This window comes from Cryobacterium sp. W22_MBD10_FK3 (genome assembly GCF_052113745.1).
Classification (GTDB): Bacteria; Actinomycetota; Actinomycetes; order Actinomycetales; family Microbacteriaceae; genus Cryobacterium.
Genome location: NZ_JBGQOH010000024.1, coordinates 1 through 53,908 on the forward strand (window position 1 = coordinate 1; position 53,908 = coordinate 53,908).

Annotated in this window: 55 protein-coding genes, 2 tRNA genes and 1 pseudogene; 23 read left to right on the forward strand and 35 right to left on the reverse strand. The window is 68.4% G+C overall.

Annotated elements, in window-relative coordinates; all coding sequences use genetic code 11:
• Window positions 1-163: 163 nt before the first annotated feature.
• From ACEN2M_RS16475 to ACEN2M_RS16500, 6 genes are all read right to left on the reverse strand, one after another.
• Window positions 164-1,147 (reverse strand): Gfo/Idh/MocA family protein, encoded by a 984-nt coding sequence (locus ACEN2M_RS16475; RefSeq protein WP_441649229.1) that lies wholly within the window; start codon window positions 1,145-1,147, stop codon window positions 164-166.
• A 76-nt stretch (window positions 1,148-1,223) separates the two neighbouring features.
• Window positions 1,224-1,298: transfer RNA gene (locus ACEN2M_RS16480), tRNA-Arg, on the reverse strand.
• Between the two features lie 83 nt (window positions 1,299-1,381).
• Complete coding sequence (locus ACEN2M_RS16485; RefSeq protein ID WP_441649230.1) at window positions 1,382-2,485, reverse strand: CHAP domain-containing protein; 1,104 nt, start codon at window positions 2,483-2,485, stop codon at window positions 1,382-1,384.
• A 147-nt stretch (window positions 2,486-2,632) separates the two neighbouring features.
• A complete protein-coding gene (locus tag ACEN2M_RS16490; protein ID WP_441649231.1) occupies window positions 2,633-3,133 on the reverse strand; it encodes an HNH endonuclease in 501 nt (166 codons plus the stop codon).
• A 367-nt stretch (window positions 3,134-3,500) separates the two neighbouring features.
• Window positions 3,501-4,259: a C40 family peptidase gene (locus ACEN2M_RS16495; RefSeq protein ID WP_441649232.1), complete on the reverse strand. Its 759-nt coding sequence runs from the start codon at window positions 4,257-4,259 to the stop codon at window positions 3,501-3,503.
• A 338-nt stretch (window positions 4,260-4,597) separates the two neighbouring features.
• The gene (locus ACEN2M_RS16500) at window positions 4,598-5,305 is read right to left on the reverse strand and encodes a metal-dependent transcriptional regulator (RefSeq protein ID WP_441649233.1); all 708 of its coding nucleotides are present in this window, start codon (window positions 5,303-5,305) and stop codon (window positions 4,598-4,600) included.
• A 74-nt stretch (window positions 5,306-5,379) separates the two neighbouring features.
• Here ACEN2M_RS16500 and serC point away from each other — a divergent pair, with 74 nt between their 5' ends.
• Both serC and ACEN2M_RS16510 read left to right on the forward strand, forming a co-directional pair.
• Entirely contained in the window at window positions 5,380-6,495 is a 1,116-nt protein-coding gene (serC, locus tag ACEN2M_RS16505; RefSeq protein WP_441649234.1) for a phosphoserine transaminase, read from the forward strand.
• 5 nt (window positions 6,496-6,500) lie between these two features.
• Window positions 6,501-6,671, forward strand: a pseudogene (locus ACEN2M_RS16510) (DUF2530 domain-containing protein); the annotation flags it as partial.
• On the opposite strand, the gene ACEN2M_RS16515 reads toward ACEN2M_RS16510, so the two are convergent.
• Together ACEN2M_RS16515 and ACEN2M_RS16520 are read right to left on the reverse strand one after the other, a co-directional pair.
• Window positions 6,597-7,412, reverse strand: coding sequence for a DUF3027 domain-containing protein (locus ACEN2M_RS16515; protein ID WP_441649235.1), 816 nt, complete (start codon window positions 7,410-7,412; stop codon window positions 6,597-6,599). The pseudogene ACEN2M_RS16510 and the gene ACEN2M_RS16515 sit on opposite strands and share 75 nt — an antisense overlap.
• On the reverse strand, window positions 7,405-7,785 hold the full coding sequence (locus ACEN2M_RS16520) for a cold-shock protein (protein ID WP_441649236.1): 381 nt from the start codon (window positions 7,783-7,785) through the stop codon (window positions 7,405-7,407). The genes ACEN2M_RS16515 and ACEN2M_RS16520 overlap by 8 nt, the downstream gene beginning before the upstream one ends.
• A 94-nt stretch (window positions 7,786-7,879) precedes the next feature.
• Between ACEN2M_RS16520 and ACEN2M_RS16525 the strand changes: the two genes are divergently transcribed.
• The 3 genes from ACEN2M_RS16525 (at window position 7,880) to ACEN2M_RS16535 (ending at window position 11,746) form a co-directional block, all read left to right on the forward strand.
• Window positions 7,880-8,155 (forward strand): multidrug ABC transporter ATPase, encoded by a 276-nt coding sequence (locus ACEN2M_RS16525; protein WP_441649237.1) that lies wholly within the window; start codon window positions 7,880-7,882, stop codon window positions 8,153-8,155.
• A 5-nt stretch (window positions 8,156-8,160) separates the two neighbouring features.
• Window positions 8,161-10,008: a helicase-associated domain-containing protein gene (locus ACEN2M_RS16530; RefSeq protein WP_441649238.1), complete on the forward strand. Its 1,848-nt coding sequence runs from the start codon at window positions 8,161-8,163 to the stop codon at window positions 10,006-10,008.
• A 76-nt stretch (window positions 10,009-10,084) separates the two neighbouring features.
• Window positions 10,085-11,746, forward strand: coding sequence for a DNA repair helicase XPB (locus ACEN2M_RS16535; protein WP_441649239.1), 1,662 nt, complete (start codon window positions 10,085-10,087; stop codon window positions 11,744-11,746).
• On the opposite strand, the gene ACEN2M_RS16540 is transcribed toward ACEN2M_RS16535, so the two are convergent.
• Genes ACEN2M_RS16540 through ACEN2M_RS16550 form a run of 3 tightly spaced genes read right to left on the reverse strand, consistent with a single transcriptional unit; the run spans window position 11,739 to window position 14,699 of the window.
• Window positions 11,739-12,452: a pyrimidine reductase family protein gene (locus tag ACEN2M_RS16540; RefSeq protein ID WP_441649240.1), complete on the reverse strand. Its 714-nt coding sequence runs from the start codon at window positions 12,450-12,452 to the stop codon at window positions 11,739-11,741. The two genes, ACEN2M_RS16535 and ACEN2M_RS16540, sit on opposite strands and share 8 nt — an antisense overlap.
• Window positions 12,452-13,360 carry a dihydropteroate synthase gene (gene folP / locus ACEN2M_RS16545; RefSeq protein WP_441649241.1) on the reverse strand — a complete coding sequence of 303 codons (909 nt, stop codon included), beginning with the start codon at window positions 13,358-13,360 and terminating at the stop codon, window positions 12,452-12,454. The genes ACEN2M_RS16540 and folP overlap by 1 nt, the downstream gene beginning before the upstream one ends.
• A 49-nt stretch (window positions 13,361-13,409) precedes the next feature.
• Window positions 13,410-14,699, reverse strand: a complete 1,290-nt coding sequence (locus ACEN2M_RS16550; RefSeq protein WP_441649242.1) for an NAD(P)/FAD-dependent oxidoreductase — start codon at window positions 14,697-14,699, stop codon at window positions 13,410-13,412.
• Between the two features lie 169 nt (window positions 14,700-14,868).
• Between ACEN2M_RS16550 and ACEN2M_RS16555 the strand changes: the two genes are divergently transcribed.
• The 3 genes from ACEN2M_RS16555 (at window position 14,869) to ACEN2M_RS16565 (ending at window position 17,820) form a co-directional block, all read left to right on the forward strand.
• Window positions 14,869-15,561, forward strand: coding sequence for a response regulator transcription factor (locus ACEN2M_RS16555; RefSeq protein WP_110128143.1), 693 nt, complete (start codon window positions 14,869-14,871; stop codon window positions 15,559-15,561).
• A 30-nt stretch (window positions 15,562-15,591) separates the two neighbouring features.
• Window positions 15,592-17,379 (forward strand): sensor histidine kinase, encoded by a 1,788-nt coding sequence (locus ACEN2M_RS16560; RefSeq protein ID WP_441649243.1) that lies wholly within the window; start codon window positions 15,592-15,594, stop codon window positions 17,377-17,379.
• 150 nt (window positions 17,380-17,529) lie between these two features.
• Window positions 17,530-17,820, forward strand: a complete 291-nt coding sequence (locus ACEN2M_RS16565) for a WXG100 family type VII secretion target (protein ID WP_441649244.1) — start codon at window positions 17,530-17,532, stop codon at window positions 17,818-17,820.
• Window positions 17,821-17,864: 44 nt separating this feature from the next.
• Here the strand turns inward: ACEN2M_RS16565 and ACEN2M_RS16570 are convergent, their stop codons facing one another.
• The 6 genes from ACEN2M_RS16570 to ACEN2M_RS16595 form a co-directional block, all read right to left on the reverse strand.
• On the reverse strand, window positions 17,865-18,215 hold the full coding sequence (locus ACEN2M_RS16570; protein ID WP_441649245.1) for a hypothetical protein: 351 nt from the start codon (window positions 18,213-18,215) through the stop codon (window positions 17,865-17,867).
• Window positions 18,216-18,337: 122 nt separating this feature from the next.
• Window positions 18,338-19,966 (reverse strand): chaperonin GroEL, encoded by a 1,629-nt coding sequence (gene groL / locus ACEN2M_RS16575; protein ID WP_441649246.1) that lies wholly within the window; start codon window positions 19,964-19,966, stop codon window positions 18,338-18,340.
• A 139-nt stretch (window positions 19,967-20,105) separates the two neighbouring features.
• Window positions 20,106-21,152 carry a DUF3048 domain-containing protein gene (locus ACEN2M_RS16580; protein ID WP_441649247.1) on the reverse strand — a complete coding sequence of 349 codons (1,047 nt, stop codon included), beginning with the start codon at window positions 21,150-21,152 and terminating at the stop codon, window positions 20,106-20,108.
• A 142-nt stretch (window positions 21,153-21,294) separates the two neighbouring features.
• Window positions 21,295-21,498: a cold-shock protein gene (locus ACEN2M_RS16585; protein ID WP_088457037.1), complete on the reverse strand. Its 204-nt coding sequence runs from the start codon at window positions 21,496-21,498 to the stop codon at window positions 21,295-21,297.
• A 223-nt stretch (window positions 21,499-21,721) separates the two neighbouring features.
• Window positions 21,722-22,282 carry a LytR C-terminal domain-containing protein gene (locus ACEN2M_RS16590; RefSeq protein ID WP_441649248.1) on the reverse strand — a complete coding sequence of 187 codons (561 nt, stop codon included), beginning with the start codon at window positions 22,280-22,282 and terminating at the stop codon, window positions 21,722-21,724.
• A 49-nt stretch (window positions 22,283-22,331) separates the two neighbouring features.
• Entirely contained in the window at window positions 22,332-22,628 is a 297-nt protein-coding gene (locus ACEN2M_RS16595; protein WP_441649249.1) for a DUF3263 domain-containing protein, read from the reverse strand.
• A 197-nt stretch (window positions 22,629-22,825) separates the two neighbouring features.
• Here ACEN2M_RS16595 and msrB point away from each other — a divergent pair, with 197 nt between their 5' ends.
• Window positions 22,826-23,227 carry a peptide-methionine (R)-S-oxide reductase MsrB gene (msrB, locus tag ACEN2M_RS16600; RefSeq protein WP_441649250.1) on the forward strand — a complete coding sequence of 134 codons (402 nt, stop codon included), beginning with the start codon at window positions 22,826-22,828 and terminating at the stop codon, window positions 23,225-23,227.
• Window positions 23,228-23,397: 170 nt separating this feature from the next.
• Here the strand turns inward: msrB and ACEN2M_RS16605 are convergent, their stop codons facing one another.
• The 3 genes from ACEN2M_RS16605 to ACEN2M_RS16615 all read right to left on the reverse strand — a co-directional run bounded on the left by ACEN2M_RS16605 (window position 23,398) and on the right by ACEN2M_RS16615 (window position 25,144).
• Window positions 23,398-23,634: a helix-hairpin-helix domain-containing protein gene (locus ACEN2M_RS16605; protein ID WP_441649251.1), complete on the reverse strand. Its 237-nt coding sequence runs from the start codon at window positions 23,632-23,634 to the stop codon at window positions 23,398-23,400.
• A 118-nt stretch (window positions 23,635-23,752) separates the two neighbouring features.
• Entirely contained in the window at window positions 23,753-24,727 is a 975-nt protein-coding gene (locus ACEN2M_RS16610) for an SDR family NAD(P)-dependent oxidoreductase (protein ID WP_441649252.1), read from the reverse strand.
• A 42-nt stretch (window positions 24,728-24,769) separates the two neighbouring features.
• Complete coding sequence (locus ACEN2M_RS16615) at window positions 24,770-25,144, reverse strand: DUF1304 family protein (RefSeq protein WP_441649253.1); 375 nt, start codon at window positions 25,142-25,144, stop codon at window positions 24,770-24,772.
• 102 nt (window positions 25,145-25,246) lie between these two features.
• Here ACEN2M_RS16615 and ACEN2M_RS16620 point away from each other — a divergent pair, with 102 nt between their 5' ends.
• Window positions 25,247-25,474 carry an SHOCT domain-containing protein gene (locus ACEN2M_RS16620; protein WP_441649254.1) on the forward strand — a complete coding sequence of 76 codons (228 nt, stop codon included), beginning with the start codon at window positions 25,247-25,249 and terminating at the stop codon, window positions 25,472-25,474.
• A gap of 3 nt (window positions 25,475-25,477) precedes the next feature.
• On the opposite strand, the gene ACEN2M_RS16625 is transcribed toward ACEN2M_RS16620, so the two are convergent.
• Window positions 25,478-26,101 carry a sugar O-acetyltransferase gene (locus ACEN2M_RS16625; protein ID WP_441649255.1) on the reverse strand — a complete coding sequence of 208 codons (624 nt, stop codon included), beginning with the start codon at window positions 26,099-26,101 and terminating at the stop codon, window positions 25,478-25,480.
• 53 nt (window positions 26,102-26,154) lie between these two features.
• The gene (locus ACEN2M_RS16630) at window positions 26,155-26,541 is read right to left on the reverse strand and encodes a PLDc N-terminal domain-containing protein (RefSeq protein ID WP_441649256.1); all 387 of its coding nucleotides are present in this window, start codon (window positions 26,539-26,541) and stop codon (window positions 26,155-26,157) included.
• A 142-nt stretch (window positions 26,542-26,683) separates the two neighbouring features.
• Here ACEN2M_RS16630 and ACEN2M_RS16635 point away from each other — a divergent pair, with 142 nt between their 5' ends.
• Window positions 26,684-28,045 carry a chloride channel protein gene (locus ACEN2M_RS16635; protein WP_441649257.1) on the forward strand — a complete coding sequence of 454 codons (1,362 nt, stop codon included), beginning with the start codon at window positions 26,684-26,686 and terminating at the stop codon, window positions 28,043-28,045.
• Window positions 28,046-28,057: 12 nt separating this feature from the next.
• On the opposite strand, the gene ACEN2M_RS16640 is transcribed toward ACEN2M_RS16635, so the two are convergent.
• From ACEN2M_RS16640 to ACEN2M_RS16650, 3 genes are all read right to left on the reverse strand, one after another.
• On the reverse strand, window positions 28,058-28,555 hold the full coding sequence (locus ACEN2M_RS16640) for a nucleoside deaminase (protein WP_441649258.1): 498 nt from the start codon (window positions 28,553-28,555) through the stop codon (window positions 28,058-28,060).
• A 144-nt stretch (window positions 28,556-28,699) separates the two neighbouring features.
• A tRNA-Thr gene (locus ACEN2M_RS16645) sits at window positions 28,700-28,772 on the reverse strand.
• A 104-nt stretch (window positions 28,773-28,876) separates the two neighbouring features.
• The gene (locus ACEN2M_RS16650; protein ID WP_441649259.1) at window positions 28,877-29,794 is read right to left on the reverse strand and encodes a DsbA family protein; all 918 of its coding nucleotides are present in this window, start codon (window positions 29,792-29,794) and stop codon (window positions 28,877-28,879) included.
• 268 nt (window positions 29,795-30,062) lie between these two features.
• Between ACEN2M_RS16650 and ACEN2M_RS16655 the strand changes: the two genes are divergently transcribed.
• Window positions 30,063-31,160, forward strand: coding sequence for an ABC transporter ATP-binding protein (locus ACEN2M_RS16655; RefSeq protein WP_441649260.1), 1,098 nt, complete (start codon window positions 30,063-30,065; stop codon window positions 31,158-31,160).
• 154 nt (window positions 31,161-31,314) lie between these two features.
• Window positions 31,315-32,628, forward strand: coding sequence for a DUF4032 domain-containing protein (locus ACEN2M_RS16660; protein ID WP_441649261.1), 1,314 nt, complete (start codon window positions 31,315-31,317; stop codon window positions 32,626-32,628).
• A gap of 329 nt (window positions 32,629-32,957) precedes the next feature.
• Here ACEN2M_RS16660 and rlmB read toward each other — a convergent pair whose 3' ends face one another.
• The 4 genes from rlmB to ACEN2M_RS16680 form a co-directional block, all read right to left on the reverse strand.
• Window positions 32,958-34,055 (reverse strand): 23S rRNA (guanosine(2251)-2'-O)-methyltransferase RlmB, encoded by a 1,098-nt coding sequence (rlmB, locus tag ACEN2M_RS16665; RefSeq protein ID WP_441649262.1) that lies wholly within the window; start codon window positions 34,053-34,055, stop codon window positions 32,958-32,960.
• Window positions 34,055-35,470 carry a cysteine--tRNA ligase gene (cysS, locus tag ACEN2M_RS16670; protein ID WP_441649263.1) on the reverse strand — a complete coding sequence of 472 codons (1,416 nt, stop codon included), beginning with the start codon at window positions 35,468-35,470 and terminating at the stop codon, window positions 34,055-34,057. The genes rlmB and cysS overlap by 1 nt, the downstream gene beginning before the upstream one ends.
• A gap of 9 nt (window positions 35,471-35,479) precedes the next feature.
• Complete coding sequence (gene ispD / locus ACEN2M_RS16675) at window positions 35,480-36,736, reverse strand: 2-C-methyl-D-erythritol 4-phosphate cytidylyltransferase (RefSeq protein WP_441649264.1); 1,257 nt, start codon at window positions 36,734-36,736, stop codon at window positions 35,480-35,482.
• A 155-nt stretch (window positions 36,737-36,891) separates the two neighbouring features.
• Window positions 36,892-37,374, reverse strand: a complete 483-nt coding sequence (locus ACEN2M_RS16680) for a CarD family transcriptional regulator (RefSeq protein ID WP_441649265.1) — start codon at window positions 37,372-37,374, stop codon at window positions 36,892-36,894.
• 191 nt (window positions 37,375-37,565) lie between these two features.
• Here ACEN2M_RS16680 and ACEN2M_RS16685 point away from each other — a divergent pair, with 191 nt between their 5' ends.
• On the forward strand, window positions 37,566-38,114 hold the full coding sequence (locus ACEN2M_RS16685; protein WP_441649266.1) for a hypothetical protein: 549 nt from the start codon (window positions 37,566-37,568) through the stop codon (window positions 38,112-38,114).
• Between the two features lie 96 nt (window positions 38,115-38,210).
• Here ACEN2M_RS16685 and ACEN2M_RS16690 read toward each other — a convergent pair whose 3' ends face one another.
• On the reverse strand, window positions 38,211-38,891 hold the full coding sequence (locus ACEN2M_RS16690) for a response regulator (protein WP_441649267.1): 681 nt from the start codon (window positions 38,889-38,891) through the stop codon (window positions 38,211-38,213).
• On the reverse strand, window positions 38,888-40,042 hold the full coding sequence (locus ACEN2M_RS16695; RefSeq protein WP_441649268.1) for a sensor histidine kinase: 1,155 nt from the start codon (window positions 40,040-40,042) through the stop codon (window positions 38,888-38,890). The genes ACEN2M_RS16690 and ACEN2M_RS16695 overlap by 4 nt, the downstream gene beginning before the upstream one ends.
• A 182-nt stretch (window positions 40,043-40,224) precedes the next feature.
• On the opposite strand from ACEN2M_RS16695, the gene phoU reads away from it, so the two are divergent.
• Window positions 40,225-40,887, forward strand: a complete 663-nt coding sequence (phoU, locus tag ACEN2M_RS16700; RefSeq protein WP_441649269.1) for a phosphate signaling complex protein PhoU — start codon at window positions 40,225-40,227, stop codon at window positions 40,885-40,887.
• A gap of 71 nt (window positions 40,888-40,958) precedes the next feature.
• Here phoU and ACEN2M_RS16705 read toward each other — a convergent pair whose 3' ends face one another.
• The 4 genes from ACEN2M_RS16705 to ACEN2M_RS16720 form a co-directional block, all read right to left on the reverse strand.
• A complete protein-coding gene (locus ACEN2M_RS16705) occupies window positions 40,959-41,708 on the reverse strand; it encodes a phosphoglyceromutase (RefSeq protein ID WP_441649270.1) in 750 nt (249 codons plus the stop codon).
• Window positions 41,709-41,784: 76 nt separating this feature from the next.
• Entirely contained in the window at window positions 41,785-42,948 is a 1,164-nt protein-coding gene (gene ygfZ / locus ACEN2M_RS16710) for a CAF17-like 4Fe-4S cluster assembly/insertion protein YgfZ (RefSeq protein WP_441649271.1), read from the reverse strand.
• Window positions 42,949-43,284: 336 nt separating this feature from the next.
• Entirely contained in the window at window positions 43,285-43,929 is a 645-nt protein-coding gene (locus ACEN2M_RS16715) for an FABP family protein (protein WP_441649272.1), read from the reverse strand.
• Window positions 43,930-44,100: 171 nt separating this feature from the next.
• Window positions 44,101-44,337 (reverse strand): hypothetical protein, encoded by a 237-nt coding sequence (locus ACEN2M_RS16720; RefSeq protein ID WP_441649273.1) that lies wholly within the window; start codon window positions 44,335-44,337, stop codon window positions 44,101-44,103.
• 100 nt (window positions 44,338-44,437) lie between these two features.
• Between ACEN2M_RS16720 and ACEN2M_RS16725 the strand changes: the two genes are divergently transcribed.
• The 8 genes from ACEN2M_RS16725 to pstB all read left to right on the forward strand — a co-directional run bounded on the left by ACEN2M_RS16725 (window position 44,438) and on the right by pstB (window position 53,545).
• Window positions 44,438-45,130, forward strand: a complete 693-nt coding sequence (locus ACEN2M_RS16725) for a winged helix-turn-helix transcriptional regulator (protein WP_441649274.1) — start codon at window positions 44,438-44,440, stop codon at window positions 45,128-45,130.
• Complete coding sequence (gene mshD / locus ACEN2M_RS16730; RefSeq protein ID WP_441649275.1) at window positions 45,105-46,025, forward strand: mycothiol synthase; 921 nt, start codon at window positions 45,105-45,107, stop codon at window positions 46,023-46,025. The genes ACEN2M_RS16725 and mshD overlap by 26 nt, the downstream gene beginning before the upstream one ends.
• 56 nt (window positions 46,026-46,081) lie before the next feature.
• A complete protein-coding gene (locus ACEN2M_RS16735; RefSeq protein WP_441649276.1) occupies window positions 46,082-48,256 on the forward strand; it encodes an RNA degradosome polyphosphate kinase in 2,175 nt (724 codons plus the stop codon).
• Window positions 48,253-49,194: an NUDIX hydrolase gene (locus ACEN2M_RS16740; RefSeq protein WP_441649277.1), complete on the forward strand. Its 942-nt coding sequence runs from the start codon at window positions 48,253-48,255 to the stop codon at window positions 49,192-49,194. The genes ACEN2M_RS16735 and ACEN2M_RS16740 overlap by 4 nt, the downstream gene beginning before the upstream one ends.
• A gap of 245 nt (window positions 49,195-49,439) precedes the next feature.
• Window positions 49,440-50,534, forward strand: coding sequence for a phosphate ABC transporter substrate-binding protein PstS (pstS, locus tag ACEN2M_RS16745; protein WP_441649278.1), 1,095 nt, complete (start codon window positions 49,440-49,442; stop codon window positions 50,532-50,534).
• A gap of 153 nt (window positions 50,535-50,687) precedes the next feature.
• Window positions 50,688-51,632, forward strand: a complete 945-nt coding sequence (gene pstC, locus ACEN2M_RS16750) for a phosphate ABC transporter permease subunit PstC (protein WP_441649279.1) — start codon at window positions 50,688-50,690, stop codon at window positions 51,630-51,632.
• Complete coding sequence (gene pstA, locus ACEN2M_RS16755) at window positions 51,632-52,720, forward strand: phosphate ABC transporter permease PstA (protein ID WP_441649280.1); 1,089 nt, start codon at window positions 51,632-51,634, stop codon at window positions 52,718-52,720. The genes pstC and pstA overlap by 1 nt, the downstream gene beginning before the upstream one ends.
• Before the next feature lie 45 nt (window positions 52,721-52,765).
• Window positions 52,766-53,545 (forward strand): phosphate ABC transporter ATP-binding protein PstB, encoded by a 780-nt coding sequence (pstB, locus tag ACEN2M_RS16760; protein ID WP_441649281.1) that lies wholly within the window; start codon window positions 52,766-52,768, stop codon window positions 53,543-53,545.
• Window positions 53,546-53,908: the final 363 nt, after the last annotated feature.

A 53,908-nucleotide genomic window follows, 5' to 3' on the forward strand; every position in this document is an offset into this window, starting at 1 on the left:
GGCCAGCGGGGCCGCGCCGCTCTGCGGGGACCGGCCCGCCCCATGCGGGCGCCGCTCTGCGGGTGGCGCGCCACCCGCCTACCGGCGCCTGACCCGCAGAGCTCCGCGCTGACCGTCTTCCGATGACCTTAGGCCCTCCGCAGGGTCAGGGTCAGCGGCAGCGTCAGCGATCCAGTCCGGCGCGCCAGTCGTCCAGCAGACCCGCGATGCTCCGGCTGTACGACCACGGCATTTCGGGCGCTTCGGTGCGGCGTTCCAGCAGCGCCAGGGACACCGCGTCGGCCTCCGCCGCGAACGGGTCGATGGTGGGCACCTCCACCACCCGGTCACGGCCGCCGGCCTGCACGATGAAGGATGCGGCTGAGTCGCGACGGCCGCCGAACGCATCCGGGAGCAGGATGCTGCCGTTGCTTCCCGTGACCAGCGCGGACCGCGGCAGGGTCTCGATGATGGAGCACTCCACCTGGGCCGTGAACTCCGCCGCGGTGATCGTCGCCACCGCGTGTTCGTCGACTCCGGTCTCACCCACGCGGCCGGAGACCGACGTGACGGTGAGGTCGGCCGGGTCGATGCCGGCCGCTGCGGCCAGGGCGACCGCCAACGAAACCGGATAACCGCCGACGTCGAGGATCGCCCCGCCACCGATCTCGGGATCGAACAGCCGCCCGGTGCGCTCCCCCGCCGCGAACCCGAACGACGCCGCCAGGTGCAACGGTCCGTGCACGTCGCGGGCACCGACAGTGGCGTCGAGGGCCCGTGCGAACGGGCCGAAGCGATGTTTGAAGGCCTCCACGAACGGGAGTCCGCACGCCTCGGCGGTGAGCAGCACGCGCTCCAGCTCGGCGGCTGTGGTCGACACGGGCTTCTCGCACAGCACGGCCTTGCCTGCGGTCAGCGCGGCCACGGCCAGATCCGCGTGGGTCGTGTTCACCGTGGAGATGTACACGGCGTCGATGTCGTCCCTGGCGAGGATCTCGTCGTAGGTTCCGGTGACGGGGGCGCCATGCATAGCGGCGAACGCGGCCGCCCGGTCGGGATTGCTGCTCGCGATCCCGTGCAGTGTGCCGTGTGTCGAGCGGGGCAGCGCCCGCGCGAACCAGCCGCCGATGTCGCCCGGTCCCAGAATTGCCCACCGTGTTGTTGTCATCTGTCGAAGGTACCAACCTTCATCGACCCGGCCGCGCCGGCACGGATGCCGATCCGGCTGCACCGATCGCACCTTATGGTGCCCCTGGAGGGACTCGAACCCCCAACCCTTTCCTTAGGACGGAACTGCTCTTCCATTGAGCTACAGAGGCTGACCGGGAAAGTTTAGCCGCAAACGGGGGCACGCTGGTGCCGCCGGCGCGGGCGATCGAGTCGCCGGAGCGCGATATACGACCTAGGCCGGTGGGTAGAGGTAGACCGGCACCTCGCTGATCGGGACCGTGCGCGTGTGATACGCGTGCGAGCCCATCCAGTTGTACTCCTCGAGCACTACTGTGCCGTCGCCCGGCACCGACTGCACGTAGGCGACGTGGTTGTAGGTGAACCAGGCCACGGCACCAACGACGGGTGACTTGCTGCTGGCCCAGCCCTTGTTCGACCAGGCGTTGGCCCAGGCGGAGGCGTTGCCGCCGCCGGGCGTCATGGTCGACCAGACCCACTTGAACGGGCTGGTGGTTCCGGCATCGCGGTTGAGCCGCCAGGCCACGAAGTCCACACATTCGCGGTAGTAGTAGCCGAGTGGCGAGAGGCCGCCGCCCTGGGATTCGGTGCCGGCGTCGCGCCACGGGTAGTCGTCACCCTCGGCACGGATGCCGACCACGGCGTAGTCCGCCGATGAGGCGCGCGCGTCCTCGGCTGCCGCCTTCTGGGCGAGGTCCGCCTCGATGCCGGCCTCGATCTCATCGAGTTCGGCTTGGCTTGTGGCGGTGAAGCCGTCTGCCGAGATGCTCACGGCCGCGGCGGCGGCCCCGACTGAAATAGCCTGGGTTTCGCCGGTGGACCTGGGGCTGGCGCCGGCCGAGCCGCCCTGCGGAGCGAACGCGTAGGAGGGCAGCGCGGCGGTGAGGAAGATCGCCGGAATCGCCAGCAGGGTCACCAGCTTCGCGATCGGCTTGCGGCGTTTGGCGACGCGCGCGGCCGGCCGCCGGGTGGCGTCCGACGGCGCCGTCGACGGCGCCTTGGTGCGTGAGAAGGAGGGGAGCCGGGCGGAGCGCAGGGTGCCAGCGCGCGCACGCGCGGCGGGCGCGACGACGACGGGCTCGGCGGGCGTGCTGCTCGCGCTCTCGACGATCACGGCAAGGTCAGGCGACACCGAGAGCACCGGCACGGGCGGCACGGGCACGGCGAGCAGAACAACCTCGGCTGCGGGGGCGGAAGAATCAGTCTCGGCGGCGGGTACCACTGCGGCCTCAGCGGCTTCGCGCAGGGCCCGGGCTTCACGGCGCGTGAGTTGCGGGCCGTCGCCCTCGGGCGAGCCGGCGGTGCCGGAATGAGTCACAGATAATCCTCTTTACAGCCACAACCGGAGGGGGACTTCACAACCCTAATCGATGCCCGTGCCCACTGTCACCTTGAGCGTTACTATTTCGTGACAATCGCACTATAAAGGGGTGCACATCGCCAACGCCTTGTCGGTCCCGACCGGTCAGGCGGCGGCTGGGGCGAGAAACTCGTCCCACTGCGGCAACGGCCGCTCGACCCCGCTGACCACCCACGTGGTGCCGTGCGGCATCCGGGGGTCGAAATTCATGGCCCAGCCCATCTCGGCGGGAGTGCGGTCGCTCTTGAGATTGTTGCAGCGCAGGCAACAGGCCACCAGGTTGTCCCAGGTGTCGCGCCCGCCGCGTGACCGCGGCTGCACGTGGTCGATGGTGCTCGCGCTCTTCCCGCAGTAGCAGCAGCGGTGCTCGTCGCGCCGCAGCACACCGCGCCGGCTCACCGGAACGACCCTGGAGCGGGGCAGGCGCACGTACCGGGTGAGCAGGATGACGCTGGGGCGCTCCCACGAACCCGTCGCCGCCCAGACCGGGTGACCCTGGTCCGCTTGGATGATTGTTGCCTTCTGGTTCATGACGAGCACGAGTGCCCGCTTGAACGAAACGACCGCGAGGGGTTCATATCCCGCGTTGAGGACCAATGTGCGCATGCGCTCCCTTTCGAAAAAGGCTGGACGGCTTCCAGCCATTCGAACTGCTGCCTGGTGTCGACGGGGAGAAGTTGCAGGCAAACAAAAAGGGCGTCGTCATCATGACAACGCCCCATGGGCTTCAGCGTGCGCACCGCACACGAAGCTCGGACAGATTTGACTGCTGTGCCGCAACGCGAAGTGTCCGCGCACATCCATGGTGTGGATCGTGCGTAGCTTGCGCATTGGCTCTCCTAAAATCCCGCAGAACATCAGGGCATCAGGTTAACCCACAAATGGTGCCCCACGTAAATCGTGGTGCACCATTTGTGGTATGCGTTACCCAGTGTTTACCGGGGCGGGTGCAGACAGCGCTCGCTCGGGAGGCTCAGATGCCCAGACGCACTATGTAGTAGTCGCTGGTCCAGATCGGCTGCACCCGCACCGACGCACCCTCGTACGGCGCGTGCAGGATATTGCCGTTCCCGGCGTAGAACCCGTCGTGACCGTCCATGATCACCAGGTCGCCCGGCTGCGCGTCGGCCAGAGCGATGCGGGTTCCCGCCGCGCCCTGCCCGGTAGAGGAGTGCGGCAGCGCGATTCCGAACTGGGCGTACACGTACATCACGAACCCCGAGCAGTCGAAGCCGGCCGGCGTGGCCCCGCCGTAGACATATGGCACGCCCTGATACTGCAGGGCGACGTTGTAGACCGAGGCGAGATCAAAACCGGGATAGGCCGGGCTGGCCAGGTACTCGGCCGCCGACGGACCCGAATACGAGGCCGCGTAGGTGGTCATCGACGCCGCGGCGGCCACCCGCGCGGCCTCCGCGGCCGCTGCGGCTTCCGCCGCCTGGGCGGCGTCGAGCTCGGCCTGCGGGGTGGCGGCGAACGCATCCTGTGCGACGCTGACCGTGGCGGCAGAGTCGTCGACGGCGACCTTCTGCGCGCCTGCCTTGGTGAGCTCGGTCGCGGCCGTGGCCGCGAAGGTGCCTTCGGAGTCGTCGGGGGCGAACGCGTAGGCGGGCAGGGCCATGGTGGCGACCAGGCCGGTGGCCAGGGTCATCATCACGGCGTGGCCGGTGGCGCTCTTGCGCCTGGATCGTTTGACCGGTGCTCCCGGTCGCATCACGGTGCGGGGGCTCACCTCGGATTGCGCGGCATGCATCGGCGCGGTGGGAGCGGATCGGATGGCAAGAGCCGTGGAACGACGACCGCGTCGGGACAGTCTTCTACCAAAGATGGCCAAATTGAACCTCCGGCGCCTCGACAACACTAGGGAGTTGCCCCGTCCGATGCGAGTGAACGCCTGGGTTTTCCGCAACAAGAGACGGGAGAGGGTAGAGACGTCTTGCGCGGGCCCGGTGATCGACCTGATCGATGGGCAGGTCCGAGGCTACGTGACCACTACTCGTTTGTCACCCAAAACGGGCGAATTCTAACGAATTGGTAACGAGTCTGTGAATTTCTGCAGAGAATCCAGGGTTAGGCCACGGCCACGGGCGTCGTCACGAAGATGTGACCGGCGACTTCGTTGGGCAGTTCCAGGCCCTCCCCGAAGCCGTCCACCTGAACGAGCACGTAGGATCCCACAGCGGAGAACACGCCGGTGTTGCCCGGCAGCACGCCGGACTGCTTGAGCTGCGCCAGGAGCACCGGGTCGAACTGCACGGGCTCGCCCATGCGCCGGATGACCGCGCTGACGGGTTCGGCGGACGCCGACACGACGTCGAGCAGATTGGTGACGCCGGCCATGAACGCCACGGCCGGGGAGTCGCCCAGCTCGTCGAGGCCGGGGATCGGGTTGCCGTACGGGGATTCCGTGGGGTGACCGAGGATTTCGAGGATCTTGCGCTCGACCTGCTCGCTCATCACGTGCTCCCAACGGCAGGCTTCGTCGTGCACGAACTCCCACTCGAGCCCGATGACGTCGCTGAGCAGGCGTTCCGCGAGGCGGTGCTTTCGCATGACGTGCACGGCCTTGCTGCGGCCGGTGCGGGTGAGCTCGAGGTGCCGGTCGCCGGAGACCACGACGAGTCCGTCGCGTTCCATGCGGGCCACGGTCTGGGACACTGTCGGTCCGGAGTGGCCGAGGCGCTCGGAGATCCGGGCACGGAGGGGAACGATGTTCTCCTCCTCCAGGTCGAGGATCGTGCGGAGATACATTTCGGTCGTGTCGATAAGGTCAGTCATCCGCAGCCTCCCGCTCGGCCATATGTGCAACGCCACAACACTACCCGTGCAAACCGGCCAACTAGAATCCTGTTATGCCGGACCTACAGATCCCCACAGAATTGCTGCCCGCCGACGGACGATTCGGCTGCGGCCCGTCCAAGATCCGTCAGGAGCAGCTGGACTACCTCTCCGGTGCCGGCGCGAGCATTCTGGGCACCTCCCACCGGCAGGCGCCGGTGAAGAACCTGGTCGGACGCGTTCGCGCCGGCCTCAGCGACCTGTTCCGCGCCCCGGCGGGCTACGAACTGATCATGGGCAACGGCGGCTCGACAGCGTTCTGGGACGCCGCCGCGTTCTCGCTCATCGAGACCCGCGCGCAGAACCTCGTCTTCGGTGAGTTCGGCGGCAAGTTCGCCGCCGCGGCCGCCGCGCCGTTCCTCACCGCTCCCGACGTCATCAAGTCGGCACCGGGCTCGCGGGCCACCGCCGTGCCCACCGAGGGAATCGACGTCTACGCCTGGCCGCAGAACGAGACGTCCACCGGTGTCATGGCCCCGGTCACCCGGGTGCAGGGCGACACCGGTGCGCTCACCGTCATCGACGCCACCAGCGCCGCCGCCGGCATCGACTTCGAGGCCGACCAGGCGGATGTCTACTACTTCGCTCCACAGAAGAACCTCGCCTCGGACGGCGGCATCTGGCTGGCCCTGTTCTCCCCCGCCGCAATCGAGCGCGTGGAGCGGATCGCCGCGAGCGGCCGGTACATCCCGGAGTTCCTCAGCCTCAAGAACGCCATCGACAACTCGCGTCTCAACCAGACCCTGAACACGCCGGCCGTGTCGACCCTGCTGATGATGGAAAACCAGCTCGACTGGATCAACGGCAACGGCGGGCTCGCCTGGGCCTCCGCGCGCACGGCTGAGTCGTCGTCGGTGCTCTACGACTGGGCCGCGACCGTCGACTACGCCACGCCGTTCGTGACCGACCCGAGCCACCGCTCGCAGGTCGTCGCCACGATCGACTTCAGCGACACCATCGACGCCGCAGCGATCGCCAAGATCCTGCGCGCCAACGGCATCGTCGACACGGAGCCGTACCGCAAGCTGGGACGCAATCAGCTGCGTGTCGCCACCTTCACGGCCATCGATCCGGCGGATGTGCGGAAGCTCGTCTCGTCGATCGAGTACGTTGTGGCCAACCTGGGTTAGGCAGCATGCGGTTCTGGCTCAAAGACAGCGAACGACGGCCAGACCCGCTGCCCGCCCGCGCGAATGCGCGGAAAGCGGTGGCAGCGGGTTCGGCCGGCTGGCTAGTCCTGCTGGTGCTGGCGTTCGTCTTCCGAGCTGAACTGCACGACGCCGGCTTGGGCTGGTGGCTGTGGTGCGCCGCCATCGGCCTGGGCCTCGGCCTCTGCGGCCTCGGTTTCGTCCTGCTTCGACGCCGCTAGCGCTTCGTCCACGTCGATCCCGTCGAGGACGTCGACGCCGTCGTCGGCAGCGTCATCGGATTCGGCGCTCTCGTCGTCCTCATCGTCGTCGTCGTCGCTGTCGTCTTCGTCGTCGTCGCTATCGTCGTCGTCGTCGTCGTCGCTATCGTCGTCGTCGTCGGAACCGACGAGTCCGGCGGCCGCGAGTTCCTCGGCCACCTTGGAGTCGGCAAGCCGGTCGCTCCATGGCACCCACTCCGGGGCGAGCAGGGCATCGTCGCCCGGCATGAGCTCGGTTTCCAGCACCTGCGGCTCGGAATCAGTGTCGACGCGTGACACACTGACCGTCCAGTGCCAGCCCGGGTATCCGGACATGAGGCACTCGAAGAGCAGCGACAGCACGTGCTCGCCCTCAACGATGTAACCGAGCTGTTCGCCGATCGTGTCGGCCGGGGTGATCAGTTCGAGCGCGGCCCTGGCCTGGTCGGTCGCGCCGATCAGCACCTCGTCCGCCTCGAAAACCTCGTCGTCGTCGACTTCGGCAACCTCGGCGGCGTCGTTGTCGGTGGCGGCGTCTGCTTCCGCGGACTCGCTCGACGGAGCGTCGACGGGAGTCGCGTCGTCTGCTGCGGCCGCGGCAGCGGGCCCGGGGTCCGCCGCCGGCGCCTGCGGCGGGGTCGGATCGAACGGATTAAGCATCCAGTTCCTCGGCAACCTTTCGCAGCACGGCCGCGATCTTCTTGCTGTGCGCGGAGTCGGGGTACCGACCGCGGCGCAGGCTCGCTCCGATGCCGTCGAGCAGTTTCACGAGATCCTCGACGATGATGGCCATGTCGTCGGCCGGCTTGCGGCTGAGCTTGGCCAGGCTCGGCGGTGCTTCGATCACGCGCACGGACAGCGCCTGGGCGCCCCGCTTGCCGTCGGCGATACCGAACTCGAGTTTCATCCCGGCCTTCACCGTCACTCCGGCGGGCACTGCAGACGCGTGCAGGAAGACCTCCTGGCCGTCATCGGAACTGATGAAGCCAAAACCCTTCTCCTCGTCGTAGAACTTGACTTTGCCGGTGGGCATCTGAACCTCGCTGTGATTTTGAGGCGCGCAGGAATGCGCGGCGCTTCGCCCAGCTTATTCCGTTGCAGCTGACTATGCCCCGTATCCTTGGTCTGTGACCACTCAAACTCCACACGACCCGAGCCGGATCGAGAAGATCCTGGCGTATATGGTTGCGGGCGTGGTCGGCCTGTCGATCCTCGCCTTCCTCGCCGTGATCCTCGGCACCGCCGCCGGCGCCGGCGACAACGATGGGTTCAGTCAGGGTGTCTGGCCGGCCGTGCTCACCCTGCCCCTGTTCGGTCTCCCCATCGGCTTCCTGCTGATCATCGCCCTGATGATCGTCAGCGGAATCCGCCGCGCTCGCGAGGCTCGACAGAAACTGGAGTAACCCGCATGCTGACGCTCGCCTCACGCCTCCGCGCACTGAACGACGCAGCATTGCGCCGAACGATCGCTCTCCGGTCGATCCCCCCGCACGGCATCCACGATTTCTTCGACCTCGCCGAAGCGCTCCTCGACCCCGCCGCCATCCAGTCCACGCTCACACACCTGGACCGCAGCACCCTCGCCGTGCTCGCGGTTGCCGCCGACCTGGGCGCTCCAACGCTGGGCGAACTGGTCGAACGGCTGGCGGACCTCGGGCATGACACCGTGGACGCCGCGGACATCTCCGCCCGCGTCGACCGTCTCGACGAGCTGATGCTGCTGGTGCGCACCGACGACACCGTGTCGCCGTTTCCCGCGGTCGCCGCCCGGCTGCGGGCCTGGCCAGAGGAGGGCCTGCCCGGCGTCGCCGACCTGGCCGGCGTTTCGGCCCCCAGCCCGCTCGCCCCGCTCTCGGCCACCGACGGGCGTTTCACCGAGCGGTTGGCCGCAGAGCGGGCCTTCGCCGCGGTCTCCGCGATCGCCGAGCTACTCACCGAGTTGAGCCTGGAGCCGGCCCGCGAACTCAGCCGCGGCGGTCTCGGCCTGCCCGACACAAAACGCCTGTCGATGGCCATGGGGGTCGACCTCGAAGCCGTCGCCCCGCTGGTGGGCATCGCCGCCCGCGCCGACCTGGTCGCCCTCGGCGCCGGCTACTGGTCCGAGTCCCAGGCCGGGAGCGCGTGGCTCGTGGAGGGGGCCCCGGCACGCTGGGGTGTCCTCGCCTCGTCCTGGCTCGCCGCCCTGCCCGCCGATGTCCGGGAGATCCTCGCGCAGCGACCCGGCGTGGCCTGGGGAGATGCCCTGCATCGTTTCGTGGCCTGGTTGCACCCGGCCGGCGGCAGCTGGATGGACGAACGCATCGCCGACTTCGCCCGCGACGCCGAACTCATCGGGATCACCGCGCGCCAGTCGACCAGCGCCGCCGGCGCATCCGTGCTCCTCGGCGACATCGATGCCGCCGTCGCCACCATTGCGGGCTCGCTGCCCGCGGAGGTGGGCGCCGTCTATCTGCAGCACGACCTGTCGATCGTTGCTCCCGGGCCCCTGTCGGCGTCGATCGACGCCAGGCTACGGACCTTCGCGGATGTCGAGAGCCGCGAGCTGGCCTCCAGCTACCGGCTCAGTGGCGCGTCGGTCAATCGCGCACTAGCGATCGGTGACGACGCGGAGTCCATCCTGAGCTTTCTGGCCACGATTTCGCTGACCGGTGTTCCGCAACCGGTGGAGTATCTCATCCGCGACGCCGCCGACAGGTACGGCCGGGTGCGGGTAGGCAGCGTCGACCCGCTCAACCCGGCCGGGCCCAGCTATGTCAGGTCAGACGACAGCGCGGTTCTCGGCGCCATCGCCGTCGACCAGACGTTCACGGCGCTGGCGCTCATCTCGCTCTCCCCCACCAAGCTGACCAGCGCCCAACCCGCGGACACCGTGTTCTGGGCCCTCACCGACGCCCGCTACCCCGTCGCCGCCGAGAACGCGGCCGGGGAGGTCGTGCATCCGCGGCGGCATCGCGTGATGCACCCGATCCGCCCCGAGGCGCCGGATCCCACCATCGCCCTCGTTGAGAAGCTGCGCGCCACCGACGGCGGCGAGGCGAAGGCCGCACATGCCTGGCTGGCCCGCCAACTGGATTCAGCCATCAAGCACCGGCAGACCGTGCTGGTGAGCGTGAAGATGCCCGACGGCGAGGTGGTGGACTACCTCCTCGAACCGGCCAGCGTCGGCGGCGGACGGTTCCGCGCCAGAGACCGGCACGCCGACATCGAACGCACCCTGCCGCTGTCCAGCGTCGTCAGCATCGTTCCCGCCCCCTGACCCGCACCGGCGGGCCCGGCCGCACCCCCGGACGCGGGTAGGCCGGGCCCAGCCCGCAGGCGTAGCATTGACGGTTATGTCCGATGGCCCGCTGATCGTCCAAAGTGACCGCACGGTACTGCTCGAAGTCGCGCACCCTCTGGCCGAGGATGCCCGGCACGACCTGGCCGTGTTCGCCGAGCTGGAGCGCGCGCCGGAACACATCCACACCTACCGGATCACCCGGCTCGGGCTGTGGAACGCGAGAGCCGCCGGCCACGACGCCGCCAACATGCTGGCCACGCTGGAGAAGTACTCCAAGTTCGCCATCCCGCAAACCGTCTCCGTCGACCTCGAGGAGACCGTGGGCAGGTACGGCCGCCTGGTGATCGACCGCGACGACGAGGGCCAGCTGGTGCTGCGCAGCGCCGACGCCCCTGTGCTCACCGAGGTGGCCGGGGCCCGGCGCATCGCCCCGCTGCTGATCAGCCAGCCCACCCCCGACTCCTTCCTGGTGGCGCCGTGGGCCCGTGGCCAGCTCAAACAGGAACTCGTCAAGCTCGGCTGGCCCGCCGAAGACCTCGCCGGCTACACCCCGGGCACCCCGCACGAGATCGCGCTGCTCGAGAACGGCTGGGCGTTGCGCGACTACCAGAACAAGGCCGTCGCGAACTTCTTCGACGCCGGTTCCGGCGTCGTCGTGCTGCCCTGCGGCGCCGGCAAGACCCTGGTGGGCGCCGGTGCGATGGCCACCGCCAAGACCAACACCCTGATCCTGGTCACCAACACCGTGTCGGCCCGGCAGTGGCGTGACGAGCTGCTGAAGCGCACCACCCTCACCGCGGAGGAGATCGGTGAGTACTCCGGCCAGGTCAAGGAGGTGAAGCCCGTCACCATCGCCACGTACCAGATCCTCACCGCCAAGCGGAAGGGCGAGTACGCCCACCTCGAACTGCTCGACGCCATGGACTGGGGCCTGGTGATCTACGACGAGGTGCACCTGCTGCCCGCCCCGGTGTTCAAGCTCACCGCCGAACTGCAGGCTCGCCGCCGGCTCGGCCTCACCGCCACCCTGGTGCGTGAGGACGGCCGCGAGGGTGACGTCTTCAGCCTGATCGGTCCCAAGCGCTTCGACGCGCCCTGGAAGGAGATCGAGGCCCAGGGCTTCATCTCCCCCGCCGCCTGTTTCGAGGTGCGCATCGACCTGCCCCACGCCGAACGGCTGCGCTACGCCGCCGCGCCAGACGACGAGCGCTACCGGATGGCCGCCACCGCGCCCGCCAAGCTCGACATCGTCAAGGAGTTGGTGGCGCTGCACCCCGGCGAACGCATCCTGGTGATCGGCCAGTACCTCGACCAGATCGACGAGCTCGCCGAGGCCCTGCAGGCGCCCAAACTCACCGGGGCCACCCCGGTCGATGAACGCGAGCGGCTGTACCAGGCGTTCCGGGAGGGCGCGGAGAACCTGCTCGTGGTGTCCAAGGTCGCCAACTTCTCGATCGACCTGCCCGAGGCCTCGGTCGCCATCCAGGTGTCGGGCTCGTACGGGTCCAGGCAGGAGGAGGCTCAGCGGCTGGGCCGGCTGCTGCGCCCCAAGGAGTCCGGCCTGACCGCCAGCTTCTACACTCTGGTCGCCCGTGACACCGTCGACCAGGACTTCGCCCAGAACCGCCAGAGATTCCTGGCCGAACAGGGCTATTCGTACACGATCCTCGACGCCCACTCGCTCGATGCGCTCGCCCCGCGAGCGGTCAGCTGACCCGGAGGTAGCGCAGGAGGAGGGTGTCCTGGGCGGGCAGGGCATGAGCCAGGCGCATCCGCCGCGGCGACGTCTCCGGCCCGCCGGCGATGCGGGGCGCCCGGCCGGATTCGAGCAGCGGGGCCAGGGTGAGGCAGAGCTCGTCCACAGCGTCGGCGGCCAGCAGCGAGCCGAACAGGCTCGGGCCGCCCTCGCAGAGCACCTGCGGGTAGCCGTGCTCGGTGAGGATACGCACCATCAGCGTGTGGTCGACGGCTGCCTCCCCGCAGTCCCACACATCGGCCACGGCGGCGAGCGCCGCGCGGCGGTCCGCGGGAGCCTGGGCGTGGGTGATGACAATCGGCCGGGTGGCCGCCCCGGTGAATACCGGGTGCGCCGGGTCCAGGTCGAGCCGGCCGGACACTATCGCCACCGGTGGGTGCTCCGGTAGCGCGTGGGCGACCCGCCAGGCCACGGCCTCGTTGGTGAACCGGATTCCGCCGTAACCCTCGGCGCGCACTGTGCCCGCGCCGACCAGGATCACGTCGGTGAGCATCCGCAGGGTGTCGAAGACCAGCCTGTCGGCGTCGTCGCCGAGCCCACCGCTCAGGCCGTCGTGGGTGGCGGCGCCGTCGAGGCTGCTGATGAAGTTCACCCGAAGGTGCGGGGTCGACCGGTCGCCGACCGTGTAGCGGGTCAGCACATCGCCGGGGTCGAGGGTGCCCATCAGGTGAGGTTGTGGCGAAGGTAGGCCGGTTCGCGCCAGCCGAGAATTGCCTCGGTCATCCGCACGGCGTCGACGGCCGCGGCGACATTGTGCACCCGCACGATGCGGGCGCCCTGCAGGATGCAGTACACGGCCGCGGCGAGGGTGCCCTCCACCCGGCTGTCGCGGTCCCGGTCGAGGGTCTCGCCGATGAAGTCCTTGTTCGAGACCGCTACCAGCGTGGGCAGGCCGAGCGCGGTGATCTCCCCCAACCGCCTGGTGAGTTCGAGGGAGTGCCGGGTGTTCTTGTTCAGGTCGTGGCCGGGGTCGATCACCAACCTGTCGGCCGGCATCCCGTGATCGAGAGCGCGCTGCACCCTGGCCTGCAGAAAACCGGCCACCTCGCCGACCACGTCGTCGTAGTGCGGTGCGGGGTACGGTGTGCGCGGACGGGCCAGGCTATGGGTGATCACCAGGGTGGCGTCGCTGTCCGCGACGATCTCGGCCATCCGCGGGTCGTGCACACCGGTGGTGTCATTGATCACGTGGGCGCCGGCGGCGATGCTTGCCCTGGCCACGTCGGGGTCGAAGGTGTCGACCGAGATCACCACACCGGCGCCCTGCAGCGCGGCCACGACAGGCACCACCCGGTCGATCTCCTCCGCGACCGGCACGGCCGGCCCGGGAGCGAACTTGGCCCCGCCGATGTCGACCCAGTCGGCGCCGTCAGCCACGGCCCGCCGCGCCGCCGCCACGGCGTTCTCCAACGCGAAGGTGGCGCCACGGTCGTAGAACGAGTCGGGGGTGCGGTTGATCACCGCCATCACCGCCACCTCCCGGGCAAAGTCGAAGTCGCGGCCGTTCAATCGGCGCACGGGCACGTCCAGCCGGGGCAGGATGATCCCGGGTGTGGCGGTCGGGCTGACCATCTGACTCCTCGTGCTGCTTGGCCGCAGTGCGACTGCGACGGGTGTGTGCTCAGGCCGTGCCGGGGAACGGATCGAGCAGGTCTTCCAAGGCTATGCTCTCATCCGCGAGACGGCGCGGGTCCACTCTGACGTTGGACCGGATGAGGCGCTGCACGATCTCGTTCACCTCCCAGACGTTCACGTTCATGCCGGCGACGACCCGCCCGTCGGTCAGCCAGAACGCCACGAACTCGCGGCCGGCCCGGTCACCGCGGAAGACCACCTCAGCGTCTCGGGCGAGCTCGCCGAACCCCGAGTACTCCATGCTCAGGTCGAACTGGTCGGTGTAGAAGTACGGAATGGCGTCGTACTCCGTGCTGTCGCCCAGCATCGCACGCCCGGCAGCGGCGCCGGCAGTGTCGGCGTTCGCCCAGTGCTCCACCCGCAGCCGGTGACCCAGACGCGGATGGAAGACGCTCGCGACGTCACCGACGGCGAAGACGTCGAAGTTGTCGGTCTGGAACGTGGCCGACACCTTGATGCCGTTGTCGACGGCGAGGCCGGCGCCGAGCGCCAGCTGGGTGTTCGGGGTGGCGCCCAGACCCACCACCACCAGATCGGCCCGCACCAGGGTGTGGTCGGCCAGCCGCACCCCGGACAACCGGGTGCCGCCGCCTCGGGTCTCCCCCTCCAGCTCCACGACGTCGGTGTTGTTGCCCACATGCACGCCGTGGTCGCGGTGCAGCCGCTCGAACACCCCGCCGAGCTCGGTGCCGAGCGCGGCCTGCAGCGGCACGGCACCGCGGCCGAGCACGATGACCTCGTTGCCGTAGCCCTTCGCGGCGGCGGCCACTTCCAGCCCGATCCAGCCGCTGCCGACTATCACCACCCGCCGACCGCCCTCCGCCAGCGCGGCGCGCAGCCGGTCGGAATCATCGACCGTACGCAGGTAGTGCACCCCGGGCAGGCTCGCCCCCGGCCCGGGGAACGGCCGCGGCGATGCGCCGGTGGCCAGCAACAGCCGGGAGTACCGCAGCACCCGGCCGTCGTCGAGGGTCACCTGGTGGGCGGCCGGATCCAGCACCGCGGCCCGGTGCCCGAGGATGCGCTCGATCCCGCGCTCGGCGTACCAGCCGACCGGATGCACGTCCACCGAATCGCGGTCAGCGCGCCCGGCGAGGTACTCCTTCGACAGCGGCGGGCGGATGTACGGGGCCGCACTCTCCTCCCCGACCAGCAACAGCCGGCCCTCGAAGCCGGCCACCCGGATGGCCTCGACCGCCCGGGCGCCGGCGAGGCCAGCGCCGACGATCAAAATCGGGTCGGCGCCCGGCCCGCCGGGCTGCCCTGCGTCGTCCATTCGCTGCTCCTGACCCGGGGTCGCAGGCTCCGCTGCGCGTCACTCGATCGTGCCGACAGCACTGACGGTAGAGGCATCCGGACCGCACCGGAAGGCCCGCCACCGGATCGGCCGAGCACGTACCGGCCACTCACAGCAAAGCACCAGCTAACGCGCAGATACTGGGTGCATGACTGACGGCCCCCGCATCCTAATCGTTGACGACGAACCCAACATCAGGGATCTCCTCACCACCAGCCTCCGCTTCGCCGGCTTCGCCGTGCGCGCGGTGGGCAACGGTGCCCAGGCGATCTCCGCCGTGCTGGAAGAAGAGCCCGACCTGATCATCCTCGACGTGATGTTGCCCGACATGAACGGATTCGGCGTCACCAAGCGCCTGCGTTCGGCCGGCTACACCGCCCCGATCCTCTTCCTCACGGCGAAGGACGACACCGAAGACAAGATCACCGGACTCACCGTCGGCGGCGACGACTACGTCACCAAGCCGTTCAGCCTCGACGAGATCGTGGCGCGGATCAAGGCCATCCTGCGCCGCACCATGCACGCCGACGAAGACGCGGTCATCCGCGCCGGCGAGCTGACCATGGACCAGGACACCCACGAGGTTCTCGTGGGCGACCAGCCCATCGAGCTCAGCCCCACCGAGTTCAAGCTGCTGCGCTACCTGATGCTCAACCCGAACCGGGTGCTCTCCAAGGCGCAGATCCTCGACCACGTGTGGGAGTACGACTTCAACGGCGACGCCGGCATCGTGGAGTCCTACATCTCGTACCTTCGCCGCAAGGTCGACATGCACTCCAGCGAGCCGCTGATCCAGACCAAGCGTGGTTTCGGCTACATGCTCAAGGCAGCCAAGGTCTAGACACCCAGCTTCACTTCCTAGACTGGAACCATGCATGTGGCCCTGATGGACCGTTGGAGCCGGATTTCGCTCCGCTCCAAGATCACCGGTGTGACCGTGTTGATGCTCACGCTCGGCCTGCTCGTTTCCGGTGTGGGCACCATGGTGATCCTGCGCAACTACGTCGTGCAGCAGGTGGATGCCAGCCTGCAGACCGAGGCGCAGACCACCCTGATGGACTACCGGAACTCGATGGAGAACGGTAGCGCCGCCGGGGTGGACTCCGACTACTTCGTGGCGGTCTACGACCAGAACGGTGTGCTCAAGGACCGCACCTGGCGGGATCGCCCGCGCGCGAACCTGCCCGCGGTGACCATGCCGCTGGACCTGCCCAGCGTGATCGGCATGAACGGAGCGGTGCAGAAGCTCTCCGATGCCCAGGGCGACACCGAGTTCCACGCCGTGGCCGTGCCGTTCGTGATCAATTCCACCGGCACCTACGGCACGCTGCTGATGGCGGTCTCCCTGCAGTCGGCCCAGAACACCGTCAACACCTACCTCAGCATCTTCCTCGGCTTCGGCGTCGGCGTGGTGCTCGTGGGCGCCATGCTCACCCGACTTCTGGTCACCACCACGTTCGCGCCGCTGCGCGAGGCGGAACGCACGGCCGCGGCCATCGCCGACGGCGACTTCAGTCAACGGCTGGGCGGAGCAACCCCCAATACCGAGGTCGGCCGGCTGAACCGGTCGCTGAACACCATGCTCAGCCGGATCGACCGGGCCTTCAAGGACCGGGCCCGCACGATCGACCAGATGCGCCGGTTCGTGGGCGACGCCAGCCACGAACTGCGCACACCACTGGTCTCGGTGCGCGGCTACGCGGAGCTCTACCGGATGGGCGCGCTGCAAACGCCCGAAGACGTGGCCCAGGCCATGCAGCGCATCGAGAAGGAAGCCATCCGCATGGGCGGACTGGTCGAAGACCTTCTCGAGCTGGCCCGGTTGGACGAGACCAAGCCACTCGCCCTCACCCGGGTGGACCTGTTGCCGCTCGCCCACGATGCCGCGCTGGATGCCATGGCCTCGTCCCCCGGCCGCACGGTCACGGTGCTGACGAGTCACCCCGTCGAACTGGCCGAGGAGGCCCCGCCGTCCTCCGTCGACCTGGGCCATTCCACCGGAGAGGTCGCACCCGCGCCGCCCGCACCACCGGTCGCTGCCCCCGACACACCCCCGGCCAAGTCCCCCTCGGCCAAGGGCGCTACCGCGGCCAAGAACGCCGCCGCGAAGGGCGAACCGTCCGGGTCCACCACCGGCACCATTTCCTTCGCCGGCGCCACGCTCGCGCGCCTCCGCACCCGACGGCCCAAGCGCACGGATGCGACCCTCCCGGCCGCCGAGGCTCCCCAGGCCGCCGAGGCACCGCCGGAGCTCGACGCGGTGATCATGGCCGAAGAGAACAAGGTGCGCCAGGTCATCACCAACCTGATGGGCAACGCCCTGAGGTTCAGCCCGGCGGACAGCCCGGTGGAACTCGAGGTCGGCGTCGACCGCCGCAACCAGCGCGCCTCCATCTCGATCATCGACCACGGCGAGGGCATCCCCCCGCAGATCCGCGACAAGATCTTCCAGCGCTTCTGGCGGGCCGACACGTCCCGGGCCCGGGAAACCGGCGGCAGCGGACTCGGCCTGGCGATTGTCGCCTCCATCGTGGCCAGCCACAACGGCTCCGTCGAGGTCATTGAGACCCCGGGCGGCGGAGCAACCTTCCGGGTCTGGTTCCCGCTGGCCGATTCTCCCGCGGCGCCCCAGGCGATCACCTCGCCCAACCTCGGCTGACGCACCGGAGCGTCCCGCTCCTCCACATCCCGGCAGCCGGGCGGTTCTCCCCCGCGCTGCCCCGCCGGGCCGCGCGCAGGGCGCGCTCACCGTAGCGTCGCTGGCGGGCGCCCGAACGGGCACCGCAGACAAGCGAACGGAGCACATCTGATGACCCAGTTCCAGGTCGACAGCGAAGCGCTGATCACCACCACCGGTTCCGCGCGTGCCACCATGGCGCGCATCCAGGCCGAGGTGGCGGCGCTGCTCGGGCAACTCACCGGGTTGGAGGGTTCCTGGACCGGCCAGGCATCCGCCCAGTTCCAGGCGGCGGTCTCGGCCTGGCGCACCACCCAGCTGCATGTGGAGCAGAGCGCGGACGCGCTCAACCAGGCACTCGGGCAGGCCGGCCAGCAGTACGCGGAGGTGGAGCAGGCCAACGCCAGGCTCTTCGCCCGGTAGGGCGTCCCGAGGACGCCGGCTCGGCCCCCGGGTGTCGGGCCGGCTCAGCCGGAGAGTCGGGCGACGGCGCTCGCGGCGGTCTGGATCAATCTTTCGCGCAGCAGGTCGGGATCCCCCTCCGACGACGAGGTGCTGTACTGCACCCAGTTGCCACCGATCACGGTGTCGAGCGCGCAGGTCGCGGTCGAGGCGGCGCACCCGAAGGAGGCCCGCTCGACGCCCGGTATCGGCTCCTCGTGACGATGGCCTCGATGAGCGGCGCGGCGGGCGAAGCATGCCTCTCCGGAGGAGTCGCCGTAGCGCGCATCCGCGCCGTTCGTGGTGCCGGATTTCAGCTCCGCGTAGCGCGCATATTGCTCGCCACCGGCACGAGCGCGCCCACGTGCATTCGACAATCCCCACATCCGCCTACCGCACGGTAACAGCCGACGCTTCGGGAATCGGGCCGGACACACGAATGTGGACGCCCCCCGAAGGGGACGCCCACATCAATTACTCAGTGCTGGTGAGGCGGGACTTAGAAGTCCATGCCACCCGAGGGGTCGCCGGCCGGGGCCGGGTTCTTCTCGGGCTTGTCGGCGACAACGGCCTCGGTGGTGAGGAACAGGCCGGCGATCGACGATGCGTTCAGCAGCGCGGAGCGGGTGACCTTCACCGGGTCATTGATGCCGGCAGCGATCATGTCGACGTACTCACCGGTTGCGGCGTTGAGGCCGAATCCGACGGGCAGGTTGCGCACCTTGTCGGCGACAACGCCCGGCTCCATGCCGGCGTTGAGCGCGATCTGCTTGAGCGGAGCGTCGATGGCAACGCGCACGATGTTCGCGCCGGTTGCCTCGTCGCCGACGAGGTCAAGGATTGCCTTGCTCTCGAATGCGGTCTTGCCGGCCTGGATGAGTGCAACGCCACCACCGGCGACGATGCCCTCTTCGACGGCTGCCTTCGCGTTACGAACGGCGTCCTCGATGCGGTGCTTGCGCTCCTTGAGCTCAACCTCCGTCGCGGCGCCGGCCTTGATGACGGCAACGCCACCGGCGAGCTTGGCGAGACGCTCCTGGAGCTTCTCACGGTCGTAGTCGGAGTCGGTGTTCTCGATCTCGTTGCGGATCTGCTGAACGCGACCGGCGATGGCCTCGGCGTCGCCGGCACCCTCGACAATGGTGGTCTCGTCCTTGGTGATGACGACCTTGCGGGCGTTACCGAGCAGGTCGAGGGTGACGTTCTCAAGCTTGAGTCCGACCTCCTCGGAGATGACCTGGCCACCGGTGAGGATGGCGATGTCCTGCAGCTGCGCCTTGCGACGGTCACCGAAGCCGGGAGCCTTGACGGCAACCGACTTGAAGATGCCACGGATCTTGTTCACGACGAGCGTGGCCAGGGCCTCACCGTCGACGTCCTCGGCAATGATGAGCAGCTGCTTGCCGCTCTGGATGACCTTGTCGACGATCGGCAGCAGGTCCTTGATGTTGGAGACCTTGGAGTTGACGATCAGGATGTAGGGGTCTTCGAAGACCGCTTCCTGACGGTCGGGGTCGGTGACGAAGTATGCCGACAGGAAGCCCTTGTCGAAACGCATGCCCTCGGTGAGCTCCAGCTCGGTGCCGAAGGTGTTCGACTCCTCGACGGTGACAACACCTTCCTTGCCGACCTTGTCGATGGCCTCGGCGATGATCGCGCCGATTTCGGCGTCGCCGGCCGAGATGGAGGCCGTGGCCGCGATCTCTTCCTTGGTCTCGATCTCCTTGGCGCTGGAGATGAGCTCCGCGATGACCGCGGCGGTGGCCTTCTCGATACCGCGCTTGAGGCTGATCGGGTCGGCGCCGGCTGCGACGTTGCGCAGGCCTTCGCGAACCAGGGCCTGAGCCAGAACGGTGGCGGTGGTGGTGCCGTCGCCCGCGACGTCGTCAGTCTTCTTGGCGACCTCCTTGACGAGCTCCGCACCGATCTTCTCGTACGGGTCGTCGAGCTCGATCTCCTTGGCGATGGACACGCCGTCGTTGGTGATCGTGGGGGCGCCCCACTTCTTCTCCAGCACGACGTTGCGTCCGCGCGGGCCGAGGGTCACCTTGACCGTGTCAGCGAGGATGTTGAGGCCGCGCTCAAGGCCGCGACGGGCCTCTTCATTGAAAGCAATGATCTTTGCCATATGTGTTTCTCGTCCCTCCCGGACGTTACCAAAACGATGATGGGTTAGCACTCCAAAGCACAGAGTGCTAGACCGATTCTGGCACTCTGGGGTCGAGAGTGCAAGTGAACGGTGCCGGCCGGGCCGGGTGCCGCACCTGTTACGGCACCAGCTCCACACTGCCGTCGTCGGTGGGGACCAGTTCGATCCAGGTGTTACCGGGCGCCAGGTCGATCGTGGCCCCGGCGGCATCGGCGAGCCGGATCGGCGCGGCCGCGGCGTCCTTGAACCAGGTCGCCGGCACCGTCGATCCGTTGGCGGACACCCAGGCCTGGCCCGAACCGATCAGGACGGTGCGGGGCACGTCGCTACCGCGGTCCACCTCGACCCGCAGCACCACGACGTTCGTGGCCCTCAGCTGGGTTCCGGAGGTATCGAGGTCGGCGATGCCGTCCTGGCTGCGCAGGTAGGCCTGGGCAGCCGGGTCCCAGTGCCAGGCGCGCCCGCCGGACTCGGAGAAGCTGGCCACGATCGCGGCGGTCGGGGTGCCGGCCAGGGTCGCCGTAGCCCCTGCAGCGGTGTCGGCATAGTCGAACTGGTCACGAGGCGGGGCGACGTCGGAGTGCAGCTCGACGACGTCGGCCGCCGAGAGCACCACGTTGTGCGGCGCCTCCCTGTCGTCGGCGCGCACGAACAGGCCCGTGGCGTCTTCGTCGAAAAGCACGTTCAGCATCGGTGCGGCCTTCATGGCGTCGACGAACTGAGGTTGGCCGCCCGAGTACGCCACGACGCCGCCGAACGAGCTCAGGATTTCAGGGTCCATCGGGCGGATGGACCGCACGGGACCGACCGCATCCGGCACGTCGGAGTGCCAGATGGCGGCGTAGCGGGTGAAGCCGCCCTCGACCAGCTCTTCGAAGACCAGGTCGGCGCGCTCGAGGCCGATCTGCGGCCGAGCGGCGGGGTGGTTGTCGATCTTCACAGCCAGCGACGGGCGCTCCGCGGCGTCGGCGTCCACCGGAGTCCCCCGCAGCGGCGCGAGCCCGGACCGCGGCGTCAGGCTCGCGGATGCTGTCGGCTCGGGCAGCGGTGCGGAGCAACCGATCAGCCCCAGCCCCAGCCCGGCGGTGATGCACACCGCGGCCGACAGCCGGAGGGGCAGTCGGGATCGTCGGGGAGAAAGAGGGGGCATCCGAAACGCAGTCACGCCACACACCCTAGTTGCGCCTGGTATGTCTGCCTGGCGAGAAGGGTGGTGACGTGACTGCCGATCGGTGGTCGATCGGTGATCGATCGACGATGGTGTTGCTGTCAGCCGGTTGGGCTGTCAGCTGTTCGACGCGTGGTAGCTAGGCCGGGCGTACCGACTCGGCCTGCGGGCCCTTGGCTCCGGTACCGAGTTCGAAGATGACGTGCTGGCCTTCTTCGAGAACCTTGTAGCCGTGCATGTCGATAGCGGAGTAGTGAACGAAGACGTCCTGTCCTCCTCCATCGACAGTGATGAAGCCGAAACCCTTTTCAGCGTTGAACCATTTGACGGTTCCGTTCGCCATGTGAAACTCCCCTAATGCAGTGTTGTATTTCGGCACTCACCCGTTGGTGTTACCGGGCCTGGCGCAGAAACTGCGTCCACCGTCCGTTGAAGAGCGCTCTCAGGGTGAGAGCGCTTCGCCGGAAAGTGAGCGACCACTGCAGACACTAGTGACGGCAGCGAAGTTCAAAAGGGGGTTGACTGCAAGCGCCAATCCCAGTAGGCGGCGCGATCGCGTGGCGAGGTCAGCCGGCGGGCATCACGTAGTCGGCGCCCACGACGACCGTCAAGGTGGCGTCAGAGCCGGCGAAGTCTTCAGAGAGCAACACCGCAGAACCGGGCAGAAGGGCCGCCACACCCCGCGCAGCACCCTCCAGGGTGGGATCCGCGTAATACACGGTCGTCGTAGCGAAGTCCTCGGTGTCGGCGTCGCTGGTGCTTCCGACTGTCCACCCACCATCGGTGAGCACCTCGCCCACCGACCGCGCCACGCCTGTCGTGGGCGTGCCGTTGAGAACCGTGACCCTCGCATTGGGGTCGGTCGTCGGCTCCGCGGTGGGCACCGGCTCGGCCGTCGGCTCGGCAACGGGCGTCTCGGCCTCCACACCGGGGATGGTGAAATTCAGCCGGTTGTTCAACACCGACAGGCCCACTGCGCCCACTCCCACGAGCAGGGCGGTCGCGGCCAGCGCCCACCAGAACGCAACCCACCGTCGCCCCTTCTTGGCGGGTGCGCGATGCGCCCCCACCCGCTCGAGCTTGTGCGGAAGATGATCGAAGCGGTCTTTCGGGTACGAAGTGGGCATTGTCTGTCTAGTTCGTTCCTCGTTTGGCTGAACACACTGCAGGGGGCTCCTACTCGATGGGGCGGATGGCTCGGGCCGATCGCGCCTGCGACCGCGCGTCGCGCATCCGCTGCAGTCGTTTGACCAGCATGGGATCGTGAGCGAGGGCGAGCGGGGAGTCGATCAGGGCACCCAACAATTGATAGTAGCGGGCGGCCGACAGACCGAATTCAGAGCGGATGGCCTGCTCTTTCGCGCCGGGATGCGACCACCAACGCCGCTCGAACGCCAGCAGCTGCACGTCGTGCGTGCCGAGTCCCAGAGCTTGCCCTGCACCCCGGTCGCTCTCGTGCTCGCTGGTCGCCATACGCGTCATCCTATTTGGCCTGGACTGGGTTTTCGCTGACCGGGCCCGCCTGTCGCGGACGCGACCGGCCCGATACCGTCGAGGGTGGGAATCGGCTGGGGAATGGCCCGGCACACCGCTGACGGGAATTCCCCGGGCCCCGGCCGAGTTTACGCTGGAGGCAGTTCTCTGCCGAGACTGGATTGAAAGGACGCACCATGGACTACGAGGTCACCAAGTCTGACGCCGAATGGAAGGCTGAACTCACCCCAGAGCAGTACGAAGTGCTCCGCGGTGCGGCCACCGAACGCGCCTGGACCGGAGAACTCCTCGATGAGGGCCGGTCGGGCATCTACACCTGCGGAGCGTGCAACGCCGAGCTGTTCAAGAGCGGCACCAAGTTCGATTCCGGCTGCGGCTGGCCGAGCTTTTACGAGTCGGTGCGCCCCGAGGCCGTCGAGCTCCTCGAGGACCGGTCACTCGGCGTCGTGCGCACCGAGGTGCGTTGTGCTGCCTGCGGATCGCACCTGGGCCACGTCTTCGACGACGGCTTCGGCACCCCCACCGGCGACCGCTACTGCATGAACTCGATCTCGCTCAACTTCACCCCCGTCGACTAGGCCGGGTTTCCTCCGGCCCAACTGTTGCCCGACCGGACAACTGCACCCGGCACACCGGGCGCACTTGTCCGAATTGGGCACAGTTGGGTCGCTGTCGGGAGCAGACCACAAGGCGAGCGAGCGGGCTAGCGGTGTGAGGCTGACCAGCCGGGTCTGACTCCCGGCGCCTGTCAGCCGTCGCGCAGTAGACGCAACCGTTCCAGAGCCTTCGGGCCCATGCCGTGCAGCCGCCCAAGTGTGTCGAGGTCGGTCGAGCGCAGGTCCGCAAGGGTCAGGATGCCCGCGGCCAGCAGCGCTCGGCGCGCCGGGGCCGGAATGCCCTGCGCCGCCCAGAGCGCTCCATCCGCAGTCGCGCCCGCATCGCCATCCGCGACCGCGCTCGCGTCGTGTTCCGCATCCTCTGCCATCTCCCCAACCTAGGTCTGCGGTTTCGCCTTGGCAACTGTTGCCCAAACGGACAACTGCACCCGGCACACCGGGCGCACTTGTCCGGAACGGCGACAGTTGGGGCGGGGCGAGCGGCGCTCAGGCGAACGCGTTCACACCGGTCAGCTCGGCGGAGAGCGCCCAGAGCCTGGCCGCATCCGCCCGATCGATGGCGTGCGGGTTCACCCCGGCCACCCGGGCGGTGGCACTATCCGGCACGGTGGGTTCGGCGATGTCGCAGTCCTCGCAGTAGACCCCGCCCAGTCCGGCCAGCATCGGCGAGGTGGCCGCCCAGGTTGAGGTCGCCGCGCCCTGCTCTGGCGACTTGAACAGCGAATTCACCGTGCCGTCTGCAGTCATCCAGCCCGCGGCGATCATCTCCTCCCGCGGCAGGTGCCGCTGCAGCTCGGTCATGATGCCGCCCGGGTGCACGGCAAACGCGCGCACGCCGTGGTCGGCGCCGAGGGCATCCAGGTGCACGGCGAAGAGGCTGTTGGCGGTCTTCGCCTGCCCGTAGGCCTGCCACTTGTCGTAGCCGGTCGTGAATTGCGGGTCGTCGAAACGGATGCCGCTGAGCTTGTGGCCGGTCGACGAGAGGGCCACGACCCGGGCGCCGCCCTCGGCCGAGAGCGCGGGCCGGAGCAGGTTCGTGAGCACGTAGTGACCGAGGTGATTGGTGGCGAACTGGGACTCCCAGCGGTCACCGACCCTGCTCTCGGGAGCGGCCATGATCGCGGCGTTGTTGATCAGGATGTCCAGGCTCCGTCCGGTGGCCACGAACCGTTCGGCGAAGGCTCGCACGCTCACCAGGTCGGCCAGGTCGAGGGTGTCGACCTCCACGGCGTTCAGGCCACGGGCGTCCAGGGCGGCCCAGGCCGCCTCGGGGCGCCGGGCCGGCACGATCACCTGGGCGCCGGCAGCGACGAGTGCGGCGACGGTCTCGATGCCGAGGCCGGAGTACCCGCCGGTGACGATGGCCGTGCGGCCGGTCAGGTCGATGCCGTTGAGCACTTCGGTTGCCGTGCTGCGCGCGCCGAAGCCTGTGTTCAGTGCGTGCTGGGGTGTTGTTGTCATCATTCAAGCGTACGCTCGGCGCAGTCGACCGGTGGCCGTGGATCAGAAGGCGAGCGCCGTGATGATCACGAGCAGCGGAAGCCCGGCCTCGGCGATTCCGCTTTTCCAGAGCCGCCGGTCGGTGATGACCAGGACCGGCCCCATGATCACGTGCAGGGCGCACACAGCGAAGATCAACGTGCTCCCGACGGTCTGGTCAATGGGCAGCAGGATCACCCCGATGATGCAGGCGAGGCCGACGAGGATGTTCTCGACCCCCACGTTCACCACCCACAGCCGCACAGGCTTCATCTCATCCGGCTTGATCAGGAACATTCCGTAGAACCGCGGGTTCCGGTAGAAGAAGGCCTCGAGGGTGCCCACCCCGATCAGGGTCAGACCCTGCAGGATGGCGAGAACCTGGGCCACAGCGTTCATGCGGCCAACATATACGCGGCCCGTCGTTCCTGCCAACGCCCGAAACCGGGCTGGCTAGACTCTCGGTGTGCGGCCAGCTCGGCCGTTTTCGGGGGGACCTTGATGCTCAGCAATTTGACCGGTTGGCACGCGCTCATCATTGTGGGCGTGCTCGGTGCCATGGCCCTGGTGGCCGCGGCGATCGTGCTCCTGGTCGTGCGGTTGGACCGTGGGCCACGGTCGGGCGGCAGCGCTGACCGGCTGGCGCAGCTGGATCAGATGCGAGCGCAGGGTCTGGTGACCGAGGCTGAATACGCGGCCAAGCGCCAGGAGATCATCGGGCGGCTCTGACGCTCAGAGCGCGCCGAGACCGACCCTGTCGCCCGGCCCGATTTCGCGCACGACGCGGGCGGGGTTGCCGGCGGCGATGACGCCCTTCGGCACGTCCTTGGTGACCACTGAGCCGGCGCCGATGATGCTGCCCGCACCGATCGTCACGCCAGGGCAGACCACGACGTTGCCGCCCAACCAGACGTCGTCCTCGATGGTGACCGGCGAGACCCGTTCGTAGCCGGCCCGGCGTTCCTCAATGTCGATTGCGTGGCTGGGCGTGTAGAGGCGTGCGCTTGGCCCGACCAGGACGTTGGCACCGATGATGATCTCGCCGCCGCCCAGGGCGAGGAAATCGGCGTTGATGAACGTGTTGGCGCCCACGTGCAACCTGGATCCGTAGTCCAGGTACAGCGGCGGCCGGAAGTCGGCTCCTTCACCCACGCTGCCCAGCATTTCGGTGAAGAGGGCGTGCGCCGCGGGCTGGTCGTCATCGTAGAGCGCGGTGATCTGGCGGCAGGTGCGCTGGGTGCTCGTCGTCAGCTCGGCCAGCTCGGGACCGGAGCGATACCGGTACCACTCCCCCGCCACCATCTTGTCGAATTCGGATCGAGCGGGTTGCTGGGGTGTTTTGTTGTCTGTAACCACAAAACCTAGCGTAGTCGGTTCCGGGGTCGATGAGCGTCAGCGCCCCGACGGGGTCACTGCTCGGCCGCGAGCCGACGGCGCTCGGCCAGCTCCGCCTCGATCCGGCGGATGCGCGCCTGGTCGGCGTGGAAATCGATCTCACGGTCGAGGTCGGCGAGTTCCTCCTCGGTGGTCCGCACCCGCCGCTCGGCCTGGGCCCCAGGCCCCTGGCGGGGCGCGGTCCACTGCTGCGGAGCCGCGAAGCGTGCCCGTTCGGCCGGAGCCGGGTATTCGCGTCCGATCGCGAACCAGAGGATGCTGCCGATCATCGGCAGAAAGACCACCAGAAGCACCCAGACCACCTTGGGCAGGTGCTTCACCTGGCCGTCCTGCCGGGTGATGATGTCCACGAGGGCGCCGATGATGAGCACCAGGAGCACGGCAGAGAACAGCGCATACATGGCGGTCAGCTTAGTGAAAGCGCTATTCGCAAGGCCACCCCCCCGTTGGCGGCTCACTGGAGGGCCTTGCGCTGACGATTCGGCCGGGCCAGCGTGGGCTGGGACTCCGGCACGCCCGCGCCAGACCGAGGAGGCCCGCGACATGAACGCGAACCCCGATCCGCCGGCGCCGCAGACGTCGGCCCCCGACCCGCTGGCGGTGATCCGCTCTCGTGGCTACCTCCGGATCCTCCTGCTCGCGGGGCTCATCGGGGTACCGGTTTCCATCGCCGCCTACGGATTCCTGGCGCTGGTCGACTGGTTGCAGGAGTACCTGTACACCAGCTTGCCCGGCGCCCTGGGATTCGACGGTGCACCGCTCTGGTGGCCGTTCCCCCTTTTGGCGCTGTCCGGGCTGCTGGTGGCGCTGTCCATTCAGCGGCTGCCGGGCACCAGCGGGCACTCGCCGTCGGAGGGATTCAAGACGGGAGGGGTCCCCCGGCCCCGCGACCTGCCCGGCGTGGCCCTCGCCGCACTGGCCACCCTGTCCCTGGGCGCCGTGCTCGGCCCGGAGGCACCGCTGATCGCCCTAGGGGGCGGCCTGGGCGCGCTGGCGATACTCCTGATCAAGAAGGATTCACCGCCGTCTGCCGTCGCCGTGATCGCCTCAGCGGGCAGTTTCGCGGCCGTGAGCACCCTGCTCGGGTCGCCACTGCTCGGCGCGTTCCTGTTGATGGAGGCGTCGGGGTTGGGCGGCGCGATGCTCGGGGTGGGCCTGCTCCCGGGCCTGCTCGCCGCCGGCATCGGCTCCCTGGTCTTTGTCGGCCTGGATTCCTGGACCGGGCTGGGCACGTTCTCCCTCGCCATCCCCGACCTGCCCGCGTTTTCCACCCCCACCGTGGCCATGTTCCTCTGGGCACTCGGTATCGGGATGGTCAGCCCCCTGCTGGCCTGGGGCATCCGGGCGCTCGCGCTGATCGTGCGGCCCGTCGTGCACCGGCATCGGTTGGTCATCTCCCCCGTGCTCGGTCTGGCGATCGCGGGCCTGGCGGTGTTGTTCGCGCAGGTCACCGGTGAGGACACCGCCGAGATTCTGTTCTCCGGCCAGTCGGCCCTGCCGTCGCTCATCACCGACGGCGGCGCCTGGCCGCTCGGCGCGCTGTTGTTGTTGATCCTGTGCAAGTCGCTCGCCTACGGCCTGTCGCTCAGCGCCTTCCGCGGCGGACCTGTGTTCCCGGCGATGTTCATCGGCGCCGCCCTGGGAATCGCGGCCTCGCACCTGCCCGGGATGGAGTTGGTGCCGGCGGTGGGCGTGGGCATCGGCGCGATGTGCGCGTCGATGTTGCGCCTGCCCCTTACCAGCGTGCTCCTGGCCACCGTGCTGCTCACCAGCGACGCCTACGCCGTGATGCCCCTGGTGATCGTCGCGGTGGTGGTGGCGCATGTGGTCACCGGCCGGCTGCCCGAGGCGCCTGGCCGGCGGTTGAGCGGCGTGCTCCCCCACGCAACGGCGTCGGCGGGGTGACCGTGCCCGGGGTCAGTGTGCGGTGTCCCAGAACCCCGCGTGCACGTCGGCGGCCTCGGCGATCAGCGCGGGCCCGGCGACGATGACGGTTCGGCCGCCCCGCGCGAAGACCTCCCGGCAGGGCAGGTCCAGGGTCGGTTCCCCGCCTTGCTCGGGCACCATCGCGCGCAGGACATGCTCCGGCAGCGCGTAGGCGACCCGGCCGATTCCGGCCCAATAGATGGCGCCGGCGCACATGGCGCACGGTTCCGCGCTCGTGTAGAGGGTGCTCGAACGGAGGTCCTCCCCGCTCAGCCGGGCGCCGGCGAGGCGCACCACGTTCGTCTCGGCGTGCCCGGTCGGGTCCCGGTCGGTCACCACACTGTTCAGGCCCTCGATGACCCGACCGCCGCCGGTCACCAGAATGGCGCCGAACGGATGGTTCCCACTGGCGCGCGCCCGTCGCGCGACCTCGATGGCCCCGGCGAGGTGCATCTCGTCGGTGGCCGTGATGAGCGTCAAGTCAGCCATGATGCCGCTTCCGTCGATCCGTCAGCCCAGTTGCCGACTGAATCCACGCTGCCGGTCGGCGCCGCCGGTGTCAATCCGCGGTCGGAGGCTCGTCGTCAGTTCGACAAAAAACCCCTACATCCCGGGCGGGAGTAGGGGCGTGAGGGCCGGCCACGGGACTTGAACCCGTAACCCCCACTTTACAAGAGTGGTGCGCTACCAATTGCGCCAGGCCGGCATGAGGCGGGGTTATTCGCCTCGAGCATTCATCCTAAATCACCCGGCGACCGAATGCCGACGCTATCGCGTGGCCGCCGGCATCCGGTCTGGGCAATGCGCGGATCAACCGGCCGGCGTCGCCGTCGGTTCCGGGGTAGCCGTGGAGTAGGCCTCGCTGGCGGCCTGCAGCACGAAGGCCGCGAACTCCTTGGGGTCATCGAGTGCGCCCACGTACTGTTTGCCGTTGACCAGCACCGTCGGGGTGCCGGTGATCGCCTCAAGCGAAGTGGAGTTCGGAATCGGGCCGCTGAGGGCCCGGTCGGTGGCGTTGAGCACCCAGGCCTTGAACGTGGTCTCGTCGATGCACTCATTGATGGCGGTCAGGTTCTGGCTCACCCCGGAGCTCTTGACGATGTCTTTGATGTCTTCGTCGCTCAGGCCGGCGGTGCCCTCCACCGGCTGGGCGGCGAAGAGTGCCGAGTTGAATGCCAGGAAGTCGTCCGGGGAGGAATCCGCCACGCACGCGGCCGCGTTCGCGGCACGGAGCGAGTACTGGGTGCCCGCGGACTTACTGGTGAGGATGGAGATCGGGTGGATCTCGACGGTGGCGGCACCCGACTCGACCCACTGCGAGATCTGCTCAGCGTTGGTGTTCTCGAATGTGCCGCAGAAGGGGCAGAGGTAGTCGACGTAAACGCGGATGTCGGCGACGGTGCCGGTGGCATCCGGGGTAGACGGCACCAGGTCGGCATCCGGCTGCAGCGCGGGGGTGGTGACGGCCGCAAGACCCTCACCCACGAGGAGTCCGTCACTGGCCATGTTGCGCGGGCCGGGCCCGGCCGGCTGCACCGAGTTGACGATGATCAGCACGATGGCGGTCACCACGGCGATCGCGGCTACCGCGATGCCGCCCTGCAGGAACACCCGGTTGCGGCGATCCCGCTTCTTCTGCTCCACCCGGATCTGCGCTGCCTTCGTGCGCGCGGCGTCGCGTCGCTGATTCTTCGAGGGACGAGGGTCGCCTGGGCCGGCAGTTGTCATGGATGATCGCTCCGAGTTGAAGGGTTGCGCTCGCGGATGTGCGCGATAGCACTCCAAATAGTAGGACCCCAGTCTGGGAAATGACCAACCGGCTCTGCCCGACCTCTCACCGGCCGGGCGCACGGCCCGCCGCGACGTCACCGGCCACGCTCCTCGGGCATGCCATACTAGGAAGGTCTTGCGCTGGTGCTACGTCAGCCGGACAGGCATATCCCATCACAACGGATCGTCCGGCACGTACCTGCCGGTGAAGGAGAATAACGAAATAATGGCTTCAGTAACCTTTGACAAGGCCACCCGCCTGTACCCGGGTTCCACCCGTCCCGCGGTCGACCACCTCGACCTCTCGGTCGCCGATGGCGAATTCCTCGTCCTCGTTGGTCCCTCCGGCTGTGGCAAGTCCACGTCGCTTCGCATGCTCGCAGGTCTCGAAGAGGTCAACGACGGCGACATCTTCATCGGTGAGCGCAACGTCACCGACGTTCCCCCGAAGGACCGCGACATCGCGATGGTCTTCCAGAACTACGCGCTCTACCCGCACATGACCGTCGCCGAGAACATGGGCTTCGCGCTCAAGATCGCCGGCGTCAACAAGGACGAGCGCGCCGCCCGCGTTCTCGAGGCAGCCAAGCTGCTCGACCTCGAGCCCTACCTCAGCCGCAAGCCGAAGGCCCTCTCCGGTGGCCAGCGTCAGCGTGTCGCCATGGGTCGCGCCATCGTGCGTCAGCCCCAGGTGTTCCTCATGGACGAGCCGCTGTCGAACCTCGACGCCAAGCTGCGCGTGCAGACCCGCACCCAGATCGCGTCGCTGCAGCGTCGCCTGGGCGTCACCACCGTCTACGTCACCCACGACCAGACCGAGGCTCTCACCATGGGCGACCGCATCGCGGTGCTCAAGGATGGCGTCCTGCAGCAGGTCGGCACGCCCCGCGACCTGTACGCCAAGCCGAACAACGTCTTCGTTGCCGGCTTCATCGGCAGCCCGGCCATGAACCTGTTCCTGGCCGACGCCGTCGACGGTGGCATCAAGTTCGGTACCGCTACGGTTCCCGTGGCCCGCGACACTCTCGCCGGCGCCACCGGCTCGAAGGTCACCATCGGCGTTCGACCCGAAGACATCCACCTGTCGACCACTGTGGGCGAAGGCCTCGCCGTTGACGTCGACCTGGTTGAGGAGCTCGGCGCCGACGGTTACCTGTACGGCCACTCCACTGTCGAAGGCAAGCGCACCGACATCGTCGCCCGCGTCGATGGCCGCTCGCACCCGTCGGCCGGCGACACCGTCTACCTGACCCCGACGCCGAACCACCTGCACGTGTTCGACGCTGAGACCGGCCTCCGTCTCGGCGGCGCCGTCAGCGACTAAGCCAGTTCGACAAACTCGACCGCCTGCAGTTTCGGCGGTCGAGTTTGTCATATCGGCGCCCGGTAGTCCGTGGCACCGTTCCACCGCGCCACCGAGCCGATTCAGCCCGGGGCGATCTGCGGCCCACCCGGGTCTTTCGATAGTTAGGCTCCTCATGAGCGGTTCTCTCAACATCACCTCGGCGACGGCCGATCCGGCACTGCTTGACCTTCCCTGGAACGTGCCACTGGATGCGTGGCCAAACGAAAACATCGCCTCGCTGCCCAAGGGCCTCTCCCGCCACCTCGTGCGGTTCGCGCACCTGAGTGGCCGGGTCGTGGCCATCAAGGAAACCACCAGCGAAATGGCCAAGCGCGAGTACGACATGCTCCGCACCCTGCAAAGCCTCGAGATTCCCTGCGTGGAGCCTCTTGCCGTGATCACGAACCGCACCGACGAAGACGGCGACCCGCTCAACTCGGTGCTGGTCACCCGGCACCTCAAGTTCTCGCTGCCCTACCGGGCGCTGTACTCCCAGGCACTGCGCCCCGACACGGCGACCCGCCTCGTCGACGCGCTGGCCCTGCTACTGGTTCGCGTGCACATGGTCGGCCTGTTCTGGGGCGACGTGTCGCTGTCGAACACCCTCTTCCGTCGTGACGCCGGCGCGTTCGCGGCCTATCTCGTCGATGCCGAAACCGGGCAGCTCTACCCCGGCGGGCTCTCCAACGGCCAGCGCGAGAACGACCTGGAAATCGCCCGCGTGAACATCGCCGGCGAGCTGATGGACCTCGAAGCCGGCGGCCGCGTCGCCGACGAACTCGACCCGATCAACGTGAGCAACGGCATCGTTGCCGCGTACCGGCTGCTCTGGAAGGAACTCACCGGCTCCGAGTCCTTCGCCAGCAGCGAGCGCTGGCGGATCACCGAGCGGGTCGAACGCCTGAACAACCTCGGCTTCGACATCGAGGAACTGGCGATCAAGACCGACGAGAACGGCACGACCGTGCGCATCCAGCCCAAGGTCGTCGACGCCGGCCACCACCAGCGTCGGCTGCTGCGGCTCACCGGACTCGACGCCGAAGAGAACCAGGCCCGGCGTCTGCTGAACGACCTCGACTCCTACGGGGTGGCCTATGGCAACCCGGATGCCGACGAGGAGATGATGGCGCACGAGTGGCTGGTGCGGGTCTTCGAACCCGTCGTGCGCGCCATCCCGCGTGAGCTCAAGGGCAAGCTCGAGCCGGCCGAGGTGTTCCATCAGCTGCTCGACCACCGCTGGTACATGGCGCAGAACGCGAACCGGGACATCCCCCTGGCCGAGGCCGTCACCTCGTACGTTCAGGATGTGCTGCGTCACCGCCGCGACGAGGCCACCGTGATCGACCCGCCCACCACGCCGATCTCCCTGCCCGACCTGGCTGCGGAGGGCATCGACACCGACGAGGACGCCGACGTCGGCGCCGACGACTGGCGCCTGAACGTCTGACCGCCAACGCCGAGTTGCCGCAAAGTGCCCCTTCAGTAGCTGTGAAGGGGCACTTTGAGCGTTCTCGCGAGAGTTATCCCGGGCGGGATGACAGTTGAGGCCCCTTGAGGGCGCCGCAACTGGCCGCACGTGGCATCTCGCGGTCGCTGGCCCATGGTCTGGCACGCCAGGTGTCGGGGGGGACGGAAACCCGCGGCATCCACCGGCGCGCCCGCATCCCTTTACTCAGCACGCCCTGAACCGGACCGCAGCACCCCGCCACCAATAAGAAACGGCGCAGACCGCCCGCTAAGGGACGATCTGCGCCGTTCGAGCGAGCGAGCCGGCGCTTAGGCCTGGGCGGCCGCCGCAGCCTTGGCGACCTTGGCCGCGAGCGCCTCGGCGCGCAGCTTGGAGATCTCGTACAGCGTGACACCGGCGGCGATCCCGGCGTTCAGCGACTCGGTGTTCGCGTTGATCGGGATCGACACGATGGCGTCGCAGGTTTCGGTGACGAGGCGGGACAGGCCCTTGCCCTCGCTGCCGACGACCACGACGATCGGGCGTTCGGCGTAGCCGATGCCCAGCTCGGGCAGCTGCGTGTCGCCGCCGCCGTCGAGGCCGATCACGAGCATGCCGCGCTCCTTGAGCGCCTTGAGCGTCTGGGTGAGGTTGGGAGCCATGGCCACGGGCAGACGCGCGGCCGCACCGGCCGAAGTCTTCCACGCCGACGCGGTGACGCCCACCGAACGGCGCTGCGGCACGATGACGCCGTGGCCGCCGAACGCGGCGGTGGAGCGGATGATGGCACCCAGGTTGCGCGGGTCGGTGATGCCGTCCAGCGCCACGAACAGCGGCTTGTGGCCGCGGCTGATGGTGAGGTCGAGCAGCTCGATCGGGTGCGCGTACTCGTACGCGGGAACCTTGAGCGCGAGGCCCTGGTGCACGGCGTCCTTACCGGAGAGCCGGTCGATCTCGGGGCGCATGACCTCGAGCACCGGGATGTTGCGGGTGGTGGCGAGCTTGAGGACTTCCTTGACCCGGTCATCCATTTCGATGCGGGTCGCCACGTACAGCGCCGAGGCGGGGATCTTGGCGCGCAGCGCCTCGAGCACGGAGTTGCGGCCGGTGACGACCTCGAACTCGGCATCCGATTTGGCCTTGCGGGTGGACGAGCCGCCGCCGCCGGTGTTGCCGGTGCCGGTGTTGCGGCCGGTGCGCGGGGCGCCCGATGCGCCCGGAGCCCGGCTGCGACCGCCGCCGGCCGCAGCGAAGCGGTCCTTGGCGGCCTTGGCCTTACCCGCGGGGTGGTACGGACGGTCTTCGGCCTTGGGGGTGGGCTTCTTGCCCTCGAGGGCCTGACGGCCCTGGCCGCCGGAACCGACCTGCGGTCCCCTGCTGCCCTTGCGCACCGCGCCGGTGCGCGACTTGCGATCTGTGTTCTTCATCAGTCAAAACTCCAATGTGCACCCGACGGGGTGTCTTCGATGGTAATGCCGGCGGCGACGAGCTCGTCCCGGATACGGTCTGCGGCCGCGTAGTCGCGGCTCTGCCTGGCGGTCTCCCGGTCGTCGAGCAGGCGCTCGACGAGGGCGGTGAGGGCCACCATGGCGGGTTCGTCTGTTGCCACGGCCCAGCCGGGCGACAGGGGGTTGATGCCGAGGACCTCGCTCATCGCGAGAACCTGACCGCGCGCGGCCGCGGCCGCGTGCAGGTCTTCGGCGTCGAGGGCAGCGTTGCCCGCACGCACGGTGTCGTGCAGCACGCCGAGCGCCTGCGGCACCGCGAGGTCGTCGTCCATTGCCGTGGCGAAGTCATCCGGCACGATCTCGACGCCGGACCCGGCGAAGCGGGTGTCGGCCAGACGACGGTCGGCGCGGTCGAGGAAACTCTCGATACGTTCGAGGGCGGCCTCGGCCTCGGCCAGCGAGCCCTCGTGGAAGTCGAGGGTGGACCGGTAATGCGCGGCGCCGAGGTAGTAGCGCACCACGATGGCGCGGGCCTGGTCGAGCAGTTCGGCCGCGTAGACGGAGTTGCCGAGCGACTTGGACATCTTCTGGCCGTTGGTGTTGACCAGGCCGTTGTGCACCCAGAAGTTCGCGAAGGCGTCACCGGCGGCGGTGGACTGGGCCAACTCGTTCTCGTGGTGCGGGAAGCGCAGGTCGAGGCCGCCGCCGTGGATGTCGAACTGCGGGCCGAGGTAGCGGGCGGCCATGGCGGAGCACTCGATGTGCCAGCCGGGCCGGCCGGAGCCCCACGGGGAGACCCAGGCCGACGTGGCCGGTTCGTCGGCCTTGTGCCCCTTCCACAGGGCGAAGTCGCGCGGGTCGCGCTTGCCGCGCGGGTCGGCGTCGGTGGCCGCCTCCATGTTGTCGGGATTCTGGCGGGTCAGCTCGCCGTACGCGGGCCAGCTGCGGGTGTCGAAGTACACGTCGCCGGAGTCGTCGGCGGCCGGGTAGGCGTGACCGTTGTCGATCAGGCGGCCGATGATGTCCTGCATCTCCCGCACGCTGGCGGTGGCCCGGGGCTCGTAGGTGGGCGCGAGGATGCCGAGGCGCTGGTAACCCGCGGTGAACTCGAGCTCGTAGCGGTAGGCGAGCGCCCACCACGCTTCGGTGGTGCCCTTGGCGTTCAGCAGGATCTTGTCGTCGATGTCGGTGACGTTGCGAATGAAGGTGACGTCGTTGCCCCGGTAGCTGAGCCAGCGGCGCAGCTGGTCGTAGACCAGGGCGCTCCGGAGGTGGCCGATGTGGGGGGACGACTGCACGGTGGGTCCGCAGACGTAGATTCCTACCTTGCCCGGAACGATCGGCAGGAAATCGCGAAGGGCCTGGGCCTTCGAGTCGTATAGTCGCATGCTCACTGGTTCAGTTTAGGCGAGAGCCGGTCGGATGCCCTGGTGGACCTGCCCCGGTAGGACCTGTTCCGGCAGGAGCAGTGCGGTGGCCAACGCAGCAATGCCCTCGCCGCGTCCGGTGAACCCGAGCGCGTCGGTGGTGGTGGCCGACACCGACACCGGGGCGTGCAGGATGCCGGAGAGCAGTTCCTGTGCCTCGACCCGGCGCGGGGCCAGCTTGGGCCGGTTGCCGATGATCTGCACGGTGACGTTGCCGACCCTGTAGCCGGCCTCGGTGACCAGGCGCAGGGTCTCGGTGAGGAACACGTCGCCGTGCGCGTCGGTGAGGCGCGGGTCGGCGGTGCCGAAGACCTGGCCGATGTCGCCCAGGCCCGCGGCGGCGAGCAGGGCGTCGCAGATGGCGTGCACGGCGGCGTCACCGTCGCTGTGCCCGGACAGGCCCCGCTCCCCCGGCCAGTGCAGGCCGGCCAGCCACAGCGCTGAGCTCTCGTCGAAGGCATGCACGTCCAGGCCGGTGCCCACGCGGGGCTCGGCGGATGCCGGTGCCGCGGCATCCGCGCCGAGCAGCAGCTCGGCCCGCCGCAGGTCCCATGCCGTGGTCACCTTGAAGGCCAGCGGCTCGCCGGGGATGACGCTGACGGTGTTGCCGGCCGCGGCGACCAGCGCCGCGTCGTCGGTGAGATCCTGCGCATCCGCGGCCGGCAGAGTGGCGGCCCAGGCGAACGCGGCGTCGAGCATGGCACGGGGAAAGCCCTGCGGGGTCTGCACCGCGGAGAGCTGCGACCTGTCGACGGTGCCCAGGATCGTGGTGGCCGCGTCGACGCGCTTGATGGTGTCGACCACGGGCAGGCCGGGCACGATGCCGTGGCCGGTGGCGCGCACGGCGGCCACCACTGCGTCGATCTGGGCGGCGGGGGTGAGCGCCCTGGCGGCGTCGTGCACGAGCACCACGGTGACGCCGGTGCGCACCTGGGCCAGGCCGAGGGCCACGGAGGACTGCCTGGTCTCTCCCCCGGCGACGATGTCGAGGTAGCCTGCCGCGGCACCGGCGACGCCCGTGGCGATCGCGCGGGCATCGGCGAGCTGGGCCGCGGGCGCCACGACGATCACCTGGGCCGGTTCGGCCAGGCCGAACACCCCGGTCAGGGCGTGCTCGAGGATGGGGCGGCCACCCAGGGGCACGAAGGCCTTGGGCTGGTCGCGGCCGAGCCGGCTGCCACTGCCGGCGGCGACAACGATGACCGCGACGGCGGGAACCGGGAATTGCGTCATGTCTGGAGGCTATCTGGTGGGGCGCGGTGAAGCGGGGTGGGAAGGATCGGTGCTGGTGCTGGTGCTGCTGTGCGGGGCGGTGCTGCTGGGCGGTGCTGCTCGGAACGTGCGAAAGGCGGCACCGTCTGGCGCCGCCTGCCGCAGTACACACCGACCTACGAGGCGAGCACCTCGTCGAGCATGCCGGAGGCCCGGTCTTCGTCGGTCTTTTCGGCCAGAGCCAACTCGGAGATGAGGATCTGCCGCGCCTTCGCAAGCATCCGCTTCTCCCCGGCCGAGAGGCCGCGGTCCTGATCGCGGCGCCACAGGTCGCGCACGACCTCGGACACCTTGATGACATCGCCGCTGGCCAGTTTTTCCAGGTTGGCCTTGTAGCGGCGGGACCAGTTCGTGGGTTCCTCGGTGAAGGGAGCCCGGAGCACTTCGAAGACGCGATCAAGGCCGTCTTGTCCGATCACGTCGCGCACACCGACCAGGTCGACGTTCTCAGCGGGAACCTCGATGGTGAGGTCACCCTGGGTGACGTTGAGCTTCAAATACAGTTTTTCTTCACCCTTGATGATGCGAGTTTTCACCTCGGTGATCGTCGCAGCGCCGTGGTGGGGATAAACGACCGTTTCGCCGACTTCAAATAACATGTATTGATATCCCTTCAGCAACGTCTATGATACCACCCCTCCCCCAGCCCCTTCGGGGGTCGTATTTCCCGTGCAGCATGGGCGCACCGGGCCGGGCCGTTCCGTAAGGTAAACTCAACGGAAATCTGCAGCGTTCACGCCACTTGGGCTGAACGCTGAACTCTTGTGGAGGTCTTGTGAGAGCGCGAACCATGGCAACCGTCGTTGTGGCGGCCGGCATCCTGTTGGGCACCAGCGGCTGCAATCTGTTCGCCCCCCAGGCGACGACCATCCACTACGACGCCAGCGACGGCGTCAGCGGCAACCTCGGCGATCTCGCGATCCGCAACGCCATGCTGATCACCGATGACGGCGAGAACGCCAACCTCGTCGTGCACGTGGTCAACGGGGGCGACGACGACATCGAGCTGCTCGTGCAGTACGACGGTGCCGGCGAGAAGGTCGACAAGACCGTCACCATCGACGCGAACGCCACCACCGAATTCGGGATTCCCGGCGGCGAGAGTGTCGCCGTCGAGAGCCTCAACGCTTCCGCGGGATCACTGTTCCCGGTGTTCTTCCAGTACGGCGACCTCACCGGCATCGAGCTGCTGGTTCCCGTGCTCGACGGCACCCTCCCGGAGTACTCCACGCTGGTACCCACTCCGGCACCGGTTCCTACGGTGACCCCGACGGAGCCTGCCGCCGAGACACCGGTGCCCACGGATGCGGCCACACCGGAAGCCACCACGGCCCCGTAACCCGCGCAGCCCCCGAGTCGCGACAAAATGCCCCTTGAGCGTGAGCCAAGGGGCATTTTGACGTATCTGGGGGCGGATGTCCGCCCCCGGGCGGGGTCAGGCCTCGAAGCGATAGCCCAGACCGCGCACGGTGACGAGCATGGTCGGCTCCGACGGGATCGCCTCGATGCGTGAGCGGATGCGCTTGATGTGCACGTCGAGGGTCTTGGTGTCTCCGAAGTAGTCGGTGCCCCACACCCGGTCGATCAGCTGCCCACGGGTGAGCACCCGGCCGGCGTTGCGCAGCAGGAACTCGAGCAGCTCGAATTCCTTCAGCGGCATGTTCACCACGGTGCCGGACACCGACACCGTGTGCCGCTCGATGTCCATCCGCACGGTGCCGGCGGCGAGCACGCCGTCATCCTCTTCGGCCGGGTCGGTGTGCCGGCGGGACACCGCGCGGATGCGCGCGAGCAGTTCCCGGGTCGAGTACGGCTTGGTGACGTAGTCGTCTGCGCCCAACTCGAGGCCCACCACGATGTCGACCTCGGAGTCCTTGGCGGTGAGCATGATGATCGGCACCGCGGACCGGGTGCGGATCTCCCGGCACACCTCGGTGCCGGGGATGCCCGGCAGCATCAGGTCGAGCAGCACCAGGTCGGCGCCGGCCCGGTCGAATTCGGCCAGCGCGCTCGGGCCGTCCTCAGCCACCGTCACCTCATAGCCCTCCCTTTCGAGCAGGAAGCTCAGCGGCTCGCTCAGCGCTTGCTCGTCTTCAACAAGAAGGATTCGGGTCATGGGGTGTCTCCTGTCGCCGCTGACGCGGGGTGGGTCGCCTCTGGCAGGCGGATGGTGAAGGTCGAGCCATGGCCGGGCTGTGACCAGACCCGGATGTCGCCGCCGTGGATCTGCACGACGTGCTTGACGATGGACAGGCCGAGGCCGGTGCCGCCGGTGTTGCGTGAACGAGCCTGGTCCACGCGGAAGAACCTCTCGAAGATCCTGTCCAGGTCGCTCTCGGGGATACCGACGCCCTGGTCGGTGACGGTGATCTCGATCACGCCGTCGTTCACGCGGGATCCCACCCCGACCCTGGAGCCCGGCGCCGAGTAATGCACCGCGTTCGCCACCAGGTTGTGCACGGCCATGACGAGCAGCCTCTCGTCGCCGTAGACCTTGGCGCGGGACTTCTTGCCCACGGCGATGGTGATGCGGTCGGCATCGGCCACGACCCGGTTCTGGTCGATGCCGGCGGCCACGATGTCGTCGATGTCGAGCAGTTCCGGCTGCCGGAGGGCATCCTGGGCCTGCAGCCTGGACAGTTCGATGATCTCCTGGGTGAGCCTGGCCAGCCGGCCGGCCTCGGTGGTGAGGCGGTCGGCGAACCGGCGCACCTGCGCGGGTTCGTCGGCGGCGTGGCCGAGCGCTTCGGCGAGCAGCCCGACGGCAGCGATCGGGGTCTTCAGTTCGTGGCTGATGTTGGCCACGAAGTCCCGACGCACCTCGTCAAGCCTGAACGCCTCGGTGCGGTCCTCGGCGAGCAACAACACGTATCGCGAGCCCAGCCGGGCCACCCGCACCCGCAGATGCATGCTCGCGTCGCCGAACGGACCCCTGGAGAGCACCAGGTCTTCCGAGACCGACTCGCCGGTGCGGCGCACGCCGCGGGCCAAATCGAGCAGCTCCGGATGCGCGATCTGGTCGTTCACGACCAGGCCCATGCTCAGCGCCCCCGGCGAGGACTTGATGACGTTGTTCGACGGGTCGAGCACGACGCCCGCGCTCTCGAGCGCGTCGAGAACCTGGTCGATGCCGTCGGGAACCGCCGGGTTGACCACCTCGGCGGCCCGCTTGCCGTGCCGCTCCGCGACGTAGAGCAGCGTCACGAAGCCGGCACCGACGGTGAGGCCCAGTGCCAGAGACAGCAACACAAGCCAGGTCGATTCCATTTCACCAGATTAGTGACTCTGGCACGGGTCATTCACGACGGCAAGGGTGAGCACACGGTACTTTGGTAACTGTTCAGTCGCACGGCACCTGCCGTTAACCTGCGTTCGCCAGTATTGGCCGGGGGCCAGGCGGGTCTCATGCGTTCGCGCGCTTTGGCGCGACCAGGAAGGACCACAGACATATGCGTGAAGTATTTCAGCAGGAGCTCGCCGAGGTGCAGGACCGCCTCGCCGAGATCGCGCGCCTGGTGGCCATCTCGATCGAGAAGGCCACCCAGGCTTTCAACAAGTCCGATGTGGCGCTGGCCGAACAGGTCATCGCCGACGATGACAAGATCGACGAGCTCACCGTGCAGCTCGACGAGCTGGCCATCACGATCCTCGCCCGGCAGCAGCCGGTTGCCCGTGACCTGCGGATCGTCGTGAGCGCGCTGCGCATCAGCGCCTCGCTCGAGCGGATGGGCGACATGTCCACCCACATCTCCCAGCTGGCCCGGTACCGGTTCCCCGACAAGGTGATCCCCAAGAGCCTGCGCCCGACGTTCGCCGAGATGGGCGCCCTCGACGTGAAGATCGCCAAGATGCTCGCCGAGCTGCTCACCACCGAAGACATGGCGCTGGCGGAGGCCATCCGCAACGAGGACGACAAGGTGGATGCGCTGCACCTGAGCGTGTTCGACGCCGTGCTCGGCGAAACCTGGAAGGGCCAGGCCGCCGACACCGTCGACGCCACGCTCGCCAGCCGGTACCACGAGCGCTTCGCCGACCACGCCGTGTCGATCGCCAAGAAGGTGCAGTACCTGGGCACCGGCGACTGGCACCAGCCGGCGCCGACCGACGCGTAGGTATCGACCCTCGCCATCCACGAAAAAGCCCCCGTCAGCTGACGGGGGCTTTTTCTGTTGGTGAGTGCGTGTTACTTCTTGCCCTGGGCCGCGACGGCGGCGGCGCCGGCAGCGGCAGCAGCGGGGTCGAGGTACTCGCCGGCACCGATCGGCTTGAGGTCTTCGTCGAGGCGGTAGACCAGCGGGATGCCGGTGGGGATGTTCAGCTCGGCGATGTCGGCGTCGGAGATGCCGTCGAGGTGCTTGACCAGTGCACGCAGCGAGTTGCCGTGCGCGGTGACGAGGACGGTCTTGCCGGTGCGGAGGTCGGCCGCGATGTCGGACTCCCAGTAGGGCAGCATCCGCGCGATGACGTCCTTGAGGCTCTCGGTGCGGGGCAGGTCGTCGCCGAGGTCCGCGTAGCGGGCGTCGTTGGCCTGCGACCACTCGGAGGAGTCGTCGAGCAGGGGCGGCGGCACGTCGAACGAACGGCGCCAGGTCTGGAACTGCTCGGGGCCGTACGTGGCCAGGGTCTCGGCCTTGTCCAGGCCCTGCAGGGCGCCGTAGTGGCGCTCGTTGAGGCGCCAGGAGCGCTTGACGTCGATCCACAGGCGGTCGGCTTCTTCGAGCGCGATGTTCGCGGTCTGGATGGCGCGGGTGAGCACCGAGGTGTGCAGGATGTCCGGCAGCAGGCCGGACTCGGCCAGCAGCTCGCCGGCGCGCAGCGCCTCGGCCCGGCCCTGGTCGCTCAGACGCACATCCACCCAACCGGTGAAGAGGTTTTGCTGGTTCCAGGTGCTGTTGCCGTGGCGGAGGAGGATGAGGGTATAGGGAGCAGACATGCTCCAACTCTAGCGAGGCGCACCTGGACACGCCGCACCGGAGGGCGTGACGAAAGTCCCGCCGGATGCGGCGTGTTCAGCCGCGTGGAGCGCGCACGCCCAGCCGCGGCAACCGGGGGATCTCGGCGACCGATCCGGCCGACTCCGGCACGATGACCTCCTGGCTGGCGGTGATCGAGAGGCCCTGGGAGAGCACGTGCAGGGTCACAGTGCCCGGCACCGTGCGCTTGACAACCGCGAGCGCGATCGGTCCGAGCTCGTAGTGGATGGCGCTGGAGGTGATGCTGCCCACGGTGCGGCGTTCCGGTTCCCCGCCCGCGACGAACCTGTCGCCCTGCACCTCGTCGCCGTGCGCCGGCAGCACCGAATCAGAGCCGTCCAGGTGCAACAGCACCAGCCGGCGCGGGGGGTGACCGAGGTTGTGCACCTTCGCGATGGTCTCCTGGCCGCGGTAGCAGCCCTTGTTCAGGTGCACAGCGGTGCGCAGCCAGTCCAGTTCGTGCGGGATGGTGCGCTCATCGGCGTCGAGGGCGCCGCGGGGCCGCCACGCGGCGATACGCAGCGCCTCGAGGGCCAGCAGGCCGGCCGCGGCGACGGTGCCGGCAGCGGCGGCGTCGCGCAGGGCGGGCAACGCGGACCGGTCGATCAGGACCTCGCTCCAACGCCAGTCGGCGCCGGGGTGGCTGGTGCCGGTGGCGTACTGCCAGCCGCCGGGTGCGACCTCGGTCCACGGGTCGGTCCAGACCAGCGGCACCCCGTTCGGGCTCGCCGCGGTGAGCGCGACGGCGGCGGGATCTGCGGCCATGGTGCCGATGGTGGCATACGCGAGGGTGTGGTCGACGACCTGCACGCGGAGGGTGAAGCGCATCCGGTCGAGCCAGGCGTGCAGTCCGGGGAGCTCGGCGGCCTCGATGAGCAGCCAACTCTCCACACCGTCGTCGAGCAGGGCGATGGCGTACTCGAGGTGACCGGCCGGGTCGAGCAGCAGGGTCTCGGTGGACTGGCCGGGGGTGAGGCCGCGCAGTTCCTGGCTCGACATCGAGTTCAGCCAGGTGAGCCGGTCGGGTCCGCTGATGGAGAGCACCCCACGGCGCGACAGGTCGACGACCGCGGCTCCGGCCAGCAGCCGGCGCTGTTCGGCGTTCGGGTTGCCGTAGTGGGCGGCGACGCCGGCATCGATGCCTTCGGCCTGCACGGCGCCGTCCAGCTCGAGCAGGGCGGATGGGATGGTGTGTGACATCGGGCTCTCCTTCGTGACAGCGGCTGACGGCTGTCGGCGCAGGCCGCCCGACCAACGGTCGACAGCGGGACGTGCGGGCCCATGTTAACCCAACGGCCTGTGCGCCCTCGGGTATTCCCGCCCACCGGCCCGCCCCGCCTGCCCGTCCCGCCGGCCCGTCCCGCCTGCCCATCCCGCCTGCCCATCCCATGACTGGCCCATTTTTGCTAGTGCGAGGGCCCGTCCCACTAGCAAAAATGGGCCACCCATGTCGTAGACGGCGCGGTGGAGGCGACAGCGGGGTGAGCGAGCGGCAGCGAGCGGGGTGAGCGGGGCGAGCGGGGCGAGCGGGGGCGGTCAGGAGGCGCGGCTGAGCCGGCCGGACGCATGCGTGCGCAGGTCCTGGCCGAGCGCGGCGATGTCCCACGCCCAGAGCAGGTGACTGTCGACGAGGCCGTACAGCCGGGTGGCGGCCGTATACGACTTGGCCCCGCTGGTCTGCACGATGGCGTCGGTGGCGAGGTCAATGCGGGGACCCTTCACCTGGCCGAGGTAGAGCTCCATGGTGCCGCCCGGATGCACCAGGCTCACCTCGATGTCGAAACCGCCGTCGGCGTTCCGCAGCGTCTCGACCGCCTCAGCGGTCTGGAACGGCGCCGCACCGGTACCGGGCAACAGGCCCGGGCCGGGGTCGCCGGGTTGCTGGGGGCGGCTGAGTCGCCAGTAGCCGGTTTCGGTCATCAACGGGATCGGCGGGCCGGCCGGCGCGGGCAGGACGGGGGCGGCGGCATCCGCAGCGACAGGCTCGGGCTCGAGCCAGGTGTACGAGCTGTAGTTCAGGTGCGGCAGGCCGTCATGGCTGAAACTGATCCGGTGCCCGAACTCCCGGGTGACCTTCTCGCCGTCGACCGTGTAGTCGAGGATCCCCGAGCCTTCCCAGACGCCGATCAGCCAGGACAGCGGAACGAGTTCGGACGGCAGGCCGACCGGGAGTTCGTACACGCTCGGTTACCGCTGGCCCCGGAACAGCTTGAACAGCACGATGCCGGATACCCAGGCGATCGACAGGCTGGCCAGCGCGAGGAGGCCCAGGAACAGGATTTCGAGTGCGAGCGTTGACATGCCCCAACTCTAGCCTCTGACCGGCGGGAAGCGGCCAGGCGTACCGAAGAGTTATACGAGGCCGAACAGGGCGAACACCCCGGTCGCGGCGCCGAGGATGATGACGGCGCCCGCCAGGCTCAGCGTGACCCTGTGCACGTACCCCTCCTTCTGCCCGGTGGACAGTTGCGCGGCGAGAGTGAGGATGGTGCACCCGGCCAGCGACAGGCTGATCCAGACGAGCCTGTTCTCGGGGGCCACAAGGACGCCGGTCAGTACGGCACAGATGACGGCGACCAGCCAGATCATCACTACACTCAAACGCTTCCAGCTCACTGTCCCATTCTGCACGCCCGAGTCTCTTTCCGTGGCACGCTAGTATGGGGCGCACGATACTTGGAGGACCTGCGTGGCGCAGCTGTTGATCCTAACCTCGGCAATGAACGACGAAGTTCTTCCCGCCCTGGCGTTGCTGTCGCACAGCACACGACTCATTCCGGCACAGCCGGATCAGCTCATCACCGCGCCCGATTCCGATCTGATCCTGGTCGATGCACGGACCAATCTGATGGCGGCCAAGTCGCTCTGCCAGATCCTCCGCACCACCGGCAGCAGTGTTCCGTTGCTCCTGGTGATCACCGAGGGCGGTCTCACCGCGGTCAGCCCCGACTGGGGCGTCGACGACGTGGTGCTCAACACCGCCGGACCCGCCGAGGTCGACGCGCGCATCCGCCTCGCAGCCGGTCGCACCCCGCACAACGAACCCTCCCCCACCATCCGCGCCGCCGGTGTCGTCATCGACGAGGCCAGCTACTCGGCCAAGGTGCACGGCAAGCCGCTCGACCTCACCTATAAGGAGTTCGAGCTGCTCCGCTTTCTCGCCGCGCACCCGTCGCGGGTGTTCACCCGCGAGCAGCTGCTCAGCGAGGTGTGGGGCTACGACTACTTCGGCGGCACCCGCACCGTCGACGTGCACGTGCGACGCCTGCGCGCCAAGCTCGGCGACCAGGAATCCCTGATCGGTACCGTGCGGAACGTCGGCTACCGCTTCAATGTCTACGAGGAAGATGGCGAACGTGTCCCGCACTCTGTCGGCGCCTGACCTCTCCGACTCGGCTTTTGCCGCGCGGTTCCACGACGTGGCCGACGCCGCGGCGCACACGGATGGTCACCGCCCGTTCAATGAGCAGTCCCTGCTCGATGCCCGGTCGGGCCGTCGCAGCCCACAGCTGTTGCTCGAGGGTGAAGACGCCGTCGGCGCCGCGGTCTTCGGCCGGGGCGAAATCGACCTCGTCGTTCATCCGCGCTACCGCCGCCGCGGCCACGCCACCGCCGCGCTGCGTCGCCTCTTCGACGACGAGGGCGGAATGTCCGGCGACCTGACCGCGTGGGCGCACGGCGACCACCCGGGCGCCAGGGCCCTGGCCGACCGATTCGGGTTCAGCGCCAAACGCACCCTCCTGCAGCTGGAACGCCCCCTCGCCGACGCCGACGCCGAGCCGGCCGCCGTGCTGCCCGACGGCGTCGGGATCACCGCGTTCCGGGCCGGGTCCGCTGACGAACCTGGCGACACCGCCGATTGGGTGCGGCTGAACGCCCTCGTCTTCGCCACGCATCCGGAACAGGGCGCCATCAGCGAGGGTGACCTGGCCGACCGGATGGCCGAGCCCTGGTTCGACGCCGGCGACCTGCTGCTGGCGCGCGAGACCGCGCCGGCCGACGCCGCGCCCGGTCGCCTGCTCGGCTACAACTGGCTGAAGATCGAACCCGGCTCAGCGCTCGGCGAGATCTACGTGCTCGGGGTGCACCCCGACGCCGCCGGTGCCGGGATCGGCCGCGCCCTGATGCTGGCCGGCCTGGCCCGGCTGCGGCAGCGCGGTTGCACGGCCGTGGAACTGTATGTGGAAGCCGAGAGCACCGGGCCGGTGCGGCTGTACCGCAGCCTCGGATTCGTTGACCGCACCTCGGATGTGCAGTACCACCGCTGGCCTCGTTAAGGTTCCGTTCACGGTAGGCGTCGCGCCCGCTCGGCGGCGGGTGTCAAGATGGACAGATGGACGGCGACAACATCCCAGGCACGTCAGGTCTCGAAAGCGAACTTGACGACGATTTTGACCCTCAGATCGGCAAAAACGATCCGGCACTGCAGAGTGAGCGTTACCTCGACAGGGAGCTGAGCTGGCTGGCCTTCAACCAGCGGGTGCTCGAACTCGCCGAGGACCCCGCCCTGCCGGTGCTCGAACGGGCGAACTTCCTCGCCATCTTCGCGAGCAACCTCGATGAGTTCTTCATGGTGCGCGTTGCCGGCCTCAAACGCCGCATCCTGACCGGCCTGGCCGTGCCCACCAATGTGGGGCGCGCCCCGCAGGACGTGCTCTCCGACATCTCCGCCGCCGCCCACGTGCTGCAGGACCGGCACGCGCACGCGTTCCAGGAGCTCGTGCGGCCCGCCCTGGCCGAGCACGGCGTGGACATCGTCACCTGGGACAGCCTCTCCGACGTGGACCGCCGGTCGCTGCGTGGCTACTTCGGCAACCAGATCTTCCCGGTACTGATGCCGCTGGCCGTTGACCCCGCGCACCCGTTCCCGTACATCTCCGGGCTGTCGCTGAACCTGGCGGTGCGGCTGCACAGCTCCAAGACCGGCAAGCAGGAGTTCGCCCGCCTCAAGGTGCCCTCGATGCTGCCGCGTTTCGTGCGGGTGGACCGCACCGAATCCGTCGACAAGGTGCGCTTCATCACCCTCGAAGACCTCATCGCCAACCACCTCGAAGACCTCTTCCCCGGCATGGACATCCTCGAACACCACGTGTTCAGGGTCACCCGCAATGAAGACGTGGTCATCGAGGAGGACGACACCGAGAACCTGATCAAGGCGCTCGAGAAGGAGCTGCTGCGTCGCCGGTTCGGCCCGCCCATCCGCCTCGAAGTCACCGAGGACATGGACGAGGTCACGCTGGGCCTGCTCGTGCGCGAACTCGACGTCACCGAGCAGGAGGTGTACCGCCTGCCCGCACCGCTGGACCTCGGCGGCCTGTTCGACCTTCGCATCGACCGGCCCGACCTGCACTACGTCAAGCACGTGCCCACCACCGCCGCGCAGCTGCTCACCGGCGAACCCAACGACGAACCTGACATCTTCCGCGCCATCGGCCGCGGCGACATCCTGCTGCACCACCCGTACGAGTCGTTCGCGACCAGCGTGCAGGCGTTCCTCGAGCAGGCCGCCGCCGACCCGAACGTGCTGGCCATCAAGCAGACCCTGTACCGCACCTCCGGCGACAGCCCGATCGTGGAGGCGCTGATCGCCGCCGCGGAATCGGGCAAGCAGGTGCTCGCCCTGGTGGAGATCAAGGCCAGGTTCGACGAGCAGGCCAACATCTCGTGGGCGCGCAAGCTGGAAAAGGCCGGCGTGCACGTGGTCTACGGCCTGGTGGGCTTGAAGACGCACTGCAAGCTCGCCCTCGTGGTGCGCTACGAGAAGGGCGTGTTGCGGCACTACAGCCACATCGGCACCGGAAACTACAACCCCAAGACCAGCCGCATCTACGAAGACATGGGACTGCTCACCGCGGACGACCAGGTGGGCAAGGACCTCACCCGGCTGTTCAACGAGCTCTCCGGCTACGCCATCGAGAAGAAGTTCAAGCGCCTGCTGGTGGCTCCGCTGCACCTGCGGAAGGCGCTACTCAAGCGCATCGCCGACGAAACCGCGAACGCGTTGGCCGGCAAGCCCGCCGGCATCCGCATCAAGGTGAACTCAATGGTGGACGAGGACATCATCGACGCGCTCTACCGGGCCAGCCAGGCCGGCGTGCCCGTGGACGTCTGGGTGCGCGGCATCTGCAGCCTCAAGCCCGGGGTGCCCGGCATGAGCGACAACATCCGGGTGCGGTCGATCCTGGGCCGTTACCTCGAGCACTCCCGGATCTTCTGCTTCCACAACCTCGGCGAGACCCAGGTATTCATCGGCAGCGCCGACATGATGCACCGCAACCTCGACCGCCGGGTGGAGGCGCTGGTGCGGCTCGTGGACCCGCGGCACCTCGCCGAGGTGGACGCCCTCTTCACCAGGGCCATGGACGAGCGCACCTCGTCGTGGTGGCTGGACGAGAACGGCGAGTGGACCAGGCACCATCTCGATGCCGACGGCAAGGCGTTGGACGACATGCAGAACCGCCTGATGCAGCAAATCGGCCAGCGTAAGCGTCCGGTCAGCCGCCGATGAGTGACTCCGGTGCCGTCTACGCGGCCGGGGCGGTCTGTTGGCGCCTCATCGACGGCAAGATGCACGTGCTCCTGATCCACCGCACCGTGCACGGCGACATCACCATCCCCAAGGGCAAGGTCGACCCCGGCGAGACACTGCCGGTCACGGCCGTGCGGGAAATCGAGGAGGAGACTGGTCTTGCGATCGCCCTGGGCGTGCCGCTGGGCATCTCGGAATACGCGATGCCGGGCGGCAAGGCCAAGATCGTGCACTATTGGGCCGCCGAGGTGCTGCCGGAGCACATCCTCAAGTCCACCTTCGTGCCCAACGGTGAGGTGGCCGCCCTGGAATGGGTGACCATCAAGAAGGCCAGGACCTACCTCAGCTACGCCCCCGACGTGGAGATCATCGACGCGTTCGCCCGCCTGGTGGCCCAGGGCATCACGAGCACCTTCGCCATCATCGCGCTGAGGCACGCCAAGGCCACCGCTCCGCACGACTGGTCGGGGCCCGACGCGACCCGCCCGCTCAGCGAAAGAGGAGTGAAGCAGGCCGCCGCCCTGGTGGGCACGGTGAGCGCCTGGCATCCGCAGCGCATCTTCACCAGCACCGCCACCCGTTGCGTGACCACGGTGGCGCCGCTCTCGGCCGCCACCGGGGTGCCGTTCAAGCGCACCGACCTGATCAGCCAGGACGCCTGGGAGAACGGCACGAGCGATGTGCGGCACAACGTGGGCAAGCGCATCCGCGCCCGCAAGACCGCCGTGCTGTGCAGCCACGGTCCGGTGCTGCCGGACATCCTGCGCGAGATCGCCCTCGCGACGGGTTCCCCGATGACCCATCAGTTGTCGAACGCCGCGGCGCTGGCCCCCGCCGGGTTCACCGTCGTGCACCTCTCCAGCGACAACCCGAGCGCGGGCATCCTGGCCATCGAAAGCCACCCGCCGCGCGTCTAAGGCCGCCAACAGCGCCCGCCGCCAACAGCGCCCGCCGCCCCCACCGGGGCTGCGGGCGCTGTCGTGTGCCCGCCCGGGGCCGGTTGCGAGTCCGACTGGACGGATGTCGTTCACCTCCCGTTCACCAAGGAGGGGGAGTGTCGTTAACCACACGGAATAGCGTCTACCGAGGGCCAGCACCGGCCCGAAGTTCGCAGGATTCTCCTGTGATCGCATTCCCTGTAGTCAACCTGAAAAGGATCCTTGTGAATCTCATGCGTTTTGGCCGCCCCGCGGTCATTGCTATTGCCGCAGCCCTCGTTCTTTCCTCTTGCGCGTCGAACGAAGCCGGCAGCACGGCTACCGACGACGCCGCCGAGAGCACCCTCACCGGCACGCTCAACGCCGCGGGCGCCTCCTCGCAGGGCTCGGCCCAGGAAGCGTGGATCTCCGCTTTCCAGACGGCCAACCCGGATGTCACCATCAACTACGACCCGTCGGGCTCCGGCGCCGGCCGCGAGACCTTCATCGCCGGCGGCACCGACTTCGCCGGTTCGGACTCCTACCTGAGCGACGAGGAGCTGGCCGGCGCGTTCGCCGCCTGCGCCCCCGACACCACCGCAGTCGACCTGCCCGTCTACATCTCCCCGATCGCCGTCATCTTCAACGTCGAGGGCGTCACCGACCTCAACCTGGATGCCGACACCCTGGCCAAGATCTTCTCCGGCGCCATCACCACCTGGAACGACCCGGCCATCGTCGCGCTGAACGCCGACGCGAAACTGCCGTCCGCCCCGATCACCGCCGTGCACCGTTCCGACGACTCGGGCACCACCAAGAACTTCTCCGACTACCTCTTCCAGGCCGCACCCGACGTGTGGACCGAGAAGCCGGCCGACCCGTTCCCGTACGCCACCGGTGAGGGCGCCCAGGGCACCTCCGGTGTCGTCGACGCCGTCACCAACGGCACCGGCACCATCGGCTACGCCGACGCGTCCCGCGCCGGTGACCTCGGTGTCGCCAAGATCAAGGTCGGCGACGAGTTCGTCGAGTACACGGCCGAGGCCGCCGCAGCAGTCGTCGACGGTTCGCCGCTCGTCGAAGGCCGCGCCGACAACGACCTGGCCGTCAAGCTGGACCGCCTCACCACCGACGCGACGCACTACCCGCTCGTTCTGGTGAGCTACGCGCTGGTCTGCACCGAGTACGCGGATGCCGAACAGGGCGCCCTCGTCAAGGAGTACGTCAGCTACATGGCCAGCGAGGCCGGCCAGGCCGAGGCCGCGGCATCCGCCGGAGCGGCACCGCTGTCCGCCGACCTGCAGTCCAAGGTCGCCGCGGTTCTCGAGACCGTCAAGTAACTCAACACCCGCTGAGCTTTTCGCTTCAGTACCACTGCCCGGCAGGGCGATCGCGTTGCACGCGGTCGCCCGGTCGGGCACACTGAGGCGTGGGGTCCGGCTCTAGATCCACCCTTACCGGCATCACCAACCCCCTCCAGGGAGACTCTCGGAATGACGAGCGCAGTTGACCGTATTGCGATCAAGGCCAAGGAACGACCGGGCGACCGCATCTTCTCCACCGCGACGGTGGTGGCCGGCAGTCTGATCCTGGCCGTACTGGCCGCCGTGGCCCTGTTCCTGTTCGTGCAGAGCATCCCCGCCTTCGTGGCCCCCGCTGACGCGTTCAAGGGCGACTTCAGCAACTTCTGGTCCTACGTGGCGCCGCTGGCCTTCGGCACGGTCTGGTCGGCCTTCCTGGCCCTCCTGATGGCCGTGCCCGTCGCCATCGCCGTGGCCCTGTTCATCTCGCACTACGCCCCGCGCAAGCTCGCGCAGGGGCTGGGCTACCTCATCGACCTGCTCGCCGCGGTCCCCTCCGTGGTCTTCGGCCTCTGGGGCATCGGCGTGCTCGCCCCGCTGGTGCAGCCCTTCTACGCGAACCTCGTCGAATGGTTCGGCTGGTTCCCGCTGTTCGCGGGCCCCGTCTCCGGCACCGGCCGCACCATCCTCACCGTGGCCATCGTGCTCGCCGTGATGGTGCTGCCGATCATCACCGCCATCTGCCGGGAGATCTTCCTGCAGACTCCGGTGCTCTACGAGGAAGCCTCGCTGGCCCTCGGCGCCACCCGCTGGGAAATGATCACCATGGCCGTGCTGCCGTTCGGCCGCGCGGGCATCATCTCCGCCGCGATGCTCGGCCTGGGCCGGGCGCTCGGCGAGACCATGGCCGTCGCCATGGTGCTCTCCCCCAACCCCGAGGTGATCTTCCAGCTGCTCACCTCGCAGAACTCCAACACCATCGCCGCGAACATCGCGCTGAACTTCCCCGAAGCACACGGCGTCGGCGTCAACATCCTGCTCGCCACCGGCCTCATGCTCTTCATCATCACGCTGATCGTCAACATGATCGCGCGCGTGATCATCAACCGCCGCAAGGCCTTCTCTGGAGCGAATTGATGAGCACCATGACCGTCTCGTCGCCCGTCACGAACTCCCTCACCGCGGGCAAACTGCCCAAGCATTCGCCGCTGATGGTGCTCGCCGCCAGCTGGGTGGTCGTGGGCGCGTTCTTCGCTGTGGTCTTCATGTCCGGCGCCACGGAGAGCTTCAACTGGGCCGGCACGCTGTTCTTCGGCACCGTGCTCTACTGCGTCGCCCTGTTCCTGTTCTCCTACTTCGTCGAGGGCATCCGCCGGGCCAAGGACCGCCTGGTCACCGCCCTGGTGACGATCGCCTTCGTGGTGGCGCTGATCCCGCTGATCTCCCTGGTCGGCACCACCATCGTCAACGGGCTGCCCGCGTTCCTCACCCCCACCTTCTTCACCGAGTCCCAGCGCAACGTCGTCGGCGCCGGCGGCGGGGCCCTGCACGCCATCGTGGGCACCCTGTTCGTGACCGGGCTCGCCACCATCATCTCGGTGCCGATCGGCCTGCTCACGGCCATCTACCTCACCGAATACGGCCGCGGCCGTCTGGCCCGTGGCATCACCTTCTTCGTCGACGTGATGACCGGCATCCCGTCGATCGTGGCCGGCCTGTTCGCCTACGCCCTGTTCTCGCTGCTCTTCAACGACCCGGGCATCCGGTTCGGCTTCGGCGGATCGGTGGCCCTGTCGGTGCTGATGATCCCCGTTGTGGTGCGCTCGAGCGAGGAGATGCTCAAGCTGGTGCCCAACGAGTTGCGCGAGGCCGCGTACGCGCTGGGCGTGCCCAAGTGGCTGACCATCGTGAAGGTCGTGCTGCCGACGTCGCTGGCCGGCATCGTCACCGGTGTGATGATCTCGATCTCCCGCGTGATCGGCGAGACCGCGCCGCTGCTGATCGTGGCCGGCTTCACCGCCAGCATGAACTACGACCTGTTCAGCGAGCGGATGATGACCCTGCCGGTGTTCGTGTACAACCAGTACGCCAGCCAGGGCGCCGACTCACAGGCCTACATTGACCGGGCCTGGGCCGGTGCGCTCACCCTCATCGTGATCGTGATGCTGCTGAACCTCGTGGCCAGGCTCGTCGCCCGCGCCTTCTCCCCCAAACTCGGCCGCTGACGCCGCCGCCCAGACTTTCCAGCTCCCACAGATTCGAAGGAACACATGTCCAAGCGCATTGAAGTCAACGACCTCGACGTCTACTACAGCAAATTCCTCGCCGTCGAGGGCGTGTCGCTGACCATCGAACCGCGCACCGTGACCGCGCTGATCGGCCCCTCCGGCTGCGGCAAGTCCACGTTCCTGCGCACCCTCAACCGCATGCACGAGGTCATTCCCGGCGCCCACGTCGACGGCGAAGTGCTCATCGACGGCAACAACCTCTACGGCCCCGGCGTCGACCCCGTACTCGTGCGCCGCCAGGTGGGCATGGTCTTCCAGCGGCCCAACCCGTTTCCCACCATGTCGATCGGCGACAACGTTCTCGCCGGCGTGAAGTTGAACAACCGGCGCATGGCCAAGAGCGACGCCGACGCGCTGATCGAGCGGTCGCTGAGCGGCGCGAACCTCTGGAACGAGGTCAAGGACCGCCTCGACAAGCCAGGCTCGAGCCTCTCCGGCGGCCAGCAGCAGCGTCTCTGCATCGCCCGCGCCATCGCCGTGCAGCCCGACGTGATCCTGATGGACGAGCCCTGCTCGGCGCTGGACCCGATCTCCACCCTCGCGATCGAGGACCTCATCGAGGAGATGAAGGTCGACTACACGATCGTCATCGTCACGCACAACATGCAGCAGGCTTCCCGGGTCTCGGACCGCACCGCGTTCTTCAACATCGCGGGCACCGGCAAGCCGGGCAAGCTCATCGAGTACGACGACACCACCACGATCTTCTCCAACCCCACCGTGCAGGCCACCGAGGACTACGTCTCCGGCCGCTTCGGCTAACCCCGCACTCGCAGCTCCCGCCGCCCGGTCGACCCCACGGTCGCCCGGGCGGTTTTCTCGTGCCCGCGCCCGCTCCGGTCGCGAAAGCGGCCTAACGGTCACCACGGCACCCGCGAAGCAACCACACGGCCGCTCTCGCGGATGCGTCACCTCGCGGATGCGCCATCTCGCGGTGCGTCACCTCGCGGGTGCGCCATCTCGCGGTGCGTCACCTCGCGGATGCGTCATCTCGCGAAAGCGGCCGAACGGTCACCTCGGCACCCGCGAAGCAACCACAGCTCCGCTTTCGCGGATGCGCCATCTCGCGATGCGTCACCTCGTGACGCGTCACCTCGCGGGTGCGCCATCTCGCGAAAGCGGCCG

What these genes read in the sequence shown, in the direction of transcription:
- ACEN2M_RS16475 (WP_441649229.1), bottom strand. Translation starts at nt 1,147, where the DNA reads ATGACAACAACACGGTGGGCAATTCTGGGACCGGGCGACATCGGCGGC.
- ACEN2M_RS16490 (WP_441649231.1), bottom strand. Translation starts at nt 3,133, where the DNA reads ATGCGCACATTGGTCCTCAACGCGGGATATGAACCCCTCGCGGTCGTT.
- ACEN2M_RS16500 (WP_441649233.1), bottom strand. Translation starts at nt 5,305, where the DNA reads ATGACTGACCTTATCGACACGACCGAAATGTATCTCCGCACGATCCTC.
- serC (WP_441649234.1), top strand. Translation starts at nt 5,380, where the DNA reads ATGCCGGACCTACAGATCCCCACAGAATTGCTGCCCGCCGACGGACGA.
- ACEN2M_RS16515 (WP_441649235.1), bottom strand. Translation starts at nt 7,412, where the DNA reads ATGCTTAATCCGTTCGATCCGACCCCGCCGCAGGCGCCGGCGGCGGAC.
- ACEN2M_RS16520 (WP_441649236.1), bottom strand. Translation starts at nt 7,785, where the DNA reads ATGCCCACCGGCAAAGTCAAGTTCTACGACGAGGAGAAGGGTTTTGGC.
- ACEN2M_RS16530 (WP_441649238.1), top strand. Translation starts at nt 8,161, where the DNA reads ATGCTGACGCTCGCCTCACGCCTCCGCGCACTGAACGACGCAGCATTG.
- ACEN2M_RS16535 (WP_441649239.1), top strand. Translation starts at nt 10,085, where the DNA reads ATGTCCGATGGCCCGCTGATCGTCCAAAGTGACCGCACGGTACTGCTC.
- ACEN2M_RS16540 (WP_441649240.1), bottom strand. Translation starts at nt 12,452, where the DNA reads ATGGGCACCCTCGACCCCGGCGATGTGCTGACCCGCTACACGGTCGGC.
- folP (WP_441649241.1), bottom strand. Translation starts at nt 13,360, where the DNA reads ATGGTCAGCCCGACCGCCACACCCGGGATCATCCTGCCCCGGCTGGAC.
- ACEN2M_RS16550 (WP_441649242.1), bottom strand. Translation starts at nt 14,699, where the DNA reads ATGGACGACGCAGGGCAGCCCGGCGGGCCGGGCGCCGACCCGATTTTG.
- ACEN2M_RS16555 (WP_110128143.1), top strand. Translation starts at nt 14,869, where the DNA reads ATGACTGACGGCCCCCGCATCCTAATCGTTGACGACGAACCCAACATC.
- ACEN2M_RS16560 (WP_441649243.1), top strand. Translation starts at nt 15,592, where the DNA reads ATGCATGTGGCCCTGATGGACCGTTGGAGCCGGATTTCGCTCCGCTCC.
- ACEN2M_RS16565 (WP_441649244.1), top strand. Translation starts at nt 17,530, where the DNA reads ATGACCCAGTTCCAGGTCGACAGCGAAGCGCTGATCACCACCACCGGT.
- groL (WP_441649246.1), bottom strand. Translation starts at nt 19,966, where the DNA reads ATGGCAAAGATCATTGCTTTCAATGAAGAGGCCCGTCGCGGCCTTGAG.
- ACEN2M_RS16585 (WP_088457037.1), bottom strand. Translation starts at nt 21,498, where the DNA reads ATGGCGAACGGAACCGTCAAATGGTTCAACGCTGAAAAGGGTTTCGGC.
- ACEN2M_RS16590 (WP_441649248.1), bottom strand. Translation starts at nt 22,282, where the DNA reads ATGCCCACTTCGTACCCGAAAGACCGCTTCGATCATCTTCCGCACAAG.
- ACEN2M_RS16595 (WP_441649249.1), bottom strand. Translation starts at nt 22,628, where the DNA reads ATGGCGACCAGCGAGCACGAGAGCGACCGGGGTGCAGGGCAAGCTCTG.
- msrB (WP_441649250.1), top strand. Translation starts at nt 22,826, where the DNA reads ATGGACTACGAGGTCACCAAGTCTGACGCCGAATGGAAGGCTGAACTC.
- ACEN2M_RS16605 (WP_441649251.1), bottom strand. Translation starts at nt 23,634, where the DNA reads ATGGCAGAGGATGCGGAACACGACGCGAGCGCGGTCGCGGATGGCGAT.
- ACEN2M_RS16610 (WP_441649252.1), bottom strand. Translation starts at nt 24,727, where the DNA reads ATGACAACAACACCCCAGCACGCACTGAACACAGGCTTCGGCGCGCGC.
- ACEN2M_RS16615 (WP_441649253.1), bottom strand. Translation starts at nt 25,144, where the DNA reads ATGAACGCTGTGGCCCAGGTTCTCGCCATCCTGCAGGGTCTGACCCTG.
- ACEN2M_RS16620 (WP_441649254.1), top strand. Translation starts at nt 25,247, where the DNA reads ATGCTCAGCAATTTGACCGGTTGGCACGCGCTCATCATTGTGGGCGTG.
- ACEN2M_RS16630 (WP_441649256.1), bottom strand. Translation starts at nt 26,541, where the DNA reads ATGTATGCGCTGTTCTCTGCCGTGCTCCTGGTGCTCATCATCGGCGCC.
- ACEN2M_RS16635 (WP_441649257.1), top strand. Translation starts at nt 26,684, where the DNA reads ATGAACGCGAACCCCGATCCGCCGGCGCCGCAGACGTCGGCCCCCGAC.
- ACEN2M_RS16640 (WP_441649258.1), bottom strand. Translation starts at nt 28,555, where the DNA reads ATGGCTGACTTGACGCTCATCACGGCCACCGACGAGATGCACCTCGCC.
- ACEN2M_RS16650 (WP_441649259.1), bottom strand. Translation starts at nt 29,794, where the DNA reads ATGACAACTGCCGGCCCAGGCGACCCTCGTCCCTCGAAGAATCAGCGA.
- ACEN2M_RS16655 (WP_441649260.1), top strand. Translation starts at nt 30,063, where the DNA reads ATGGCTTCAGTAACCTTTGACAAGGCCACCCGCCTGTACCCGGGTTCC.
- ACEN2M_RS16660 (WP_441649261.1), top strand. Translation starts at nt 31,315, where the DNA reads ATGAGCGGTTCTCTCAACATCACCTCGGCGACGGCCGATCCGGCACTG.
- rlmB (WP_441649262.1), bottom strand. Translation starts at nt 34,055, where the DNA reads ATGAAGAACACAGATCGCAAGTCGCGCACCGGCGCGGTGCGCAAGGGC.
- ispD (WP_441649264.1), bottom strand. Translation starts at nt 36,736, where the DNA reads ATGACGCAATTCCCGGTTCCCGCCGTCGCGGTCATCGTTGTCGCCGCC.
- ACEN2M_RS16680 (WP_441649265.1), bottom strand. Translation starts at nt 37,374, where the DNA reads ATGTTATTTGAAGTCGGCGAAACGGTCGTTTATCCCCACCACGGCGCT.
- ACEN2M_RS16685 (WP_441649266.1), top strand. Translation starts at nt 37,566, where the DNA reads ATGGCAACCGTCGTTGTGGCGGCCGGCATCCTGTTGGGCACCAGCGGC.
- ACEN2M_RS16690 (WP_441649267.1), bottom strand. Translation starts at nt 38,891, where the DNA reads ATGACCCGAATCCTTCTTGTTGAAGACGAGCAAGCGCTGAGCGAGCCG.
- ACEN2M_RS16695 (WP_441649268.1), bottom strand. Translation starts at nt 40,042, where the DNA reads ATGGAATCGACCTGGCTTGTGTTGCTGTCTCTGGCACTGGGCCTCACC.
- phoU (WP_441649269.1), top strand. Translation starts at nt 40,225, where the DNA reads ATGCGTGAAGTATTTCAGCAGGAGCTCGCCGAGGTGCAGGACCGCCTC.
- ACEN2M_RS16705 (WP_441649270.1), bottom strand. Translation starts at nt 41,708, where the DNA reads ATGTCTGCTCCCTATACCCTCATCCTCCTCCGCCACGGCAACAGCACC.
- ygfZ (WP_441649271.1), bottom strand. Translation starts at nt 42,948, where the DNA reads ATGTCACACACCATCCCATCCGCCCTGCTCGAGCTGGACGGCGCCGTG.
- ACEN2M_RS16720 (WP_441649273.1), bottom strand. Translation starts at nt 44,337, where the DNA reads ATGATCTGGCTGGTCGCCGTCATCTGTGCCGTACTGACCGGCGTCCTT.
- ACEN2M_RS16735 (WP_441649276.1), top strand. Translation starts at nt 46,082, where the DNA reads ATGGACGGCGACAACATCCCAGGCACGTCAGGTCTCGAAAGCGAACTT.
- ACEN2M_RS16740 (WP_441649277.1), top strand. Translation starts at nt 48,253, where the DNA reads ATGAGTGACTCCGGTGCCGTCTACGCGGCCGGGGCGGTCTGTTGGCGC.
- pstC (WP_441649279.1), top strand. Translation starts at nt 50,688, where the DNA reads ATGACGAGCGCAGTTGACCGTATTGCGATCAAGGCCAAGGAACGACCG.
- pstA (WP_441649280.1), top strand. Translation starts at nt 51,632, where the DNA reads ATGAGCACCATGACCGTCTCGTCGCCCGTCACGAACTCCCTCACCGCG.
- pstB (WP_441649281.1), top strand. Translation starts at nt 52,766, where the DNA reads ATGTCCAAGCGCATTGAAGTCAACGACCTCGACGTCTACTACAGCAAA.